Source organism: Gorillibacterium timonense (assembly GCF_001457415.1).
GTDB lineage: Bacteria > Bacillota > Bacilli > Paenibacillales > NBRC-103111 > Gorillibacterium > Gorillibacterium timonense.
In genome coordinates this window covers 977,632-1,034,653 of the sequence record NZ_LN881723.1, presented here as the reverse complement: position 1 = coordinate 1,034,653, position 57,022 = coordinate 977,632, and the positions used below count along the sequence as shown (strand labels likewise).

Below are 57,022 nucleotides of genomic sequence, written 5' to 3'. Positions count from 1 at the left end.
GGCACATGACCCGTCTGATCCGAATTGCTGGGGAACCGCATTGGATGGAGGAAGAGGAGGGCCGGTTGGTTGCAGGAAAGTGGACCCTGAAAAGTAGCCAGGTGCGATTCGCGAAGCTGAGGGGTGAGGATGTCGCAGAAGAGGAGGACGAATCCGAAAGTGAAATTTGCCTGGAACGAGACCAAAGCACTTCTACGGTTAGCGGAGCGGCTGGAGCTGAAGGATGAAGCTCTCAAGAAGTGCGGCGTGACGGTGTTGGAGTTCGAAGCAGCTCAAGTCGATATCATTCATGCGATTCTCGATGTTAATCGGATTCGCAGGGACGATCCCGCGGTAGATTATTTTACGCATCCGGCCTTCCAGTTTGTATGGCGTCAGATTGGACTTCGTGAAGCATTGGAGGATATGCGGCAGAGGTATGAAGAGCTGCGACAGGCGAAAAGCGGGTGAGGTGATTGAAAATCAATAATCAGCCTGTTATGCGGGGAGGTGAAGGCTATGCCGGTCTTCCGATCTGCTAAAACAGGTGAAGTACCGTTTGTTCGCATCGATAGGCCGGTTGTCCAAGACGAACGGTTAAGTTGGAAGGCCAGAGGGCTCTTGGCGTACATGTTATCAAAGCCAGACAACTTCAAGTTTCACCTTGAGGAGCTGGTCAATCATGCACCTGATGGACTGGATAGCGTAAAGTCCGGCGTCAAAGAGTTGTCGAAGTATGGATATGTAAAACGCTATCCCATTAAGGAAAAAGGAAAGATCGTTGCTTGGGAAATGGAGGTCTATGAGCAGCCTTCACCACAAGTGGATTTTCCACTAGTGGGAAAACCACCAGAGGAAAAACCTCTAGAGGGAAATCCCATGCTAAGTACTAAAGATATAAGAACTACTGATTTAAGAACGAAAGATAAAAAAGATTACATCGATTTTCCAATCGATGCGCACAGGTTTTTGAAAATCTATGATGACCTCTTTTACAGCTTGCTAGGCAAACATCATATGAGAGTGTCGCCAGACAGCTTGAATTTCATTCTTGAGAACATGGAACTGCTCGATGAATTCGAGATTACAGATGAACAGTTTCATGAAGCAGCGGAAGATCACCTTATGTTCCTGACTGATACAAATAACGGGAGCGTCATCGCCTTCATCCATACGTTTAGGCGGCGATTCGATATTCCCCATACCGGTGAGCCGTATTAGGAGGAACCATGAACAAAGATAAAAGGAACGTCATCGCCGGAGCCTTGGCTAACTATCGCCTAGCTCTTGCCCTGGAAATGCAGCATCCTGCCTTGGATAAGATCGGAAGAATGCTTGAAACCTTGTCCGAGAAAGAGAAGTGGCTGGTCGAGGCCCGATATCTCAGTGCAGAATCGGAATATACGTTTGATTCTCACTTGTATCAAGCAGCCCATATGTCCGGGATCACTTACTCAAAGATCCGAGCAAGCGCGTTTACCAAGCTTCAGGGGATCACGGACCTCATCAGCCCTAGCCAGAGATTCGGGCAACCTCCAATTCTCAAGGAGAGGGGAGAAGCCCATGATCAGGAATGAGCCGATCACACTGGCTGAGCTGGCCCGCATGTGGTACGACCGGAGCCCGCTGCAGCATCAAATTATCGTTCGCAATCTGCGGAAGCAAAGCACTAAGTCCCTGTGATAGGTGGTCCCCAAAGTGGCGAAAACGCAGCTAGACAAGACATCCTTCTTACTGGACCGCTACTCGCTGATGATGCGGTGTATAGAAGACTTCGAGACACATTCAGCCGATCTTCAAAAGGCAATTGTCGAAGGAGAAGCGGCCCGGAGAATAAGCCAGGACGACATGTATGCTGACAAGACAGCGAATGCCGTCATTCTGATGGACAAGCAGCGCTGGATCTATTCCGAATACAGGCTGGTGACGATGCACATTGCCCGTGCTATCGGATTGGTGATGGACGACGATGCCCGGAAGATCCTCGATCACCGCTATCTACGAGGGAAAACCGCAAAGGAAGTGGTCCTGTTCTTCTCCGGATCCATGAGCAAAAGCACGGTCGAGCGGAAAATGAGAGAAGGCAAGTCGGCGGTAGCCAGCACATTGAAGCAATGGGAAATCCTTGATCGTCCATGGGACTTGTATTCCTAAACTCGAAAGGAGAAGGGTTACCCCGAGCGTAACCAGTACACCGCATGTTCTGTGTGATTCAAGAGATTACTAACAAGCGTCCGGATCCGAACGGCTGGCATAAGGAGTTACTTCTCGATGAGACGCTTGAGCACTTCGAAGGCAGGATTCGGAAGAAGTACGGCTACAAGCTCAGTTCTGAACGATTCGAGAGGCCCAACCGGACAGCATACAAGATCGCCGTTCATCAAAGCTACCGGGAAGGCGAGCACATCCGTAAGCGACAATGGGCAATCTGCACGATCGGTTATTACGAGCTGCTGACCTCTTCACCGAAGGAGCAAGTCGATAAGCAGCACCTGAAGGCTAAATTGAAAGAAATCGGGATCACCGAAAACCGGCTGTGGGAACTGGTGGATGCCAAGCTTGCTCCGATTGTCCAGGCAATCAAGCTCGAGTTCGAGGCTTCGGAAGAGTTCAAGACTCAGCAGGAGCACAAACGGTTAATTCGAGCATGGCGCATACGAAGAAAACTCTTCGAGAAATCGAACGGTGTGGATGCTTATGAGTTCTGTTACGACTTCTTCAATGAGTCGATGGACCTGAAGTTCGAACATGAACTCAGCAAGGCATTCAGAGAACGGAAAGAAGAGGAGGAGCGGAAGAGACGCGCTGAAGAGCGGGAACGGAGTTATTGGGAGCACTTCAAACGAGAAAGCAGTAACTACAATGGTAACTACGGATTCCCGCCTATCGATAAACCAAGCAGCCGGTTCTCGGAAGCTGAACAAGCGCTTCTAAAGAAATTCTACCGGGTATTGGCCCGCTCATTTCATCCGGACTTACCAGGAGGGAGCGAGGAGGCTATGAAGTTAGTAAACACGCTAAAGGAGGATTGGGGGATATGATCCCCTCACAGTATCGGATTTTGATGTAAGAGGAAAGGGGGACTCATGGGAATGCATCCTGATGTGGAAACGATCATCATGGATCGGCTGAGAGAAGGTCTGCGGAATGGAACTTTAACTGCGATAGACCAGCAAGAACTTGATGCTCTTATTGGCAATGTCGAAGTCATTGTAGGCAAAGTTGCTCTGAGGCTGGAGACAGTGGAAGCACTTATTCAAGAACGCGGACTCTCCGAGGAGTTCGAAACGATGCACCGGCTGGCAAAGCAGAAATTTATCAAAAGGAGCCATGGCTATGAGTAATCGTGCTGTAATGTTGGACGTCGAATCGGAACAGGGGGCTACTGGGTATGTTTGAGATTCATTACAAAGTGCGCCTCCGTTGTGGCGACCGCTTAGTTACGGTGAGCGTATTCACGCCGGACAAAGCAAGCAATGAAGTCATCCTTGCTCAAGCAAAGGTCCGGGGAGTCGAGTTTCTTGCGCAAATCGGCAATAAAGTCGAAGAGAGCGACTTCACTCTTGTCTCCATCCAAGATTGCGGTCCATGGCCGACTTTTTGAGCCCGAGAGCAAGCTTTTAAGAGTAATCAGCCTTAACCTCAAGCGTCGTCACCTCACATCAGCCCAAAAGGCAGCAATCGCCGTAGAGATGCTTCCGTTGCTGGAATCAGAGGCGAAGGAACGTCGGGGGAGGACATTAAAAAAGGGGGCGGCCGCTCCCGATACGGAAAAAATTCCGGAACGGGAGCAAAGCGAATCCCGAGCCCAAGCCGCCAAACTAGCCGGCACCAATGAACGGTATGTGTCCGATGATGATTCCTCGGAAGGAGGTGTACACATGTCGATATCATTGATTCTTCAAGTAGCTGAAATCAAATGCAGGCTCCTTGAGCTTGCTGCGACCATCACTGAAGACGCGACGTTCCCGCGCGAAGCTATTGTTCTCGATCTTCTCCAAGCCGCTAGCAATGCACAAGCACTGGAAGCGGAACTTGCGCCACAGCTTGATCAAACTATCACGACACTGTTCAAAAAACTGGACACCGAAGGGAGAGCTCTACATGAATAATCAAATCACCCTGAAGCAAGCCCGCATGAATGTTGGGTACGAAATCCAAGAAGCCGCTAAGAAGTTGGGGGTCAGCACCCGAACACTTCTCCGCTGGGAGACGGATTCCGGTCCGATGAACTTGATTGAGTTCCACAGGGCAGGCCAACTCTATGGCATCAAGGGCGATCACATCTTCATCGGCAAAGCCGTTGATTGCCCTGCAGCAGGGAATGTACTCGCTAAGGCGATCCGCAAAGCGGCCACGGTGGAGGCTGATCAAATCACCATCAGCGCTGAAACGCTTCTTGCGGAGCTCAAGATCCTTGGGGTTGATGTTAGCGAAGCCGAGCGCTTCCTGGACTCCTTGGACGAAAAGAAAGACGCCCCCACCACTGCGAATGGTGAAGGCGCCGCTTGCTAAGAACTCATCTGCTCATTCATACGGACGCGAAACGGGAAAGTTTCGTCCATCGAACACATTTCTCTTATTGTTATAGACTATTGTTCGATTAATTTCAATAGGTAACGGCAATAAGCGAAGGGGGTGATGCTTATAAGCTGATGAAACACATTTGAGTGCGGCTGTGGTTCCAATTATGCCTTTATGAGGCCATGAAGTGGAGCACCAGGCGACTCACGGGTCCTTCCAGCACCTCAGACACTCTGCGGGTGCGCGTGAGCCCGAAAACCCTGTAGATTTTAATTTGAAAATTTACTTTCGCTTTCGCTTTTGAGTGAAGCAGATGATTAAAACAGGAAAATCCCTTCATTAATGCGCTGTTTTAGGACCGCTGATCAGAAGTGAAAAAGCGAAAGTGCACAAAAATCTAAAAGGAAAGTAGGCCAAACCAATGAGTTATCAAAGCGACCGGATCATGTGCGTCGGAATTAACGAGACAGATCGTATTGCCGAGCTGGATGCCATTAAAAAAAGCAACCCTGAGTTCAGCAGCTTGGTGGATCAAGCAATCGCCTCTGGTAAAACGGCAGGCCAACTGGCATTTAGCATTCTGAGAGACCGCTCAGTAGCGCAGAAGCTCGCCGATACGATTGTTGCTGAAATCAATAAAGGACGTACTCCAAGCAGCGATGTAGCCGATCAATCCGTGCATAGCACGTCTGAAAGAACAAAGATGCTAACTGATTTTTTAGTCAATATCATAAATCAAAATCACACTGAACGATAAAATTCTGAAAGGATGAATCCCATGGCTATATTTGATAGCAACAAAGCTAAATTGAAAAAGGGAAAAGCTGATCAGCCGGTTGCCACAACAAAAGTGCAGGAGGTAATTACCGAAACGGCCGAACCTGTGACGCCTCAAATCACTCTGGATGAACTCGTTGATGCATTTCTCAAGAAAACCAAAGCTTGGGAAAATAAAGTTCAAGAGAATCTCGGGAACCTTCGCAATCAGCAAAATTCCTTGAAAGAAAAAATCAACAAGCAAACTCGTACGGCCCTTGAACACGATCTGCAGGACGAAAACGAGGAGGCAGCGAAATATCGGCTTGCCAACAAGGATCTTCGCTTGGAGTTAGAAGAGGTTGAAGCCTCTATTTCAGAATTTGAAAACCACACGATCGGCAAAGTTGATTTCACCGCTGATATCAAGGGAATTCAAGAAGCGGCGAACAGGGAACTTCATGAAAATATTAAAGCGCAAGAAGCGACTTTTGAGCAGCGGGCAGCGATTGATCTGCAGATAAGAGAGCTTGAAATGAAGAAAAATCAATTGGATGCGGAAAGAAATCGACTTGACCGGTTTGGGCCAGAATATAAGGTTTCAAAGATCATTTCGTTCATCTATCCAGCCGATATGAAGCATCTTCCTCATATTAATCGTGAAAGCTTTATTCGCAATTGGATATTTGGCGATGACATCAGTTATTACCTCCCTAAGGAGGAGAACAATGCGCCGCGCGATATCCTTACTACCAATTACGAGATACAACACAGAGAGCCGAATCCTGAAATTCAGACGGCAAGGATAAATAGCCAGAAGCAAAGTGCAATCGTTCTTCAGGAATGGAAAGAGGCTCATCCAAATGCGGAGGTTATTCGATCCTTTTCACCCAATGTAGGCACTTTGGAGATCGTCTATAAGAATAAAGCCTAAGTGTAGATACTTGCAGACAGAGGGGAGATATTCCCCTCTAATCCCAGAACATTACCCCTCAGCCAGTGATCGCCAACAATATCCTAATAAGAGAACAGGAGACTCAACCCATGAATAACGAAACCCAAACGAGCGTGACCTATACCCTGTTGCGGCCGATCCAATTCGAAGGTGAGACGGTAACCGAGCTGACGCTTGACTTCGAGAAACTGACGGGAGCCGATCTGCTCTCATGCGCAGCGCAAGCCAGATTCATCGCCCCGGAAGAAGGTTCTTTTGTGAAGGCCTTGTCGATGCCTTATCAAATCACAGTAACCGCCAAGGCTGCCGGAGTCATTCCTGAACTGATCAAGTCCTTGAAGGCGAAGGACTTCACCAGTCTGTTGCAGAGGGCACAAAATTTTTTACTGCTACAGGAATAGGAGAAGACATTGATCGGGGGATTCGCGAACTCGCGATCCTCCTTTCTTCTATTCCTGGCTCCACCATTGAGTTCTGGTTAGCGCAACCGGTTATGGAGTGGACGAGGTGGCATTCAGCTTATGACGGAATTAGCAAGAATCGCAAGAAGCGATAGAAAGGGGGAAATGAGATGCCACAAGGAAAGACATATTCCACAACGTTCGAGCTCGGCGGGAAGATGGACCCGACCTTCAAACGAGCTTTCGAAGGAGCTGAGCGAGCCGCAGACGGCACCGAGAAGGCGTTCAGGGGTCTTGAAAAGAGCGGCAAAGGTGTTCCCTCCGTGTTTTCCAAGGCGTCCGAATCCGCAAAAGGGTTCGGCGATGTGCTAAAACGAGTCGCGGAGTATTCAGGGGCATTCGCCATTGTCGATACTGTTGCCGACTCGTTTAAGGATATGGTTGGCACGGTAGGCGATTTTGACAGCTCCATGAAGCAAATGCAAGCGGCTACCGGTGCCAGCGCCGACGAGTTTTCGAAGATGCAGGAGGCGGCAAACAACCTATATCGGCAAGGCCGAGGGGAGAACATCGACGAGCTCACGAAGGCTCTCGTCACCACTCGAAACGTAACGAGTCTGACCGGTGATGAACTGGAGAAGACCACCAAGAACGCGCTGGCGCTTCAGGATGTGTTCGAATTCGGTGTTCCTGAATCTGTGAAGGTCACCGAGACAATGATGAAGAACTTCGGACTCACGTCCGAACAGGCCATGAACCTGCTCGCTCAGGGAGCTCAGAAGGGCATGGACAAATCGGGCGACCTATTGGACACGGCCAACGAATACAGCGTCTATTTTAAAACGATGGGCTATTCGGCAGAGGATATGTTCTCACTGCTCAATACCGGCTTGCATAACGGCGCGTTTAACCTAGATAAAGTCGGGGATGCGGTCAAGGAGTTTGGGATTCGGATCAAGGATGGCAGCTCCAGCACCAAGACGGCGATGAACGACCTGTTCGCGGCGAAGAATGCAGATGCCTTTATCGCTTCCATGCTCAAGGGCGGCGAGCAGACCAAGGAGTATCAAGAGCTTGTCTCGCGCACGTCGAAGGCCACGGCTGCCGACCTGATAAAGAACCTCCGTAAGGGCGGGACGCAAGGTGAGAAGGCCTATGCGACCGTCCAGAGTACCATAGCTGACGGGAATAAGATTCTCGATCAGGTCGCTAACGGATCGCTCAAAGGCCGGGACGCAATGGAACTGGTCATCTCCGAGCTCAACAAGATACAGGACCCGGTTAAGAAAAGCACCATCGGTGTTTCCCTGTTTGGGACACAATTTGAGGATATGGAATCCAAGGTCGTCGGTTCCCTCGGCACGGTGAACAAGGAGTTCGACAAGATGGCCGGCACGATGGATCAGATTAATGAGACCAATTACGACAACCTCACCCAGGATATCAAAACCCTTGGCCGGGAGTTCATGCAGGATATCGTGATGCCGATCGGCGAGGACTTGCTCCCCTACCTTCGTGATTTGACCGAGTGGGCCAGCGAAAACAAGGATATCGTGAAGCTGATTGCCCTTGGCACACCGGCCGCAATGATCGGGAAGAATGCTGTAGGGGTCGTGAAGAACTTCTCCAAAGTGACAAAGGGAGCTAGCATGCTTGGTGGAGCGGTAGGGATGCTGTCCAACCCATTCGGGATTGCACTCGGAGCGGTTGGCTTGGCTGCAGGCGGAATAATCGCATATAAGAAGCATCAAGAAGCCGTTAGGCAAGACATCATTAACATGGGCCCAAAGCTTGAAGAGGCTGCCGGGAAATATCAACAAGTTGCCGATAAAGCCAGTGCTACGAATGATCTGGTATGGGAATACGATCGCCTTAAACAGGTTGTTGAGAATAATGTGGACCCGACTAGAAATATGGCTGATCAACAATCTCGAATGCGTGAAATTGAAGAGAAGATGCTGGAAATGTACCCAAAGCTTATTCGGCAATCCGATCTACAAAACGGGAGTTTCCGCGAGAAGGCTGGTTTAGCGAAACAAGTTGCCGATGCGCAACGTGACATGGCTAAACTGGAATTGGATAAACAAGTAGCTGAAGGCCGAAAGAATCTCCCTAAACTGGAACAGCAAATCCCTGATCTTCAAAATCGTACAGCGGATCTACAAAATCAAAATGATGCGTTGGACACGGCTTATGCGCAATTTAGCAAAATCGAAGCCAAGTATCAAGAGATCATGCAGATGGATGAATCTCCAGAGCGGGCCGTACAGGTGCAGGACTTATTGAAAAAGGCTAACGAAGCTGGTGCATCTGTCGGGTACTATTTCAGTCATCTTGATCTTCTCCCTGGAACAGCTGCTGAAATCAATCAAAAAATGATCGACTCCTATGATACAACGATTAAGAAAAGCAAAGAGTTGGAAGAAGCAAAGTCAAGCTATCAAACGCTTTACGATCAGCAGATAGATCTGATCGAACTAGATCTCGGCGGGAAGATAGAAGACCAGCTTGCCAAATATAATTCGATGAGCGCAGAGCAAAAGGCATTATTTGATCCAGTTGTTGAGCAAGTGCGCAATATGAATCAGGAGTTTGATTTGCTACCAGCCAACAAGAAGATCAATGTGGATGTGGTATGGCAGCAGACAGGGATATTCAAGGATGTCCCTCGGCTTCCGCTTCCTAAGCTGCCGCAGCTCACACAATATGCCGATGGTGGCATAGCGAGTCGCCCTTCGATCTTCGGGGAAGCCGGGCCGGAAATGGCGATCCCGCTCAACGATTCCTCCCGGAGCCAATCGCTTTACGAATTAACGGGCCGGTTGCTCGGAATGGAGCGTCCTTCGCAGTCATCGGAGACGATCAATGTAGAGTATCACGCTACGATCAACATCAGCGGGGCTGCCGATAAGGCCACGGTTGAGCAGGCTGTGAAGGCTGGACATGCCGACTTCAACAGGCAGATGAAGGATTGGTTAAGGCAACGATCGAGAGTGAGTATGAGTTAATGAAGAGGAGCACCTGACGGAAATAATCGTTAGGTGTTCAGTTTTTTTAGTTTTGAAATTCCTTATACCAGCGCGGATTTATCCAGAATATCGATGAAAATAAAAAAGACCGCCAACCCCATGGTTGCCAATCGTTTTGGTGAAAATCAAGTTTTTTATTTTTATTTTCAAGAGGGTGAACTGTTCCCAGTTCCCTCTTTAAATTCATCTTAGGACTACTTGCCTAATACTTTCCACATCTTCCGCCTAATCCACCACATGACCGAGAGATAAACGGAGCGAAGCCATTTCAACTGAATCACCCCCTTTTCGGAGGATCGGACTCCATAATACATATTCAACAAGGATGGGATGGATTCCTCCAGATGCATTTAATTTGTGGGATTCTTGGAATTAACGATCTAATAATATCCCCTTGGCTGTTTCTCGGACAGGTCACTGTAGGGGATATAAGTGGATCAAATGTACTGGTAGTAAGAATAGGTTGATTTATATGGTGAAATTCCCTAAACTAGGGTCTGAACAACGAGAAGGAAGTGTGTCTGATTATGGATATCTTTACAGTAGGATACGAAGGTGAAATCATTGAGAACTGGACAGATCGGCTAGTTGAGGCTGGTGTGACAGTGCTTATTGATATAAGGGAGAAGCCAATTAGTCGCAAGAAGGGATTCTCGAAAACCGCTTTGAAGAAGCAACTTGAGGAGAACAACATCGGATATATCCATTGTCGCGATTTGGGATCGCCGAGCGATATTCGAAAACAACTACATCACGATAAAGACTTCATTACTTTCTTTGACCTTTACGACCATTATCTTGATGAGAATCAGGATACTCTCGTGAAAATCATCGAAGAAGTGAAGGGCGAGAAACCATGCTTAATGTGTTTCGAAAAGAATCATCGGCAATGTCATCGAAGCGCCGTGGCAAAGCGCCTGGAGAAAATTTACCCCGATGAAGTGAGGATTGTTCATCTCTAATGCCGGAAGATGAATGGGAAAAGAAGAAAGTCTTGATCATGGTTAAAGCTCAACCTCAACAGTCTCATAAATATATCGAGACGGTTTGTACCGCAGGAATTACCGAAGATTCAAAATGGATTAGATTGTACCCGATGCCGTTTCGAACAATGGGGAAAAGCCAACAATTTCAAAAGTACCAGTGGGTTGAAGTTAATGTACGACGACGACCAGGAGACCATCGTGAGCAAAGTTTCAAACCAGATTTGCAAACGCTAAAAATTGTTTCCGAAAAAATCTCGAGCAAGAATAACTGGGAAGGCAGAAATAAATTTGTATTGCCAACCTTGCTACCTTCTGTTGAATATATGGTTGAAAACTATCCTAAGGTATCACTTGGAATAATTAAGCCTAAGGAGATCATTGATCTAGTTATTGAAGAATTGAAAGCAGATGACAAAGAAGATTACCATCAATTAATAATGGTGTTTGACGAAGAAGCTTCAATATCCACACCAATTAAGAAACTGAAGTATAAATATTCATATAAGTTTTTATGTAATGATCCAAGGTGTACGAAAGCACATAAGCTATCAATCATTGATTGGGAACTTGGAGCATTGATAAATAATGCATCAAAGATAAATCCTGATTATGAGTATATTAACAAGCAGGTTAAAAAAAGGTTTTACGAAGAATTGTGTTCAAAGGAGAGAGATACTCACTTCATCCTTGGTAATAAGTTCCCATACCCATCGTACATGGTTCTAGGAGTGTATTATCCTAAGATAGATCTACAGCTAAGCCTTGACTTAGGCATATAGAAATTATTAACGAAGCCACTCCTTCCGGAGTGGTTTTTCAATGATGCGGGCCTCCAAGAAACTCTATACGGCTCATAGAGAGGTGCCATAGAACTTGTGGATCCCATTCCATGTGAGCGCAGGACAAGCGAGAGGGAGACGGAGGAGGTCACGGGTCCTTCCAGCACCTCAGACACTCTGCGGGTGCGCGTGAGCCCGAAAACCGCTTAGATTTACAGTCGAAAAATTACTTCCGCTTCCGCTTTGGATCAACCGAACCGAGGCAGCTATTTATTGAGCTTCATTAGAGCGAAAGTGTCAATATCTGAGGCTTAATGTTGAAAAGCGGAAGTAAGCTGTCCTGCAGTTCCGGAAGTGGTAGGGGGATGATTGCCGATCCCGGACGCTGCTGAACGTCCACCTGTAGGATATCTCGCGTTTCTCCCCCCCCCCGGCTTACATGGACACAGCAGCTCAGACGGGCATTATGCGGTAGAAACGTCCAGAAGCGGATTCAAACAGACATTAGGGAAGGGATTATACGTAATAAATGCCCCACTCTCCCAAAATGGAGGATGAGGCATTTTCTTACAAGGTATTTGTTTGGGGGTTATCAATGGAGTTGAATAAGGGATTACATATCAATGTAGAGCTTCGATCTTGGCTCAATGCTCGACGGATCTCCGAAATTATTCTTTGGTTTCCCATCAGGTCCGGCATTGTGCGCGCTTGTAGGTTCCTTTGTAATGTAAAAGGCTACCGTGCGGTATCTATATCCTCCAGCCCAAGCTTTTGAAACTACATCATAATGAAGGCTCCCATCATCATCAAAATTCATTACCTGCCCGGCTTCGCCTTCATCCCCTCCAGTATCATACGCATTCACAGAATATGGAAAGCATAGTGATAGAATAAGGAGTAGAGCTAAAAATATTTTTGATTGTTGCCGCATGACGCACCACCTATTTTTGAATAAAAACAAAATTAGAAGTGAGATCGGAAGAAGTATTTGTGAAAAAATCTCCACCGTTAGCATATTTAGCTGTGACAGCTATATCCGCATATCCGGCATAATCTTTCTTCGTGGTCCCCCCATAAAAAGAAATATCCGAGGTTTGCCCACAAAGTAAGGGTTTGCGGTCTTTTGCAGAAAACATAGACAAGTCACCCTGTACCACATGAACCTCAAATCTACCTCTAAAATAAGTGGAACTTCCGTCGTTGTAAATCATACTAGGTTCTACGGAAAACTCTCCTTTGAGAACAAGTCTTCCGGCCTTGACTCTTTCGACATAAGCTTCCGTCACAGCTCTAACTCCTGCTTGCGTCCTTTCAGTTGTTCCCTGCATAGACATTAAGGAAACAATCTTATCCACCCAAGCGCTGTCAATTGTTTTATAATCCACATTGAAAAGAGCGTTGTAGAAATCCTCTACATTCTGTGCAGACCTATCAACCCTAGCTTTTGGAAACCAATTCTGATTATTATATGCTTGAAGCGGAGTTTGTCGATATTTCTCAATACCATATGCAATGAATGGCATGTCATACGCAGCATTAGGTACATCCTTCAGGATGTACTCATACTTGTCCGCATTTTTAGGAAGGTTGGTAGTCCTAATTTCTCTACCCCAAGGATCATATGCCTTGGTCATATTTGCCTGAGCTTCCTTCAATGCTGCTTGGTTTACTGGAAGCTCTTCTCCCCCATTTACACGAAGAACGTTCTGCATAATTGTAACAGCCGCACCTCTAGTCACAGTGCCTTGAGGATTTAGACCCTTGTTTCCATCTCCAGAAATCAATCCAGCCTTAACCGCAAGCAGCATGAATTGATTGTCACTACCAGCTTGCTGGCCAATCGCACGAACAGCAACTTTTACCATCTCAATACGGCTCATTTGCGTATTGTAGTCACCCTTGGCAAAATCCTTACTATCTAAGAACTTGTAATTCTTAACAGCAGTAACTGCCTGATTATACCAAGGATTGGTCGCTACCTCTGGGGTCTCTAAATGCATTGCTTTATACAGAACCGTAAGGAATTCTGCCCTCGTAACAGCAGCATTGGGCTTAAAAGTGCCGTCTGAATAACCGCTGACATACCCTTCTGTCACTGCCCGATCAACAGCAGACCAGGCCCAATGAGATGCTGGGACATCCTTAAATCTCTGAGCCTTATCCTCGGCAGCAGCAACGCTGCGGCCCGACAATGTGTTAGAAGCAATAGCTGTGTGGGCCTTTAGTTGTTGATTCACCACTGAAGTAATTGGATTTGCGAATATACTGGCAGAGAGAATGACCAAACCAGTAGCGGTAATTACTTTATTCACTCAAATTTCCCCCTAGATGATTGAAGACAATTGTCGATTTATGAAGACTGTATTCGACGCTAACCATAAATTCCCTCCTAATCGGGGATATCCTTGTTAAAGAGTTCCCTCGCTACATGGGTGTTCAAGTAAGATCCAGGGGAGAGGATAACAGCACTCCAGATTGATGAAACATACTCAAAGATCCTTGAAGATGCTGAAACCTACACCGAGCAAGTAAAAGAAACCGAAAGATACGGTCAAATACTCATTGAAATGGTGAGGGCAGCAGGTTCTCTATCCAGATGAAGAAGCGGCCAACCAACTCAAATATCAAATCGGAAAAATTGAGCCGAAATTCATTGCTCTAATGCCTATTTTTGATGCATCGTTGATGGGATAACATATTTCTATTAACGGAGGCATAAACCATGGGAAATAGGCTTACAGAGCAGCAAATATGCGACATTGAGGATAGATTCCGCAGCTTACATAAAATCCTTATGAATGATTTCGAAGCACTTCTAAATGAGGTAAAGGAAAATAGAAAACAGGAGGATACATTCAAACTGGCTGGATCAGTTGAAATGCCAGCCACTAATAGGGCCGAGCAAATACATGGATTTCTGATGAGTGAATTGCCTTCGGTTCTTGAGATTAAGGATGTTCAGCAGTTCTTGAGGATCGGAAAAGTCCAAGCTTACGAGCTCGTAAACTCTGGGCAATTTCCAGTCTTAAAGATCGGCCGCAAGGCGAAGATATTGAGAGAATACTTTCTATCGTGGCTCACACAGAACCAGTGACTGCCAGCGCGTTCTTTGCCTCCGCTTGCTTGGCGCGCGTTGCTCGGCTTCCTGCAGGGCTTTCTTGACCTCTCGAAGCTCGCGGACGGTCATTTCGTCGACCGTCTTCGACTCGCCCGTTGACGGAACCGTATGGGGCTTATCACGCTCTTCTTCAGGAATTGTTGCAATCTCATAAAGAGCTTTGAATCCGATATTTGCGCCCGAGCGCAAATTAGTTTCGTTCAATTGATCGTAGATTTTGATGAATCTGCTTGCTTGATAAAGATCAACATCGATCGTTCCCAACCACTCGCCAAACTGTCCGTGCGCCAGGTCATTCTCCTTCACGTGCTTCAGCCGCTTGCCGATGTCGGCAATTCTCCGAAATTCGGAGAATCCAATACGGACGATATCGTCCGCTTTGAAGGTATCTATAACAAGAGCCTATCTTGCCAATAGATGCGACGTCGCATCTTATAGAAACCCGTAGACATCTGCGCATTTTCACCGATATAGGCGAAATCATATACGACGATGTCGTCGCATATCGCGCGACGTCGAGCGGAAGCGTACGAAGTCGTATGGTTTTTACCGCCGGGCAGTAGAAACCTACTTATCAGCGCCCGGCGCTGATAAGTATTTTTCACCGACCGGCGGTGGAAATTCTTTTTCGTCGCCCGGCAGCGAAAAACGTAAACAGTGTTCACATTTCGAAGGGGAATGCTCATCCGTGCGGTACTCCTGATTTTCGGTCGGATGTCGACCATAATTCCCGTCAGCGAGGGCGAGTGGGTTTTCACCGGGCTCCGGTAAATACTCGATGGGGTTTTCACCAAGCGTTGGTAAAAAGTTCAGAGGTTTTCATTAACCGTTAATGGAAATTGGACTGCGGTTTTGTCCAACGATTGGACGAAAGGGGTTATNTCACCGGGCTCCGGTAAATACTCGATGGGGTTTTCACCAAGCGTTGGTAAAAAGTTCAGAGGTTTTCATTAACCGTTAATGGAAATTGGACTGCGGTTTTGTCCAACGATTGGACGAAAGGGGTTATTGCCGAACTCCGGCAAAAACACTTTGAGATTTTGCCAAGCGTTAGCAATAATTCGTGTGGGTTTTGTCCGAAGCTCGGATGAAACCACATTGGGAGGGTTTTATCCGCCGGGCGGACAAAAATAGGTTAATGGCGCCGGGCGCCAAAAACTCAGAATGTGGGTTTCGCGTGCAGGGCACGCAAAACACTCGACTATGGCCGTGAGGAAGGTAGTTTCGCGGGAGCTTCCCGCAAAATACCTGATCCCGATCATGTACGAGCGCCGCATAAAAGCTGCTAAAGCAAGGTCGAAGCAATTTCGTACGCCCGGCGTACAAAACTATTTTGCGCGAGTCCACATTATGCTGCGGAGTTTTTGCCGCCCGGCGGCGAAAAGTACTTTTCATTGCCGGGTAATGAAAATTCCTGTAACCCCAGGTGACAATAAATCATTTCCGTCACGCGGTGACCGAAACTCCTTATCCTTCACTCAGTGAAGAAAAGTTATGTTCACGCGGTGAACGGAACTCCATTCTCACGCTTTTGAACACTCATTACCCCAAAGAGGTACAAACACCTTATCCAGTCTGTTCCCCGGTATAAATGCGGCTGAGAAGCACTTCTGTGGAGCCACAGAGGGTGAATCGTCATCTATACTGTAGAAAATGGTTCCTCTCGCAGCTTCTGCAGAATTTCTGCTACTCGGTAGCAAAAAAACCGTTTCCACAAATTCCCTTGACTGTGATTGGAGCCGAATGATGTACACTCCATGAAATTTGCTCCATGATCTCTGAACTCAGACAGGGCAAAGGATTATCTCATTTTCCCGCTGAATACCCCATAAAGTCATGGCTTTATGTTCCCAGCATAGTCCAATTATTTGGAATGAAGTACCTTTGAAAAACGCCTCCTTACGCAGTAAATTCGATGCAAGGAGGCGAGAGAGATGTTCAACCCATACGATTACTACATCACTCCGGAAGAGTATGAAATCGCGGCAAGCAATGGGATATCAAAGAAAAACTTGGAGAGTCGAATCAGAGAGAGGGGGTGGGAAAAACAAAGAGCAATTACTACCCCAACAAAAGGTCGAAGGTGTAGTCCCGAAATCATCGCCTTAGCTAAAGCGAATGAAATAAAATATAGCCAATTTTACACAAGGCTTGTTGAAGGCTGGGATGAACATCGAGCAGCTACTACACCAATTCCCAGCCCTATCGAGCAACGAGAAATGGTCATGAAGATGATTGAAAAGAACCGGAAGTACCCACTCATAGCTATTCAGTTGGCAGAGCAAAATGGAATTTCGGTCAAGTGTTTTAGGGATCGAATAAAGCGAGGGTGGGATCTTATAAGGGCTGCCACTCTACCGCCATCATATGAAAATAGCAAAATGCGGTTGATGGAAATATACGGTGATGATTTTAAGAAGATCGTCAAGAAGTGGCTATTTCTTAAGAGTCTGAAGTGAGGTCCACGAGGCTGCCATTATGAACTCACGAGATGAAATTATTGCCAGATTTCTTGGGCGTAATAAGCAAGGAATAGGGGTAAGAGTTGTTGACGGAACGTTGACGAAATCCGTCAACAACCATGATCATGAAACCAATGCCAAACGGATATCGGGTATTCTATCCACTGGATTTAAAATGCGCTCAGTTAGTCCATGACAAAGCTTAATTCCAAATAAGATTTTGCCCACAGATTTGCCCACGCAATCGCGTATAACCATGTAAAATGGTTCAACGATGTTACAGATGAAAACACGAAAAAGCCAGTATTAGCGCGATAAATTCATCAGACGTAGAAGATATTTCAGCAACCAATTAATTCGAGTCAAACTACAATTTTGCGAATGTCCTCTCCCGAAGGGACGCCAAGAAGACGTTCAGCTTCGCCCCTCTGACTCCAGGATGAAAGGCCTCCTTCTCGGGGCCGATGGCTTTCGAAAGAAAGTCAAATGCTTGCTTCAAGGTTTCATGAAAAAGAGGGTGTCCCAAAAGTCATCAAGGATGACAGAGGGGCGCCCTCTTTCTCATTTGGACAAACAAAAAGAAACCACTCTTTGGTAAAATGGAGGTACCACCCAACCATAAACCAAAAGGAGTCGGTTTCTTTGTACATTCAATATAGCATGGATCAACTGTGCTTACCAATGGATTTGGAGGAAGACATTCCCGCAAATCACCTCGTTCGCGTGGTAAACGCCGCCGTCAATCGTCTCGACGACGCCATCTTCGACGCGGCGTACCCTGGAGGAGGACGAGATAGCTACCATCCCAAGATGCTCACTAAAGTCATCATCTACGCCTACACCCAGCGCATCTACTCCTCTCGTCAGATTGCCAAAGCCGTGCGCGAAAACATCATGTTCATGTGGATCGCAGGCCGACAACGACCGGACTTCCGTACCATCAATCGGTTTCGCTCGGAGCGTATGAAAACCGTGCTGGAGACCGTGTTTACCGCCGTTCTTCACTTTCTGGCGGAGGAGAACTACGTGCAATTGGAGCATTACTTCGTGGATGGTACCAAGATTGAAGCCAACGCGAATCGGTATACCTTTGTGTGGGGGAAAGCAGTCGTGAAGCACAAGGCCAAGCTCCAGGAGAAGGTCCAAACGCTATTTGCGACAATTGAAGAGGCGGAGAAGCAAGAGGAAGGCGTGCACAAGGGCCGGGATCTTCTCGAAGTGGGCGAGTCGGCAGCCGTTACCAGTGAAAAGCTGGAGCAGGCGGTCCGACAGTTGGAAGAACGCCTGCAGGAAAAGCCCAAGGACAAACCGCTCAAGAAAGCCGTGCGCGCGCTCCGAAAGGACTTGCTTCCCCGGCTTCAGAGGTACGAAACACACCAAGCCATCTTAGGCACGCGAAACAGCTACAGTAAAACGGATCATGACGCGACGTTTATGCGGATGAAGGAAGACCACATGGGAAACGGCCAGCTCAAGCCGGGCTACAATGTGCAGGTCGGTACCGAAAACCAGTTCATTCTCGGGTACAGCGTCCACCAGCGACCGACCGATACGCGCTGCCTCATCCCTCATCTCGAAAAGATCAAGGCTCAGCTCGGGAAACTGCCGAGCACCGTGATTGCCGATGCGGGATATGGCGGTGAAGAGAACTACGACTATCTGGAGCAAAGTGAAGTCGAAGCGATCGTCAAATACAGCACGTATCATCGGGAGACGAGTAAGGCATGGCAGAATGACATCAGCAAGATCGACAACTGGAGCCATGACAGCGAATCGGACACCTGGACATGTGCGGCCGGGCAGACGCTTCATTTTCGTCGAACGAGCAAGGTAACGACGGAAAGCGGATATGAAATCGAATACCGGCATTACCGAAGCACAAGCTGCGAGGACTGTCCGCTGAAATCACAGTGTACGAAAGCACAAGGGAATCGTGAGATTAGGGTCAGCATGAAATATATGCAGCTCAAGAACCAGGCCAGACAGAAGCTCCGCAGTGCAGAAGGGTACGCCTTAGCCGTACAACGCATGATTGAGCCAGAGCCTGTGTTTGGCGATATCAAGAACAACCGGGGCTTTAGACGATTCCTGCTTCGAGGCTTACCAAAGGTGAGCCTCGAGGTCGGGTGGTTGTCGCTTGCCCACAATTTGCTCAAGAAGGCNGACGGAAAGCGGATATGAAATCGAATACCGGCATTACCGAAGCACAAGCTGCGAGGACTGTCCGCTGAAATCACAGTGTACGAAAGCACAAGGGAATCGTGAGATTAGGGTCAGCATGAAATATATGCAGCTCAAGAACCAGGCCAGACAGAAGCTCCGCAGTGCAGAAGGGTACGCCTTAGCCGTACAACGCATGATTGAGCCAGAGCCTGTGTTTGGCGATATCAAGAACAACCGGGGCTTTAGACGATTCCTGCTTCGAGGCTTACCAAAGGTGAGCCTCGAGGTCGGGTGGTTGTCGCTTGCCCACAATTTGCTCAAGAAGGCAGCGATAGACGCCAAAAACGAAGGAGCTAAGCGAGAACGGTCCGCTTAGCTCCTTCGTTTCGTTTTTTTTGCTATCCCATTTGCTCCTGAGGTTGTTCCAAAGCTTGCTTTTGGGACACCCTCTGCTTTTGTTCTAGCGGCTGAACCCGGATTTGCCAGCCAATTGCTGTTCGGCGATTTCGACAAGACGGCGGGTAATATGTCCCCCGATCGCACCGGTATCACGAGTAGCCATGTATCCATAATATCCGTCAGCCGGGATTTGGATACCAAGCTCTTGAGCAACCTCATACTTCAGTTGATCCAGGGCTTGACTCGCTTGCTGAACGACAAGGGTGTTGCTGCTGCGGCTTCCTGCGCCCATCTCTTATTCACCTCCAGTAATGAGTAGTATGAACGAATTATTTAGATTTACTCATGAATCCAAAAAATCAAGTTGACGCTTCCTTTGACCGCGGATTATAGTTAGTTCATCCTAACCGGAAAACTTTTACATTGAGGTGCTAAACTCCACGTGAAATCACTCAAACGCGTTCTTCTCCCTTTCTTATGCTCCGCCCTTATTTTTACAGCTGCCCCCGCTTATGCGGACTCTGCATCTTCATCCGGAGCCCAGTCGGCCACATCCGCTTCGCGCATCGAAGAGGTTTTGCAGTTGATCCGAGATTACTATCTGAAGGGCGCCTCGGAAGAGGATTTGGTACAAGCGGCTATCCAGGGAATGCTCGATTCTTTGGACGATCCTTACAGCCAGTATTTTAATTCGGCGGAAGCCAAGGAATTCTTCAATTACATAAACGGAACCGACTATAACATGGGCTTCTATCTCAAGCCTGTCGACAGCCGAATCAAAATCACGGAAGTGGAAAAGGGTTCTTCCGCAGAGAAAGCCGGCATCAAGGCCGGCGATTTCCTGGTCTCCCTGAATGGGGTCAAGGTAACGGTTGACAATATCGTCAAGGTCTATTACGACCAGCTTCCTAAGGAGGACAAAGGCACCGTTACCGTCGAGGTTCTGCGCGGCCTGAAAACCTTCAAATATACACTTGAGTTGGAGAAGATCGAATATCCTCTCGCGACGGCTTCGCTTTTCTCGGGAGATGTCGGATATCTGGCGCTTACCTCCTTCAGCGAACGGACCGTGACCGAGCTTGACAAGGGGCTCGCAGATCTTCGGGCGAAGGGCATGAAGTCGCTAATCCTGGACCTGAGGGGCAACGGCGGCGGCGACGTCCAAGCGGCGGAAGATATCGCAAAAAGATTTATCGAGAAGGGCACCTTCATGTATTTGACGGACAATACCGGAGAAGTCTATGAAGAAGTGATTGAAGGCGGCACTCCGATCGGCGTTCCCGTTTATCTCCTCGTGGACGAAGACACGGCCAGCGCGTCCGAAATGCTCGCCGGTATGCTACAGGATCACGGAATTGCCACACTCATCGGTATGACCACTTACGGCAAAGGCGTGATTCAGCAGGTACAGGATTTCGAGCCGGACGGCGCTATGCTCAAGCTGACCACCTATGAATACTTCACTCCGGACGGTAATGTAGTGAACGAAGTGGGCATTACCCCGGATATCGAAGCGGATGATGTGTTCTCTCAACTGTTCACTGCGTTGCGGAAAGCCGGAGCCAAGCGCTACTCCGTGCAGATCGGAGAAGAAAAGTATACCGTCAACGGTGTGGAGTTCTCCGGGAAAATCCCGGTCATTCGAGATAAGGGCAAGGTCTACATCCTCTCTCGTCTCGCGGCTCCCCTGATCGGCGCTAGCGCCGAATGGAAAGGCGGCAAGGAGCAGACGCTCGTGCTGACCAAAGGCGGCAAAGCGGTGAAGGTTTCGCTTGCTTCGGGAAAAGCGATCCAACGAAACGACTTCACGTATCTGGAGCTTACGGAATTGGCGAAGCAGTTCCCAAGCCTCACCTGGAAGGATACGGCGGAAGGCCTCGCTCTCACCAGCGCGGATTGACATTTCAAGATCGAACGGTATAATAAGAGAACTTACATGAGTATCCATATTGGAAGCAATGACAGGAAAGAGTAGGCAGGTACAGTCTCTTCAGAGAGCCGGCGCGGGTGGAAGCCGGCGGGACGTCCTGATCCGAATGGGTCCTGGAGCTTAAAGCCGAGAACGAGCCTTCTTTCACACTCTCGCGTATGTTATCGCGGTGTGCCGGTTGCAGGGGTTCGAAGGTAGGCGGCACGGTTGGCTCTCCGTTACCGGGCTGTTCAGAGGCTTTTTTACGACAGGCAGCATTTCTGTCGACAAAAGCGAATGAGGGTGGCACCACGGTCTATCGTCCCTTGCGGCGATAGGCCTTTTTGCATGCATTTGAATGCGTACCTATACACGGAAAGGGGCATGAAGAACATGAAACGAATTTTATCGGGAATCAAGCCGAGCGGAGATTTGAACATCGGCGGCTACTCCGGAGCTCTTCAACAATATGTTGCCATGCAGCATGAATATGAAAACTTCTTCTTCGTTCCGGATCTGCACGCCGTTACGGTACCCCAGGATCCGTTGGAGCTGTACCACCGCTCCAAGGAAATCGCCGCCTTCTACGTGGCGGCAGGAGTCGATCCGGCGAAGTCGGCTATCTTCCTGCAATCGCAGGTGTCGGCCCACGCGGAGCTCGGCTGGCTGATGGAGACACAGGTGCATTTCGGCGAGCTTAGCCGGATGACCCAGTTCAAGGACAAGTCGGACGGCAAGGACGCGGTCAGCTCCGCGCTGTTCACTTATCCCGCCTTGATGGCGGCGGATATCCTCTTGTATCAAGCCACGCATGTACCGGTAGGCGAAGATCAGAAGCAGCATGTGGAGCTCACCCGCGACCTCGCGACGCGCTTCAACAACCGTTTCGGCGAGACCTTCACCGTGCCGGAGCCGATCATCCAGGATTTGGGCTGCCGCATCATGAGCCTGGACGATCCGTCGAAGAAGATGAGCAAGAGCAATCCGAACAAAAATAGCTACGTGCTCCTGCTGGATGAACCGGACACGATTCGCAAGAAGCTGTCCCGAGCGGTTACGGATTCCGAGATGAGCGTCCGCTATGACCCGGAGAACAAGCCAGCGGTTAGCAACCTGCTGGAAATTTACTCCATCTTCTCGGAGGAGCCGATCTCCGTGATCGAGAAGCGATACGAGGGGCAAGGCTACGGCGGGTTCAAGAAGGATTTGGCCGAGGCTGTCATCTCCAAGCTGGAGCCGATTCAGAGGAACTTCCGCGAGATCATCGATTCCGAAGAGCTCGTCCGCATCCTGAAGGATGGAGCGGAGCGAGCATCGGCCGTGGCGAACGAGACCCTGCTGAAGGCGAAGAAGGCCATGGGATTCTTGACGTTTTGACCCAAACGAGCAACCGGATCATAAGAACAAAGGCAGGAGCGGGTAAGCCGCTCCTGCCTTTTTGGATGGGTGCAGTTCTTTTGAAGGGTGCAGGGTTCTAATGGGAGAAGCGGCGATTGCCGCCTAAGCCGCGCCGGGGCGAAGCTTTTTCTCGAGGCGGGAGTCGCTCACCCATCCGACGTAGGAATAGAGCACCTTGTAGTCGTCGTCCATTCTCAGAACGGCGATAAACGGGTATTGCTTGCGGTATTGATAACGGACATCGATCCAGCGGACCTCATAGCCTCCTATGCGCTCGCGCACCTGAGCGCAGGCGAAGGAGGAAAAGTAAAGGAAGGCGGCGACGTCGGGATGGGACTTGGACGCATCGATGGCCGGATGTTTGTCACAGGCGATTTTATCGATCCAGCGGAGCTTGCGGCCCCTCAGGTCTCCAACGACAAAGGTTCCGTCGCTCCGCCTCTTCACCACATTCCAAGCCGTGTAGTTAATGGTAGGGAACAGGTGAATCCGGTCTCCCTCATGGAAATCGCTGTCCTGCTTGCGGGCGTACTTTTCCAAAAGGACGTGCTGAAGGGTCCGAAATACATAGTAAATGCCGATGAGCGAATACAGAACGGGAAAGATGGACTGCGGCGGCGCTGCATGAATGGCCCACAGGGCAAGCGCGGCAAGATGGGAAAAGAAGATGAACGGGTCGAAGATATGAATGATGTTCCAGGCAATCCATTTTTCAGTAAAGGGCTTGGCAGCTTGGGTTCCGTAGGTGTTGAACATGTCGGTGAAGACATGAAATGCGACGGCTCCGAAGACCCAAAGTCCGATATGAAGCATGGGCAGCGGAGAGAAGATGAGCCCGACAAACGCGGTGATCAGCAAGGACCAAAGAACGAGCGCGGGAAGGGAATGAGAGGTTCCCCGGTGATTTCTGACGTAAGTGGCATTGCCGCGAAATCGGAGCAGTCCGTCCGCATCCGGGGCTTGCGATCCTAAAACGGTGCCAAGCATGACGGCCATTGTGGCGGTCGTGTCTCCGGCAATCACCGGATCAAGCTGGGCCAGACCGGCAAGGCCAAGTCCGATGACAAGGTGAGTTCCGGTATCCATGATGATGAGCCTCCTGTCTGTGGAACATTTCCGATCAATACTCCTTAGTGTACCATCTTCTTACCCAAAAAATGAAATTCCGAACGGCTCATTCTATGCGGAGCTTCCAGAGGGCGACCGGGTCACTGTCCAATATGGGGCAAAAAGAAAACCCGCCTCAAGGGGCGGGTGATGAAGCGGTTCAGCGCGGAAGCGGAACTCCCGGGGGGTGGAAGTAATTAAGCGGCTCGTCGAAAGTGATGTAATCGAGGTTTACCGTCAGCAGCAAGTAGCGCTTGCCGGTTGTCGGATCGCTGATAATGATGTGGTCGCGTCCAGCGGCTTCCAATCTTCCTTTGAAGATCTTGGCATTCCATTCCACATTGTTCTCGTAGGTCATGTAGATGGTGGCGGTTTTGCCGAGATTGAGCCGCAGGATATTCTCGACGTACGATTCCTCGACTCGACCGGGCGGCAGGGCTCCCGGAACCGCAACTCCGGTTGACGTGACGGGCGTACCGGCAGGAACGGGTGGAACCATTCCCTGCATCCCTGGCGCTGGGCCGGTTATGTACCCGGGCACGGGGGAAGCGGGCTGCGCTCCATACGGAGCAAAGCCGCCCGCTTGCGGACGGTACGCAAATCTTTCCGCATCGTAGAAGCTCATCCTTTTTCATCCTCCTTCATGATAGCTTGCTCTCCTCTACCCTCTTGGCGGCAATCAATAGACGCTCGGGCAATTTTCCTCAAGCGGAGAGAAGAAGCAATGGCTTTTGAACCTGTCGGTGAAGGGCTGATTGTACCACTCACTCGGGCAATCTCCGGTCGGGCGGAAATACCAAAGAGAATTGGTGGCGGGGTATATTCTCTCGCCGTTGATCACGCGGCGGGCCAACCTGCGTTCGTTATCCCGGGGACGCTGATAAAAATAGCCGAATTGGGTAGCTTCAAAGCCTCCGGGGCTTTGATACACGACATCGCGGATATTGCGAACGTTGCGGAAATCGAGGCAATTGGCCAAGGCGCGGTTGATGACCACATTGCCGACCATCAGCATGCCTTGATCGCCTTCGCCTTCCGCCTCCGCTCGCAAGAGACGAGCCAACAGATCCACATCGCTGGAATTTGACTTGATGACGGCCAAACGAATCATTCTTCCTTTCCGGTGCCGGTCCTCTGGGCTCGCGGAGCAAATTGCTCCCCTACAAAGCATATGGGCATTCGTCCTAAAGCGTTCCTCCTCTGGAAAAAATATTTTTTTCAAAGTGTGATAAATATTACAGATTTTCGACAGTTATTGTTTTCCTGTGGTCAGAGCCGCCTTCCTCTTGCTATAGTAGAGAGGCAAGAAAAGTTGAATAGGAGGCGGTTTATAGGTGAGTCATCCACTCAATGCGACGAATCCGCTGGAGCTCGACTCTGCGGAAAACCTAGCTGCACCCAAGCCATACACCTGGAAGGATTTTGTATATATTACCAAGCCGGGGATCCTCTTCAGCAATCTGATGACGGTTTTCGGAGGGTTCTGGCTCGCCTCCCGTTGGGAGATCGACGGCCTGCTGCTCTTATGGATTCTGCTTGGATCAACCCTGGTGATGGCCTCCGGCTGTGTGCTGAACAATTACTTGGATCGGGAAATGGATACGAAGATGTCCCGCACGAAGAAGCGCGCGCTCCCCTCTGGCCGGCTGCAGGCGCAAACCGTATTCGCTTACGGCGTTGTCTTGGGGCTAGTCGGCCTCGTCATGCTGTATACGCTGGTCAACCCTTTGACCGCTGTGCTTGGGCTGATCGGTCTCCTTGTCTATGTAGTCGTCTATACCGCATGGCTGAAACGGACTTCCGTCTGGTGCACGACAGTCGGGGCGATATCGGGAGCCATGCCGCCAGTTATGGGGTATGTGGCTGTTACAGGAAAATTTGATATGAACGCCTTGCTCTTGTTCGGGATTCTGTTCCTCTGGCAGCCGCCGCATTTCTGGGCGCTCGGCATTCGCCGCAAGGAAGAATACCGGGCTGCCGGGTTCCCGATGCTTCCCGTGGTTCGGGGTACTCACGCGACCCGGATCAGCATGATTCGCTATGCCGCTCCGCTCATTCCGGTTTCGCTCATGCCCTACCTCTATGGATCGGTCGGGGTCGTTTACCTGGTTGCGGCAGCGGCACTCGGGATTGGCTGGCTTGTGATCATCGTCAAGGGCTTTAAGGAGACGGATGAAAACCTCTGGGCCAAGAAGGTGTTCGTCTATTCCATCAATTATCTCATGGTTTTGTTCATCGTCATGGTATTGGATACGACGGGAGGCTTCCTGTCCAATCTGTTCTAAGCGAAACGAATAACAGGACCCGTCCTGTTCGCTTCCGGGAGATCTTCTTCTCCTCCAGATGCGAATCGGGCGAGTCCTGTTTTTTGTCTTACGGGTCCAGCAGGTAGTCGCCGAGTCCGGCCTTGTCCAACTGCTGGTATAAGTACTCCTCTGGCGTTCCTTCCACCCCGGCATAGCCTCTGCGCGTATAGATTTGTTCCGCATCGGGGAAAGCCTCGCGAAGCAGGGCGCGAATCTTCTTGCCGGAGGCATCGTTGTCGGTAAACAGGTAGACGGGAAGATCTCCTGCTTCCATGCGAAGCCGGTGGAGGCGCTCGGTACCCGGCGTTCCCATCGTGGTCAGAATCCTCACGCATGGTTTCGTCATCCGGGCTAACCGACTGCGGTCATTCTTGCCTTCCACGATGATGACAATGTCGATTGGGGGCGGGGGCATGTCCATCCGAATTTCACCTCGCTCTTATCTTACCCCAGAGACCCTCGGTCGTACGAGACAAGATGGGGCCTCTCGCAAAAAAAGCCGTCTCGCGGGAGTTGCTCCCGGAAACAGCTTCTTTGCGCGCACGTCCTCTGGGGTTTGAATACCGTTACCCGCGCAGCAGCCGAGGCAGGCGTTCGCTTGCCCGGGCTGCTGCAATCGGCATAAGCAGTCATCCTTTCCCGCCTTATTAGATGAACATAGTGCGGAGGATGATCACCAACAGGATGAAAAGGACAAGAACAAATGCGAAACTCGATCCGTACCCGGCTACAGCGCCCATGAGCCACACCCCTTTCCAGGCCCGAAAGGCCATGTGTTGCAGTACTATCCTATGCACCGGAATTCGGATAGCCTGTGCGGATACCCAGTACGCGTTAAGGTCATGTGGGGATCGAACGGCGCATGCGTCCCAGGGGCATGAGGATAAGTCCCGTCATCAGAGCAGCGAACGCCAAGAAATAAGGAGAAACCTCGGTGCGCAGCTGACCAGCAAGGATCGGGCCGAGGAAGGAACCGATGGAGAAGGAGATCGAGAGGATGGAGAAGGCGCGGCCGTATTTGCCAGCAGGCGTCATCTCAGCGAGCAGCGCGGCGATGGAGGGGAAGATCATCCCCTTGGCTGCGCCGATCAAGAACAGGGTGACGGGCAGTGGAACGTTCCATCCGACAGCCATCCCATAATAGATGACCGCCAGCACGAGACTGCCGAACAGGGTGCGGCCAAACGCCGAGAAGCGGTTCAGAAAGAGTAAGCTCAAGGAAAACAGTGCTCCGATGCTCACCATGGTGAACAGCAGGCCAGTCGTCATGATGGAGGAACGTGCCGCAGAGCCGAGCGGCAGCTCGAAGAACAGGATTCCTTGGGCGCATGACAAGCCGATGGGGATTCCATAGAAGAACCAGGGGATCGGGATATCGTCAAGCCCTTGTGAAGCAAGCCCAGACCTCTGCGTCTTCCCGTGTCCGTCTGCTGAATGGGAGGGGATAGAGCGGGGAGGAACGGCTGCGGCGGGAGTCTCGGGCTGATGATCTTCCTTCAAGGCGAACAGCGTGATCAATCCCGTTAGCATGAGCAGGATGCCCAAGGCGAGGAACGATTGGGAAAAGCCGAGCTTATGCACCAACAGAGCTCCTGCTGCTGGGGAGACGACGGAAGCGAGGGTATGGACGAGCCCGTTGCCGGCCATGAGCCGGCTTTGTTGCACCTTGCTGCGAGCCAGCCTCGCGAGCATGGCCATACTTGCGGGCGACAGGAAGGCGAGCGCAAAGCCGCTTAAGGAGCGAATGACAAGCAGCTCCCACGGGTTGTCCACTCCAGCCTGGAGGATCAGCAGGAAGCCTCCGGCCATCAGGCTCGCACAGATGAACCGTTTGCTTCCGAACCGGTCTACTCCGTAGCCGGCGATCAGATTGCCTGGCAGATGCGTGACGGAATACATCCCCATGATCAGTCCGATAAACGAAGGAACCGCTCCGAGGGACAATGCGAAGGGAGAGAGAATCGGGTACTGGGCATGAAGGTCAAACATGGCGACGAAGAGAAACAAATAGAGCCAAACTGCCGTTTTCATCGATCACACCTGCCTGTCTCAAGGGTCTCTCTTACTTGTACGCGTTATAAGGGTGAGGTAGTACAAACCCCTGCAAACCCCTGTGATCGTTTCAATGGCCTCGTCTTCCTCCATTCAAGGACTTCGAGAGCTACCGCTCCTCTTCCCGGGATGATATGATAGAACAAACCCTTAAAAAAGGATGGAATCGAATGGATCAATGGTCTGCATTTCTTACGGATCGATGGTATGTGATTCTGATCGCCCTTATTGCGCTTTTTCTCGTGATCCGGATTGTCAAGACAGTGGTAAAATGGCTTATCGTGCTCATCATTGCAGCGGGAGTCTTGTATTACGGCTACCAATATGAAGGCGGACTGGACTCACTTAAGCAGACGATCACAACGGCTGCGACTCAATCTCTTCAAGACGAAGCTGTCGCCATGATGAAGAAGGAAGCCGAATCCGCCACGTATGTGAAAAACAAAGACGGCTCCTATACCATCACGACCTCCAGCCTCAAGGTGGAGGGCAAGCCTGGAGAAGACGAGGTGACGGTTACCGTATTGAAGCAATCGTTCAAGATGAAGGCCAGCACCGTGAAGACATTTGTAGAAGCTGCGGCGAAGAACGCGAAATGAGGCCATACAGAAGAGCGAAGGGGGAAACGCCGTGCTAGAAGGGATGCGTTCCATCATCTTCGGGAATGCCGTATCGGTCGTCATCGTACTGATCGTCCTGTTCTCGGCGCTCTCCGGAGCGGGACGCGGCGCAACCGGCTCGGCTCGGCAGCTCATCCGCTTTGCGGTGGACACCGCGATCACAGTCGTCTCGCTTATGCTCTCCTGGAAAGCAGCGGAGGTTCTTTCTCCCATGCTGGCGGATTGGCTCGTGAGCCGAAACATTCGAATCCCCGACCGGGAGCTCGATGGCTTTAGCCAGCTGTATTATACGGCGGTGACCGGCCTGCGCGACTTCTCGCTCACGCGTGCGGTTGTGATCTTCTTCTTGGTTTACCTCGTGATCCGAAGCCTTCTCGGCAGTCTATCCTTTCTGTTCGGCTGGGGACTCTTCCGATTCAAACGGACGAGAGAGCTCGGGCCAGGCATCGCTTCGATCAGCAGCTTGATGGGAGCGATGCTCGGCGCGGTGACAGGCATCGGCAGAGCGATTGTGTTCATCGCTGCTTTGTTTGTCTACACCGCCTTGTTTCCGCAGACGGCGTTGTCCGATTATATACGGGATTCTCGCATGTACGAGCAAGGCGCAGATCGCATCGTCGGCCCTCTCACCGGAGACTGGCTGACGAACCGGCTTCCGGTGTTCACGGAATCGGTCAAGGATGAGATGTCTCGCGTCCTCCAGCGTCGGTACGAGGTGCTGGACGCGAATGTCCCGGAAGACATCGCCCAGGCGGCGCTGAAGGTTACGGCCAAAGCCGAGACCGATGAAGAGAAGGCGCGGGCCTTGTACAGCTGGGTCGGAACTCGGGTGCGGTACGATTGGAGCAAGTACGATTTGTACATGGATCAGAGAATCTGGAAGGAACAGACGCCGGAGGACACGTTCCGCACGCGCACCGGAGTCTGCATCGATTATTCCCGGCTCTATGCCGTCATGGCCAAATCCGTCGGTCTTGACGTCCGTGTCGTCACGGGGCTTGGAGCGGACGGATCGGGAGGCTACGGCCCTCATGCCTGGAATGAGGTGCGGCTTGGGGACGAAGGCTGGATTCCGCTGGATACGACCTGGGTTTCGAGCGGCGGCAGTTGGTTTAACCCGCCGAACTTTGCGGACACCCACATACCGGATAATCAAATATAAGCTTTGGAGGACCTGAACTTGGATCAGACGAATCCCACGAATCCCACGAATCCCACGAATCCCGTCAGTCCGGCTCGAAAGCCACTGAATGCCTATAAAGCGCTGTTCTTCGATGCAGGGGACACGCTCATTACGGTTCCGGGCGACTTGAATATCTTCCATGCTTACCTGGCTGAACACTCGCTCATCCGGGAAGCGGATCGGGTCGGACAAGTGCTGACCACCGCGATTCGCAAACACTATGTCGACAAACCGCTCGCAGTGGATGAGCTCTGTTCCCCGGAATCCGACCGCTTGTTCTGGACGGGGATCTATAAGGATGTGCTGAGCGAATTGGGCGCACCTGAGGAGTGGAGTGAGCAGCAGATCGAAGAGTGCAGCCTGGGGCTGTACAAGGAGTTCCTATCGCCCTGCCATTACCGATTGTTTCCCGATGTTCGGTCCAATCTGGAGCGCTTGAAAGCCATGGGCTTCCGCCTCGGGCTTGTCTCCAATTTCTCCACGGGCCTGAGAGACATTTTGGCGGACAAAGGCATTCTCGATTTCTTCGACCCGGTCGTCATCTCGGTTGAGGTCGGGATGGAGAAGCCCAATCCGAACATTTTCAAGTTGGCGCTATCCTTGGCCGAACTCGATGCTTCCGATGTGCTGTACATCGGAGATCACGAGATCAATGACCTGTGGGCCCCGGCCCAGGTCGGAATTGACTCCCGTCGGATCAAGCGCTACGATTACCATACAGGCGAAGGGATGACCTCGCTGGACGAATTGGTTTAGAAAGGAAGGTTACGCCATGCAGAACCCCCCTGAGCTTGATGACGATTCCCAGAAACGCGAAGGGATGCTGCGCAGGCACTTCTCCATCCGCATCAACATGTTTTTCTTCGTTACGTTCGTGTTGTTCTCCACGCTGATCATCAAGCTGGCTTATTTGCAGTTTGTGGAGGGGCCGGCGCTCAAGGCGGAGAAACGGGAAGTCACCCAAGGGAAAGTCTACATTCCTCCCGTACGGGGCAATATCTATGACGTCAAGGGAGCTCCGATCGCGACTTCGCGTTCGACGCAGACCTTGTTTATGCAATTATCCAAGGATGATACCTATGAAGAACTCCTCCATACCGCCAAGATGCTGGAAAAAGTGTTTGCCATGTATGGCAGCAAAACCGCAAAGCCTCTGACCGCTGAAGAGATCTTCAAGCTGATGGATACGGAATTTAATTACGACGAGTCGGAGCGGGCGCCGAAGGATTACTTTTACTCCCCCCGCCGAATCAAAAGCGGGCTGACCAACGACGAGATCGCTTATATCTCCGAGCATCGGGACGAACTTACGGGGCTCGATATCTCGGAGGAAAGCATCCGGGAGTATGAGGAGGACCCGACCAAGCAGGTGGCTGTCCAGCTCGTGGGCTATCTTCGTAAGTTCAGCGGTGTCACGGGAACGGATAAGAAGGGGGATATCGCGGACTTCTACCGCAACAAGAAAGAAGAGGAAGGGTATGAAGACCGGGAGTATGTTGGTGTAGATGGCTTGGAATATCTGTATCAAGACGAGCTGCGCGGCGTGAATGGCATGAAGGTGTATCCCGTCAATTCCCGAAACCAGATCATCGGAGACGCGGAGATCACCTATCCGGAAAAAGGCAAAAACCTTTATCTGACGATCGACCGAGATGTCCAATTGGCCGCGCAAAACGCGATCAAGGAGACCCTTGAAACCCTAAATAAATCAAACCGCAAGTATGAGTCGGATGGCAAAAATGCGAAGATGGGCTACGCGGTGGCGATGGAGGTCGACACCGGGCGGGTGGTCGCCATGGCCAGTTATCCGGATTACCAGCCGGTCGAATGGGAGAACATGACGGACGAGAAGTACATGAGCCTCATGAATCTCATTCCGAACGGAGCGATCCGCGACCGCCGCATCAACAGCCAGGACAACAAGCTGCTCGCTCGCAGCGCCTCTTCTCTCGTACCGCTCGGTTCGACGATCAAGCCGCTGTCCGTGTTGCTGGGGTTGCGCGAAGGGCTGTTCACGCCGTACGACACGTATTACGATTCAGGCTTGTTGACTTTCGGGAAGGACGGAAGCGGCCGGGTTACCAACTCGGAGAACCACGGAGCTCAATCGCTTACGCCAAGCAAAGCCATTGAGGTCTCCTCGAATACGTTCATGGCTAAGATGGTCGGGTTAAACCTCTATGATCGGTTCACTTATTATCAAGAGAAGGGCACTACCCCCCTTGATGTATGGGACAAATACATGAAAGCGTTCGGCCTCGGTGTGAGCACGGAGAGCGGCCTTCCGTTTGAATCGGTCGGTGTCCGGGATTACGTGGAGGACAAGAGCTCCAGTACCCAGAGCGTTCTGGTCATGTCTTCGTTCGGTCAAGGCGCGAAGTATACCACTTTGCAGTTAGCCCAATATGCTTCCATGCTGGCGAACCGAGGCAGTCGTCTGAAGCCGCTGTTCGTCGATCGGATCACCACCTACGACAACAAAGTGGTGCATACCTATAAGGATGACGTTAAAGTTCTGAATACGGAGAAATTTACCGATCAGCAGTGGAACACGGTCATTAGCGGCATGAAATCGGGTGTGGAAGGCTTTGACGACTTCCCGATCTCCTTCGCCCGGAAGACGGGGACTTCGCAATCGTTTATCGCCGGAAGAACGGACCTGCTCAATGCGACGTTCATTACCTTCGCTCCGGTCGAGAAGCCGAAGCTGGCCATCGCTGTCGTTGTTCCGGAAGGCGGATACGGCCGTTATGGAGCGGCGCCGATCGCTCGCAAGATCTATGACGCTTACTTCGGCTTCAAGCCGAAGACGGACGAAGGAACGACCGGTAAGGAAACGACTCCCGGAACGAACCCGGCGACCAACACTCAGGGAACAGGTGCGCAGAATGCCGCGAATGGCGGAATCGGCGGAAACGGCGGAAATGGGACTACGAACGGAGCAGGAGCTGCCGGAGCGAATACGGGCAATACCGGAACGGGAAATGGGCAAAAGCAAGAAGTTGCCGATGGCGTCTTCCGAGTGAACCCGTAGCAGATTCATGCGCATGACAGGGGAACCTGGAAATGAATCTATCTCGCCCGTTCTCTCTAGAATCGGCGCACAATAAAGGAGCCTTTTCACGGGAAATCGTGAGAAGGCTCCTTTTTCGTTGTTGAAGGGGTAAGGATTGTCCTTAGGAACGATTCCTTCAGTTAAGGAGTGATCTCCTTGAAGGAAGCATCGTACAGCCGGAACATCGTTTTGTAGCCAGATTCGTCCACTTTGATCCCGACATCCAGCCTGCCGGTGATCTCCAGCGGTCCAGACTTGTAGCGAAGCTTCTGTCCGTCTGAAACGAAGACGATCATGATCTTGTTCCAATAGGTTTCGTCTCCGTTATCGAAGGGACATTCCGCTCCGGGAGCCGGTATGAGCAGGAACCAGTGTTTCTCGAAGGAGAGCACCTCTCCCATAAAGCCCTTGATCGTAACGGTGGCATCGTCTTCGCTCAGATCCCAGAACCGCTCCGAGGGCTTGGTCTGATCGGTTCCGTCGAAGAAGTCCGACCAGCCGATGGCAACCGGACCGGAGCTCTCCTTCTCCCCCTTGGGTGAAGAAGCCGGGCTCTTCGAACCGGCCTCTGAACTGGCGGTGGGAGATGGGCTTCCAGTTCCGGCGGAGCCGGCAGGCTTGCCGGATTCAAGCGGCGGCTTTCCGGCAGGAGAAGCCGACTCCTTGGCGGCCCCGGCGGGATTCGGTTTGCCGGGTGCGTGACTGCCGGCGGCGGGTGACGCTCCGACGGTCTCGGCGGTTCCAGCGGATGCGGATGGGGAGAGGCCGGGGCCAGCTGATGAAGCGTTTGGCTCGGTCTCCACCACCCCACCGGAAGTCAACTGCTCCCCGTTCCCGTTGTCTTGAGCGGCAGGAGAAGCTGATCCGGTTGCCGATAAGGGAGCGGGCGAAGCGGGAGAGCTAGAAGCAGCCGACGTTCCCTTCTCCCCACCCGGAACGGAGCTGGTTTCGGCGTTCCCTGCCGGGCTCGAGGAAACCTCCGCCGGAGAGGAGACGGCTTCCCGGAAGGAGCCCGCCTCCTCCGTCTTCCCGCTATTCCCGCAGGCGCTCAGAAGGAGCGGCAAGCTGATTGCCAATGTGAGCAGCACAAGATTGGCTCTTGAGAACAGGGCGAGCGGCTGCATCCGGTATAACCGGAAGGCCGAAAGCAGAGAGGCGGCGAGCCCGATGGCGAGTGTGCCGATGGCGAGCAGACTCTGATCCGGGCTCCAAGCCCAGGGATGGAGCTGCACGCCTATCTTGGCGAAGACGGTCTCGCGGATGATCGAGGCGACCAAATGACCCGAGAGAAGCCCGCTGACCAAGCCGGCTCCCGTCAAAAGCAAGCCTTCGCTCATGACCGTCAGCCAGACATAGCCCTTCGGCTTGCCCAATAACCGAAGCAGCCCCGCGTCCTTCGTACGTTCCCCGGTTGCGGCAATGAGCGACAGCAGGATGGTGATGGAGGCGAGGATGACGCATAAGCCCGTGATTAGGCTGACGAGCCGTGAACCTTGATCCACCGTATTCACGACGTCGGCTACCGCTTTGCTCGTATAGACAGCCTGGACCCCCAGAGCGCTCTGGCCCAGCGTCTCCTTGAGAGTATGGGCGCCGAGCAGAGAGGATGGTTTGACTAGAACGGCCGTGATTTCGCGGTCGGCTCCTTCCAGATGGTGAACCGCCCAAGCGTAGTCCACCGTTGTGAACACGGCCCGGTCGTCCGGGGTATTTAGCCTCGGCAGAATTCCGGCCACCGTGTAGCGGAAGCTCTCATGCGCGTGCTCTTCCGATTCGTGCTCCTCGTCGTGCTCGGAGCCGCCTGCTTCGTCATGATCGAAGGATTCCCCCGCCTCTTCCACAAGCCCGTGAGCGCCCGTAAAGCTGTCTCCTACATGGAGTCCGGATTCTTTCGCGGCCTGCCAGCCAAGAACGGCTTCTCCTGTTTGGGCATACAAGCGACCAGCCGAGAGCTTGCGGTCTCCATAGCGAACCGGGAAATAGCCCGGATCGATTCCGACAACCGGAAATCCGTGCATGCGGTCTCCGGTTGTAAATGCAAAGGCTTTGTCCACCCCGGAATCGCTCCTAACCTGATCTAGGACGGACAAAGGAATGTTCCCTGTCGGCGCACCGATGTGATAGAACGTGTTCAAGACAAGCTGGGTCTCGCTTCCCGCAGCCCCGATGACGAGATCAAACGGGCCGTAGCCCTTCTCGGCTCCTTGCTCGACGCCGCTGCGGAACAAGGAAAAGAGGAGGATAAAGGCGACGGTAGCCGCGATGGAGAGTGCCGTGAGCAAGGAGAGGAACAAACGGTGACGGATGTTACGAAAGGTATAAGAGAGCAGTTTCATGCGGGACTCGCCTCCCGGCCGAGGGTCTGCTGCGGCTGCGGTACCGGTTTGCGGAGGACGTTCACATCACGGATATCGACCTGCTTCGGGAAAAGCGCCGCCAAATTCGTATCGTGAGTCACGACGATCATCGTTTGCTTGCCGGCGGTGCCCAGGTCAAGCAGCAGTTGGGAGATTTCCGCCGCCGTCTCGTAGTCCAAGCTTCCGGTCGGCTCATCCGCCAGAAGAACAGGTGGATTGTTCACAAGAGCGCGAATGATCGCCACGCGCTGCTGTTGGCCGCGTGAAAGCTGGGAAGGCCTATGATCCGCACGATCGGCAAGGCCGACTCGATCGAGCCATTCCAGGATGAGGCGGTACCTTTGCTTAGCGGAGAGCTTGGCGGAGAGCGCCATGTCGATATTTTGCCGCGCGGAGAGGGAAGGAATGAGATGGAAATCCTGAAGCACGTACCCGATCATGGCGGAGCGGCAGCGGTCTCTTCGGGTCTCGTTCAAGGCGGTCAGCTCCACTTCGTTCAGCTTGATGCTTCCTTCGTCGGGCAGGGAAATTCCACTGATCAGATGAAGTAGAGTGCTCTTACCAGACCCGCTCGGTCCGGTAAGAGCCACCTGTTCACCCGTATTCACTTGCCAAGAAGGAACATCAAGGATCGGAAGGCTGCCGCCGCTTACCCGAAATTGTTTTTTCAGGCCGGTGATTTGCAGCATGGGTTCCTCCTTATTTGATGACAATCCGTTCGGAGAGCGTATCCCAACTGAGCGACTTGCCAGTCAGCCCGCTGAATGCCGCCAGCGGCAGGTAGACCGTTCCATTGTCAAAATCGACGGTATAAGAAGCCGCTTTGCCGTTCAATTTGGCCGAGAGCGCCGTCTTGTCGATATCGATGGATGTTTTTCCGAAGACGAGCTTGGTGGTGGCGGCTCCTCCCGCGTAGCTGGCGCCGAGTGCCTTGGCCAAGCTTGAAGCGGGGTACAGCACTTCTCCGGAGCGCGTGATCTTAAATTTGGGGTAGATGTACTTGGCTTGCAGCGCTGCCGATTGCTTCGCGAGATCCACTCCTACGATGGATGCAGATTCCTTGGCAATCTGGGTATTGTCGATTTGCCCCTTCACCTTCGTGGCGATCGGGCCGTACGCCCATACCCCGACATCGACGGCGGAGTGGCCGTGGCCGGACCAGCCGACGAGCAGCCGTTTGGAGATCACGGCGTTGTAGGCGCCTTCCTGCTTATAGGAAGAACCGTCTCCGGCCATGATAGAGCTGACTTCTTCGTCGGTAAGGTCGGTAAAGCCGGTGTTCGCGGCGACGATGCTGCGGATTTCCTCCGGCGTCTTCGCATTCGCAAGCGAACTGGCGATCGATTCGGAGGAGTGCTTTTGCTTATCCCAGAGGTCGATATTCAGCTCGTAGATATTGTCACGGGACAGGGACAGGCCTCCCGTTTCATGGTCGGCGGTGACGACCACGGAGGTGTTGCCGTCCTTCTTGGCGAATTCGATGGCGGTCTTGAAGGCTGCGTCGAAATCAAGCACTTCCTGAACCATCGTCGGCAGGTCGTTGGCATGGCCGGCATGGTCGATGCGGCCGCCTTCGATCATCATGACGAAGCCGTTTTTATCTTTGGAGAGAATGGAGAGTGCGGATGAGGTCATCGTGGCAAGACTCGGAATCTCTGTCGTGCGGTCGGGGGTGTAAGCGACATGAGAGCTTCCGAACAGGCCGAGCACCTTGGTCGTGGAAGCCGGCAGAGCTTTGAGCGAGCTGGTATTCTCTACGATGGCATACCCTTTCGCCTTGAAATCGGGCAGAATGTTCTTGTCCGTACGCTTGCCCTTCTCATCCTTGGTTACGAAAAATTGCTTGCCGCCGCCGAACAGCACATCTACTCCGCTGTCCAGGTATTGAGAGGCGATGGCCGATTCGTTGTCGCGATTGCGCACATGAGAAGCATAGACAGCAGGGGTCGCATGCGTGATGCGTGCGGTCGTGACGAGTCCGGTTGCCTTGCCGCTGGCTTCAGCCGCTTCAATCACGGAGGCGAAGGGCTTGGCCACATCCTCGTTCGATACGCTGATGCCGGCATTGTAGGTTTTGTGGCCGGTGGCAAAGGCCGTTCCGGCTGAAGCAGAATCGGTTACGACGCCGGAGACAACGGTCCCGCCGTCTTCCCCACGATCGGCAAAGGTCGTGGCCTGTCCGACATAATAGGGGTCCAGATTCAAGTGCGTTACGTTCTTCTTGTACTGCTCGTAATAGCGGGCCGCCGAGATTTGCGCCGGACCCATGCCGTCTCCGATCAGTACGATGAGATTCTTGGATGCAGGTTTGGCATCTTTGGCGTTGCTTGATGCCGATTGTGCCGCGTAGGCAAAGCTGCCGGTGGAGAGGACGAGGCAGGTGAGGCCGCTCAAAACTGCTTTTTTGGTCCATTTGCTCATTTCCAATACCCTCCTAGTGGTCATCCGAATCTTCTCCAGTTTAAGGGGCAACTATTCTCAGGATGTAAAATAATGGACGTGTTTTCGTAAAATTTACCCAGCAGCCCTTCCTTTTGCCAGGATGATACGGAGCCGTGCTCTGAGGGAAAGCCGTGGAATGCAGGTTGATGAAGGGTCGTGCTCTGAGGGAAAGCCGTGGAATGCAGGTTAATGAAAGGTCGTGCTCTGAGTCTGAGGAAGGCGCGGATATTCGCTGCCATAAACGTTCATTCTCCGCTCTGACCCGCTGATCACCAGATGAATGAAAATTATGTGGCCGAATTTCCAACCATCGCTATGCCTGTGGTATACTTATGTATCGAAAAATAGCAAGAAGAATGCCGATCCGAGACAGAAGAAGCGACCGGCTGAATTGGAGTGTGGAGATCGATGTGCGGAATTACAGGCATGATGTTGTTTAATGGCCTTGCCTCCTCTAGAGAAACCTTGCAGCGAATGACGGATGTGATTGCCCACCGAGGACCGAATGACACGGGATTCTTAACGGATGCGGGAGTGGGCCTCGGCTTCCGACGCCTCTCCGTTATCGACATCCGCGAAGGGCATCAACCGCTCTGCAACGAGGATGAATCGGTCTGGATCATTTTCAATGGCGAAATCTACAACTACAAAGAACTGCGATCGATGCTGATTGACCGTGGACATACGTTCCGAACGGCATCTGACACGGAGACCATCGTTCATCTCTATGAGGAGTTTGGCGAGGATTGTGTCAAGATGCTGCGCGGTATGTTTGGCTTTGCGATTTGGGATCAACGGAAGCGTAAGCTTCTCGCGGCCCGAGATCACTTCGGCATCAAGCCGTTCTATTACCACTATACCCCGGAAAGGTTTGTCTTCGGCTCGGAGATCAAGAGCATCCTGGAAGCGGATGGGATGGAGCGCTCCGTTCGTCCGGAAAGCCTGCTGAACTACCTCACCTTCCAATATGTTCCCGAACCAGATACGATGTTCGCGGGCATCCAAAAGCTTCGTCCGGCTCATTACCTGACGGTGACGGAAGACGGCCGCATGACCCAAACCCGGTATTGGGACCCGATGTTTGAGCCGGAGGACCGGCCGTTCGAAGACTACGTGGAGGAAATTCGCACGAAGCTGCGCGATTCCGTGGAGCATCACCTCGTGAGCGATGTGGAGCGGGGCTGCTTCCTGTCGAGCGGCATCGATTCCACCGCTATGGCCGCGCATATGAGCATGTTCGAATCGATCCAGACGTTCTCCGTCGGCTTCGAGGGTGCGAACAACGAGACGATCATCGCCGAGCAGACGGCCAAGGCGCTCGGTACTCAACACTTCTCGAAGGTGATCACCGAGAAGGATTACTTCGACAGCCTGCCGAAGGCCGTCTGGCATCAAGACGAACCGGTAGCCGACCCCTCGGCCATCGCTTTGTACCATCTGGCTGAGTTGGCCCGCCAGCATGTGACAGTGGTGCTGTCCGGTGAAGGAGCGGACGAGTTGTTCGGAGGCTACCGCATCTATCGGGAGCCGTTGTCGCTGAAGCCGCTGGCCTGGCTTCCGGCTCCTCTTAAGCGGGCTCTGCATCAAATGGCGGCCTTGCTGCCGCAGAGCTTCACGGGCCGCAATTACTTGCTGCGCGGAACGACCCCTTTGGAAGAACGCTTCCTTGGCAACGCCAAGATTTTTACGGAGGATATGAAGGCGTCCGTGCTGGCGAGTCATGCGGATCTGCTCGGAACCTACAAGAACCCGATCCAAATCGCAGGAGACTATTACAACAAGACCCGTCATTTGGACCCGGTTAGCCGGATGCAATACATTGACATGAATCTGTGGATGCCGGGGGATATCCTGATGAAGGCCGACAAGATGACGATGGCCCATTCCCTGGAGCTGCGGGTGCCTTTCCTTGACAAGGAAGTGTTTGACCTGGCGAAGCGGATTCCGATGAAATATCGTTTGGCGAACGGGACGACCAAGTACATTTTCCGTAAAGCGATGGAAGGGATCATCCCCGACTTTATCCTCGACCGTCCGAAGCTCGGCTTCCCCGTGCCGATGCGCGACTGGATGAAGGGCTCGCGCGGCACCCAGATTCTGGAGCAGATCGAGGCGGGCGGCATCGGGGACTACGTCCGTTTCCCAGCCGTCGAAGAGATGCTGGCCAAGCATCGCAAGGGGGAGGGCGATTATGCCCGCCGTATCTGGACCATTTACATGTTTGCCCTGTGGCATGAAACCTATTTGCAGCCGGGAAGCGCAGGACAAGGAGGTAGCCGTGACGCCAAATTCTATCAAGCGTTATAAGCTGATTGCTCTCGACATGGATGGGACTGTTTTGAATGAGGAGAGCCAAATCTCTCCCGAGAACCGCAAGTGGATGGAGCGCGCCATCGAACATGGGGTTCCAGTTATGTTTGCCACCGGAAGAGGGCTGCAGAGCGTTCAGCCCTACGTGCAGGAGCTCGGACTTGCCTCTCCGATGGTTGCAGCCAACGGAAGCGAAGTGTGGGAAGCTCCCGGCAGGCTGAAGACGCGGCATCTCATGGAGGTGGAATGGATCCATGAAATGGTCGAGCTGGCCAAAAAGCATGACTCCTGGTTTTGGGGATACGCGGTGGAAGGCCTCTTCAACAAGGAACGTTGGCTGGATGATCCGGGAAGCGTCGAGTGGCTGAAATTCGGGTTTTATTTGGAGGATGCCGAGGTGTTGGCGAAGATTTACGCCGAGCTGGAGCAGACGGGCCGCTATGAGCTGACGAATTCGCATCCGTTTAACATTGAAGTGAATCCGCATGGAGTAAGCAAGGAAAGCGGTATGCGCGAGGTCTGCGACATGCTGGGGATCACGATGGACGAGGTCATCGCTATGGGCGACAGCCTCAATGACCTCAAGATGATCCGGGCAGCCGGTCTTGGCATCGCGATGGGCAACGCCCAGGAGGAAGTGAAGGCTGCCGCCGATTACATCACAGCGCTCAACACAGAGGACGGAGTGGCCCGTGCCATTGAGAAGTTTGTCTTTGGCGGATAGGCCGCCCGCAAGAGAAGGCGGAGAACCATAAACGATTGCAGGAAAGAGGGGATCATGCTTGACGATCGTCGGTTGGCTGTTGATTCTTATTCTTTTTGTAGTAGGAATGATCGGAACGGTCTACCCGGTTCTTCCCAGTGTCGTGGCGGTATATGCTGCTTTTTTCGTGTACGGCTGGTTCTTCGGGTTCGATGAGTTCGACTTTTGGTTTTGGGCGCTGCAGACGGCGATCTTCCTCGGTATCTTTGTGGGGGATTATGTCATAAGCGCGCTTGGAGTGAAGAAATTCGGCGGTTCTCGGGCATCGGTCATCGGCAGTACGATCGGTCTTATCGTCGGGCCGTTCGTGTTTCCGTTTCTCGGATTGATCCTGGGACCGTTCGTCGGCGCGCTCGGTGGAGAGCTGCTGGTGGGCTCGAGCTTTGGCAAGTCGGTGAAAGTCGGCGTGGGCTCGCTTGTCGGGATCTTTTCCAGTGCGGTCGCCAAGATCATCCTCCAGCTCATCATGATCGTCTTGTTCTTCATCTGGATTCTGTAGTCCGCGAGCGCTTCGCTGGGCGAACAGAGTCGTGGTTTCCCATTATTCCTCTGAGGTGATATTGTGATCAATGTAACCATTTGGAACGAGTATCTGCATGAACGCCAGCCCGGCATTGTCGCCGAGGTCTACCCGAAGGGAATCCATGAGGCGATTGCTGAAGGGATTGCCAGCGAGGATTTTCAGATTCGCACCGCTACGATGGATCAGCTCGAGCATGGGTTGACCGAAGAGGTGCTGAAGGAAACCGATGTGCTGCTCTGGTGGGGACATATGGGCCACGATCAGGTGACGGACGAAATCGTTAATCGCGTGCATGACCGGGTTCTCAAAGGGATGGGGCTCATCGTGCTCCACTCGGGCCACTTCTCGAAACTATTCAAAAAGTTGATGGGCACTTCCTGCGACCTGCGTTGGCGGGAAGTAGGCGAGAAGGAACGCCTCTGGGTTGTCGATCCGGCGCATCCCATCGCGGAAGGAATCGGCCCGTTCTTTGAGCTGCCGCATGAAGAGATGTACGGCGAGCATTTCGATATTCCCGCGCCCGACGAGCTTGTGTTCGTGAGCTGGTTTGAAGGCGGCGAAGTGTTCCGCAGCGGCTGCACCTATCACCGCGGCCAAGGGAAGGTGTTCTACTTCCGTCCCGGACACGAATCGTACCCGACGTATTACGATGCCAATGTTCTCCGCGTTCTCTCTAATGCGGTCCGCTGGGCGGCCCCCAGGCACGGGGCAAGCCCGATTTACGGACACAACCAACCGTTGGAAGAGATCCGCACCCCAAATCCGCTGGAGGGATAACCGGCGGCTTGATCAGTTTCGGCGCAACCCGCCAGAAGGAAGAAGGTCGCTTGCTTGTCCAAGGATTCCTTAGTCAAAGGCACCGTTATTTTGACGCTTGCCGCATTCGTCGCCCGGTTTCTCGGGTTTGTCCAACGCATCCCACTGCAGAATTTGCTCGGGGACAGCGGGATGGGAACCTATACGATTTCCTATAATGTTTATTTTATTTTCTTTACGATTGCGACGGCGGGCTTCCCGAGTGCGGTGAGCAAGCTCGTCTCCGAGCGGATGGAGCTAGGCCGCAAAGCGGAAGCGGAGCGGATCTTCCAAGCCGCCATTTGGTTTGCCGTCATATCCGGCATTCTGATGACGGTGATTCTCTATCTGTACGCTCCGATTCAGGCGGCAGCCAGCAAGGACCCGAGTGCGGTCGGTCCCATCCGGGCGATTGCTCCGGCGCTTCTCCTGTTCCCGCTTGCCGCGATTATCCGCGGGTATTTTCAAGGACGTCAGCATATGATGCCGAACGGCTTGTCGCAGATCTTCGAGCAGATTCTGCGCGTGGTGACGGCGGTATTTCTCGCCTATTGGTTCATTCATGTGGTGGATTGGGGGCTTTCCTGGGGGGTTACCGGCGCTTCCTTCGGAGGCGTGGCGGGAACCATCGGGGCTATTCTGGTGCTCCTGATCTATCTCGTTCGGCTCCGCAAGAAGGATGAAGAGGAAGGCAATATCCCGTCCGAACGGGAGGTATTGGCCGCCAGCCGTATCAAGTATACGTCGATCTACAAGACGCTTCTTGTGATCGCGGTGCCGATCGTGCTTTATTCGGCAACGGTCCCGATGGTGAACTACATCGATTCCTCCATCGTGAAGCCGCTCCTGATCTCCAGTCTCGGAGACCAGAAGGCGCAAGACATCCTCGGGCAGCTCGGAGGGCGCGCCCAGTCTCTTGCCGGACTGCCGATCGTGCTCGCCATCGCGATCAGCCAATCGATCGTGCCGATCATCTCCGCGGCTTTCGCCAAGGGAGATAACCGCCTGGTAGCCAAGCAGGCGGGCCGCGCGATGCAGTTGGCCGTCCTGACCGGGATGCCGTTCGTCATCCTGATTACGGTCGGCGCGAAGCCGATCAATTCCCTCGCCTTCGGCAACGCAGCCGGGACGAGCCTGATCGCTTTCCTGACGGTTACGGCGATGTTCCAGATTCTCATGCAGACCTCCGGGGCGATCCTGACCGGCATGGGCGTCATGAAGCCGCTCGTCGGACATGTGATCATCGGCCTTGCCGTCAAGCTGATCGTGAGCTATGCGCTCGCTCCCTTCATCGGCATCTACGGGATTATGGGCGGAACGGCTCTATGCTTCATCATCATGTCCTGGCTCAACCATCGCAGTCTTAAACAGCGGGTGGAAGGCTTCCATATTTTCACGCGCGGGCGCTGGACCCGGTTCTATTTCACGACAGCCGTCGTTTCCCTTGTCGGTTATCTCGTCGCCTGGGGCTCCGGTAAGCTGATCACCGGCATTCCGTACCGGATCGATTTCCTCGTGCAGTCCTGCCTGGTGGGCGGCGTGGTTTGTCTGCTCTATGTCGTGATGCTCGGTGTGACCAAGGCCGTGACGAGAGAAGATCTCGAAACGTATCCGGCTTCCGTTCGTCGGTTGGTCACCAAATTTGGCCGGCTTGTCGGCTTCAAGCTCTAAGAGTTTCGAATAGAAAGGTTCCGGCTCTAAGCGAGCGGCTTGCTCCATGTTTTAGCGAGCAGCGCGGCTTCCTGCGCCTTGAGCAGGTTCAGGTGCTCCCGGTCCATGATCCACGAAGCGGGTGGCTTAAGCGCGGAGAAGTGCTTGAGCGGACTCATATCGCGGAACCAATCGGCGGGAACTGCGGGCTCAACTGGGCGGTTAGGCCAAGCAGCAGCAAGCGTCGGACTGTACCAAAGCGAGTCAGCACCAGACACCTCCATCTCACCCCGAGATGGAGGTTTTTGTTTGGTTGGCGAGAAGAGCTTCGGCCAATAATCCGCCCGAGAGCCGGTATGCGGCACCTTGTCGGCAAAGCTGCGGCAGCCTGCGTGAACGGTTGCGATTCCGAAGAGGAGGGCATAGAGCTTGCGGCCGAATCGGATGCGTTCGTTCAGATCGGGAAAATCCTCCAATGTGATCCCCGCAAGCCGAACCTTGTTCTCGGCATTCGTCAGGTAGGGAAAGAGCACCTGGTTCACATGAAGGAGCGATTCCGCGTGAAAAAAGGGCTGTTCCAGCACGCTTTTGACGAACAAGGGATTCTCCACGACTCTTCCTTGAATGTAATTCTGTTCGTTGATGATAAGTCCGATGGCAAGCGGGACAGGGTCGCCGGTTTCGGCAAAATCGTCCCAAAGCGGCGGCATGAACGTAGAGACCGGCAGCCGCTCCAGCAGGAAGGTCAGCCTCCGTCCGCGCCGTTTTCCCTCCTGATAGAGCAGAAGCTGAGGGTAGGCATCCTGAAAGATGAGGGCGTTCGCTCGCTCCAGCATCAAGTAGAGCGCTTCTGATTGCCTGTTTCCGATGAGCTTCGGAACGAGATCGCCTTTCAGATCGGTCATGTTCCAGCCGGAATTGCGGGATACCATATGGGCAAGAAAGGCCCAATGAAGCTCGGGATGACGAGAATAGATCCGCTGGTAGGCATAGGTACGGGTTACATTGTTCCGATTCATCCGAGCGGTTTCTTCTTGAACCCAGCGAAGAATCGCTGAATCCGCATCAGCGACAGACTCCATTCTTGCTGACTTCACCGGATTCCCTTCATTCGGGAGCACAAGCTCGGCAGCCGCTTCCATCCCGAAGCGTTCGGATTCTCGCAGTGTCGTTGCGAGTAACTCCGACCGCTCACGCAGGTCAAGCCGATGCGCTTGAACCGACTGAAGGGCGGTACGGAGGAGGGCTCCCACCCTTTCTGCCGCCGTTGAAGTGAGGGCAGGTGGGACATCGCGGGTCGACCGGCTCTTGTCACCGGATGAGGGAAGACCCTCTTGGGCTAGCAAAGGGTGAGCCGCCTCCGGCTTACTGCGGGTAAGGAAGCGGGTTTTTATCGCTTTCACAGCTTCTTGCAGGCGGTTGATCGCATTCATGGGGCATCGCTCGCTCCTTCTTCACGCTTTCCGGTTATTTTTCCCACCGGGTGAACGAATTAAACCGGCATTTGACAATGTCGCCCTTTCGGTGCAAGATCAAATGAAGATGAACCAACCGAATGATAACAACAGATAGCAGGAGGGAATAACCATGCGCCAGATTCATCAGGATGCGGAGTTTCGAACCCAGATTGCGGAAGAAAAGCCGACGGTTGCCGTCTTTAAAGCGGTATGGTGCGGAGATTGCCACTTTATCGACCCGTTCATGTCGGAGGTGGAAGTCAAATATGGAGACCGGATCACCTTCGTTCATGTCGATCGTGACGAGCTGCCAGATCTTTGCAGCGAGCTGAACATTCTCGGCATCCCCAGCTTCATCACCTTCAAGAAGGGTGAGGAGCTGACCCGTTTTGTCAGCAAGCTGCGTAAAACGCGCGAAGAGATCGAGGAGTTCCTGGACAAGAGCCTGCAGGTTGCCGAGCTCTATCCCGGTGCGGCCAAAGCATAACGGCGACCACGCCGAAGAGCGGCTATCATGTGGACCGGGAGCCATTCTTTCGGTCCTCTGTTCTGTCCAACAGGACGTTTTTCGGCTTTGCAAAAAGCTGGAGAACGCCCTGTTTTTTTGAAACGGGCGGGTAAAACCGATATAATGGGCTTGAAATCCTTGCCATAATCGGACCTTATTTTCTAGTCAAGGGAGCTTGCTCATGCACCGGAATTTGCGACAATTCATCGATCTTCTGGAACGGGAGAAGGAGCTTGCCATCCTCTCAGCCCCCGTCGATCCTTACCTGGAAATCGCCGAGATTCATCGCCGCGTAATCGAAGAAGGCGGACCGGCCCTGCTATTCACGAATGTAAAAGGAAGCTCTTTCCCGGTGATCACGAACCTGTTCGGGACCTCCCGCCGAATGGAGCTCGCTTTCGGAACTCGTCCCGAAGAGCTGGTCAAGCACGCGGTTGGCGCGCTGGAGCGGCTGCTTCCCCCTACGCCGCTAGCGGTCTGGAAGGAGAAGGGGCTGCTCTGGGAGCTGCTCAAGGTAGGGACGAAGACCGCCGCTTCCGCACCTATCCTGGCAGCGAGTCGGGAAAGCTCTCCTCTCGAGGGGCTGCCGGCGCTCACCTGCTGGCAGGAGGATGGCGGTCCCTTCGTTTCGATGCCCTTGGTCTATACGGAGAGTCCGGTAAGCGGCGCGAGCAATCTGGGCATGTACCGGATGCAGATCTATGATGATCAGACCACCGGCATGCATTGGCAGAAGCACAAAGGCGGCGGCTATCATTACAGCGAAGCGCAGGAGAGAGGTGAGGCGCTGCCGGTGACGGTCTTTCTCGGCGGGCCGCCTGCACTCATCGCTTCGGCGGTAGCGCCGGTGCCGGAGATGCTCCCGGAGATTCTTCTTGCCTCCCTGATTCTCGGGGAGAAGATCGGCATGGCTCCCGCACCGGATGGCGGCCATCGGCTCATTGCAGAGGCCGAGTTCGCTATTCGCGGTAAGGTTCCGCCGCATCTGCGCCGTCCGGAAGGACCGTTCGGCGACCCCTACGGCTACTACTCGCTTACGCATGATTTTCCAGTGCTTCAGGTAGAGCGGGTGTATCACCGCAAGGATGCGGTCTATCCGGCGACCATTGTCGGCAAACCGCGGCAGGAGGATTATTACCTTGGCGAATACTTGCAGAGGCTCTTGTCTCCGACGATTCCACTCGTCATGCCCGGCGTACGCGAGCTGTGGACCTATGCGGAGACGGGCTTCCATCCGCTCGCTGCGGCCATCGTTCGCGAGAGCTATCGCCGCGAAGCGCTCGGTCATGCCTTCCGCATCCTTGGAGAGGGCCAGTTATCCTTGACCAAGCTCCTGCTGGTCACCGATCAGCCGGTTCGGCTGGATCGGTTCGACGAGCTGCTTCAAGCCGTGCTGGAACGGTTTGATCCGGAAGAAGACCTGATCATCATCACCCCTTCTTCGCATGATACGCTGGACGATACCGGACACCGCCAAAGCCATGGCAGCAAGGCGATCCTGCTTGGAGTGGGAGAACCGAAGCGGAAGCTGCCAGGCGATTATCGGGGCGGCGTCATTCCAGGCATTCGCAGCGCAGAACCTTACTGCCCCGGTTGCCTGGTCGTCTCCGGCGCTGGCTATTCCGCCGATCCGGAGCTGTCGGAGCGGCTCGCAACCGAGCACGGCGACGCACTCGCCGACTGGCCTCTCGTCATCCTGACCGAAGATGCGGCGGTGGCCCGCGACCAGACGGCATTCCTGTGGACGGTTTTCACACGCTTCAATCCCGCCGCCGATCTGTACGCCCGCACCCGGGTGGAGCGCCATCATCTCAGCTATCGGCTTCCGCTCGTCATCGATGCGCGCATGAAGCCCGGCTACCCGGAAGAGCTGTTCCCCCGCGAGGATATCGTCAAGCTCGTGGGCGAGCGGTGGAAGGAGTATTTTCCACACGTGTGAATGGCGAGAGGTTGCGCGAGGAAAAATGAGCCTCAGAAACAGAGCGAGTTCCTTCTCTTCATGCGCGCTGCGCGCTGCGCGCTGCGAGCGGCTCATTCGGCGGCTCCATGTCGCATTCGGATCGAGCCAGCCGCTCGATCTGCCCTGTCACCTTAGAGAAGAGTCGAGGATACCTCGCGCCGGCGACCGTGCCGTAGAAGATGGAATCGGCTCGCTTATACCACCTTAACGAACCCATAAGGAGAGATCATATGCTGCGCTTTCTGTTCGGTGAGGCACGCCGGCTGGATACGGGGGCATTGGCGGAAGCCAATCGCTGGCTGATCGCTTATCTGGCTCATCCAACTACAGGGGAACGCGGATCATCGTCGGATAAACGGGAGGAGCGCAAGGCGTTTAAGCTCTCCGTGATGGCGAAGGGCCTGTACCGCTCCCTCGATGAACTGGAACAAAGCTTGTATGCTTGCCGGAGGTTCGGCGATCTCGTGACCAGCTCCTACATGGAAGAGATGGATCAGTCGGAAGAGGACGATTACCACCGCTGCGTGTATTTTTACAAAAATGCGCTCATCCGGGTGTTTTCCTTGCTCGACAAGCTGGGAGAGTTCTTGAACGAGAGATTTTCACTCCATACGGAAGCCATCAAGGAAAGCTACTCGTATTTCACGGTGCTTCGCCGTATGAAGGACAGCCGAACCGCTCCGGTGCTGGAGCAGGCTTTGTTCGACTTGAAGCAGAAGCATCAGGATCCCCTTCTTCGGCTGAAGAAAATCCGCAATCTGGAGATTCACGCCATCAACGAGGAATTAACGGATGATTTGCTGCTCGTGCCGGGAACGACGCAAACCCCCGTCGAAGACTTGAAGCGAAAGCTGCAGGATCTGGAAACGGGCTATGAGGCGGCCTGCGGCGCCGTTGTTGAAGTGTTCCGCTATCTGGGAAAAGGCCGCGGGTAAAGGCTGGAGCGGCACGGGAAACCACTACTCGAGACGCGGGAGGGGAGAGCATGAAGGCTCGGAAAGTTGCCCTGATCACGGGGAGTGCAAGAGGGCTCGGGAAGCGAACCGCATTAACGCTGGCTGCGGGCGGCTGCGACATCGGCTTGAATTATCGCCACAGTGCCGAGGAAGCGCAGCAGCTGCGGAGGGAGATCGAAGAGACGTACGGAGTCCGCTGTGTGGCCGTTCAAGCGGATATCTGCCGGCCGGACGATCTTTCGCGCCTCGCGGAAGAGACGGTACGGCAGCTTGGAGACATCGATATCCTGGTCAACAACGCCGGTCCGTTCATTCACGAGCGGCGGTTGTTTGCGGATTATTCGCCGGAGGAGATTCGCTACCTGCTCTCCGGCAACCTCGGAAGCGTCATCGAGCTGGATGCGCTTGTGCTTCCGGCGATGCGCCGGAACGGCTGGGGGCGGATCATTCACTTCGGCTTCGGTCGGGCGGCGGAATCGCCCGCTTGGGTTCATCGCGCCGTCTATGCGGCGGCGAAGGTCGGGCTTGTCTCGTTTACGAAGACCTTGGCCGTAGAAGAGGCGAGGAACGGCATCACGGTGAACATGATCTGTCCGGGCGACATCAAAGGCGACAACAAGGAGAAGCTGATCCGCGAAGCAGAACTGCTGAGGGATGAGCTTTCGCCGCGCGGCAGGCCGGGGTCCGGCGAGGACGTCGCTCGCGTGATCGCCTTCCTATGCCAACAGGAGTCGGATTTCATCACCGGCAACATCTTCGACGTGTCCGGCGGGCTCGATCCGATCCGCTCGCTATCCGGCGGCATGCAGCGGCGAGCGGATTGACATCCGGGTTTCTTGAACTTCATCGGCCCGGCAGCAACAACAAAAAAAGTCCGCATCCATCGGATGCGGACTTTACGATTATTAGAATACCTGAACAACCTCTTCGATTCCTTCGACTTCCTCCACGAGGGCGCGCTCGATGCCTGCTTTCAGCGTGATGGTGGAGCTGGGGCAGCTTCCGCATGCGCCTTGCAGACGCAGCTTCACGATTCCTTCTTCCACATCGACGAGTTCCACGTCGCCGCCATCGCGTTGGAGGAACGGGCGCAGCTTGTCGAGAACCTCTTGTACTTGGTCGTACTGGGTTTGGGTAGTTTCGCTCACAATAGATCAACTCCTTTCCTTCGTCCCCTTATTATATTACAATGAGGGCAAAAAATAAAATCGACCGGGAGGAAATCATGCGACCGATCATCGAGTTTTGTTCGAGCAACATGCACCACGGAACGGACCGCGTGATGGCCGAACTGGAAGCGAATCCGGAGTACGATGTGATCGAATACGGCTGTCTCGGTAACTGCGGCGAATGCGCTGTGCAGCCTTTTGCGCTCTTGAACGGCGACACCCTTCTCGCCGAAACCGCCGAGGAATTGCAGGAGCAGCTTCTGCAAAAAATCCGCGAGGCGGAGGAAATGGAACGTTTGTTGTCCGATGAGCCGGATTGACAAGGATGGATGAGAAATGCAGGATCGTATTCATGTCCAACAAGAAGATCCGAACACCCTCGATGCCAAAATGCTAATGAACTTATTATCCGACACTTTAGAATCCATAACCGGGGATAGTGGGCGGAGCTCATTTGATGTTTCAGATATAGGTGTTCCGCGCTCCCTCTTTGTTATCGCACGAAACGGAGACGGAGCTCCAATCGGTTGCGGAGCGATTCGTCCCGTTGACTTCCATAGGGCTGAACTAAAGAGAATGTATGCCCAATCGAAGGGGAATGGAGTAGGAACGGCGATCTTGTCGTATCTAGAAACACAGGCACAGCACCTCGGCTATTCCGCCATTTGGCTGGAAACACGAGTTGTGAATAAGGAAGCAGTCTTTTTTTATGAAAAAAGGGGTATCACCGAATGGAAAACTATGGAAAATATAGAGATCGTGAAGAGTGTTTATGTTTTGAAAAAGTTCTTTTTGGATAGTAGAAAACGCACTGAACACGATGGTTCACGGCAGAAATGAGGAATGCAAGGAACATGACGATGAACATCGACAGAAAAAAGAAGATCGCGCTGGGAGCCGTGTTGATCGGCTGTGCGGTTGTCATCATTCTCTTCCTATCGTTCTCCCCGATTACCCGTCAGGCGGTCCGCTCCACTCCATTAAGCCATGAGGCGATTAACGGGGTCCAGGTCCGCGACCGAATGGATGATCCCGCTTTTGTAAGCCGCTACGGGAGCCCGATAAGCAAAGATGACAATGACTTGTATGATTATTACCATTGGGCAGGTGGGCCTGTAACCGCTTCGGTCAATTCCGGGGATAAGCAAGGCACGATCATGCGGGTGATCCTGACCGATCCCGAAGGACAGCCCTCCTCGGCCCAGCTCCAGACGGAGAAAGGCATCCGGCTGGGCGACTCGAAGGAGAAGGTGCTGGCTCTGTACGGCGGCGATTATTACACGAGCCGGGAGCAGGGCGCCGATATCATCGGATACATCGATCATGAGGAACATCTCACCTTGGAGTTTTGGTGCTCCGAAGGAAAAGTAGCCGAAATTCGGCTGGACGATTCCACGGTAAAGTAGAGCGCGGCCCTGACCGATTCGGTCAGGGCCGTCTTGTATGCTCTGGTTGATAGACTTCCTTGTTGTTACCTGCACCAGCTGCTTTCGATTAGCCGAAATGCCGTTTAGACATCCAGAGAACGCCGCTCTTCAGGGTGCGGGGGATCTTCCCGACGAGTACCGTATGTTCGCCCATCACGCCGAACCCCGACCGTTTGCCGAGCGAACCGAGTACGCCCTTGAGCTTGATTGCGCCAAGCCGGGGCGTTTCGTTACTCCAGAGGGCGAGAAGCACTTCGGCAATCTGCTTGCCTTGGGCTTCCGCTGCTTGCGCGCTAGGCGATAAGACGAGGCTCGCGCAATCGCCGACCACATAGACCTCGGGATAATCGGGAATTTGGTGAAGCGCATTCAACACGATTCGACCGCGAGCATCCTTGGGGACGTTCAACTGTTGAACGAGGGGGCTCGGTTGAATCCCCGCCGTCCAGACCATTTCGTCCGAGAGGATCTCTTCCTCTCCGTTGTGAAGACAGCTTCGCTCCACGCGAGTCAGCGCCACGTGGCCGCGTAGCTCGACTTCATGCTGAAGGAACCATTTGCGTGTGTAATGCTGCAACTTCTCCGGGAACGAGGAGAGGATGCCGGGGCCGCGGTCCAGGATGCGGATATGGAGATCCGATCGGCTTTCTCTCAGCTCCGCCGCAAGCTCCACCCCGCTTAACCCACCGCCGACAACGGTCACCTGGCCATAAGGCCGAATATCGCATAACCGCTGATAGGCGGTCCGGGCTGAGCTGAAGCTTTGAATGGTGCAAGTATTCTCTTCTGCGCCGGGCACTCCGTGGTAATGATCCGTACAGCCGAGGGCGATGATGAGCGTGTCGTAGGAGAGCGGCTCTTGGTCGGCCAGATGAAGGAGTCTTTCCGAGAGATCGATCTGGAGGATGTCGCCATACCGTTTGGTCAGTCGAGCGTCCTCTGGAAAGGCGATGCGCAGCTCCTGGTCCGCAACGGTTCCGGAGGCGAGGGCGTAATACTCCGTCTTCAGCCCCTGAAAGGGCATGCGGTCCACCAAGGTGAGGTGAACATCGTCCGGTATTTCCTTGCTGAGAAGTTCATTGACAATCGTCAAACCGCCGTATCCGCCGCCTGCTACGACAACCTTGCGCATCTGCGATCCGTCCCCTTCCGCCAAGGACACCCCAGCCAGGACATCCCCTCTCTGGATTAATAAACCTTCACTTCTCCGTAAAAGGTATCTCGTTCCGCCGGTATCCGGTCGGCCGATTTAATGAGATGGATGAGTTCGTCCTTCGTCAATCCTTCTGGCGATAAGGCGCCAGCCGCATGGCTGATGCGTTCCTGTACGATCGTTCCGTGTACGTCGGAAGCGCCGAAGTGCAGCGCGATCTGGGTAATTTGCGTGCCGAGGTTGATGAAATAGGCTTTGATGTGCGGGATGTTGTCGCACATGAGCCGGCTGACGGCAATCGTTCGCAGGTCATCGTAGGCGGACACCCGCCGCTTAAGGCCCATCGATTTCTTTGCGGGCTGAACGGCATTCGGAATGAAGACGAGAAAGCCATTCGTTTCATCCTGCAGCTCGCGGAGCAGGATCATATGCGTGAGCCGCTCCTCCAGCGTCTCAATCGAGCCGTACAGCATGGTAGCATGGGTTTTCATGCCCATGCGGTGGGCGGTGCGCTGCACTTCCAGCCACTGCTCGGTGGTCGCCTTGCCGACGCCCATCTTCTCCCGGTAGCGCTCGGAGAGAATCTCCGCTCCACCTCCAGTCAGCGTCCCGAGCCCTGCGTCAAGCAGCGCTTGCAGCACTTCCCGGTAGCTGAGCCCCGACAGCCGGGAAAAGAACTCGATCTCAGCGGCGGTATGAGCCTTGACGGTTACTTGGGGATAGCGCTCCTTCAGAGCGCGCACATAGCCAAGGTAGTAATCGAATGAGACATGAGGATTGTGTCCGCCTGTGATATGGAATTCCCGCGTGTCCGGTTGGATGTGTTCGTCTATGTAGGCGAACATCTCCTCCGGACTCACCGTGTAGGCTCCTTCTTCCCCCTGATCGCGGCGGAAATGACAGAAGGCGCAATGCGCTTCGCAGACATTCGTGAAATAGAGGCTCATATTGTCAATGAAATAAACCTTCTTGCCGTTCTTGCGCAGGTTGACTTTGTTCGCCAGCATGCCGAGCATAGCCAGGTCGTCGGATTGATAAAGAAACAGCCCTTCCTCAAGGGAAAGCCGCTCGCCGTGCTCGACCTTCTCGGCAATGGCCGCCATACGTTTTTCGGGCGTTGGGATGATGATGCTCATTCGCACTCTCCTTGCTTTCCGTTTACGGAATCAGACTCTTATATGAGAATAATTATAAACAATCGGAAGAGGGAGGGGCAAATCAAACGCCTGGGATTTTTAGCCCGCAGCTCAGCGTCGTTGGTCTTCACGGGGACGACCTTGCGCAGGCCATTTTGCAGCGAAGGAAGGGAAAAGGCGCAGGAGCTTGCCGATAACCACGACGATGATGTAATTCGCCGTCAGGCTTCCTAGGAAACTGAGCGGATTCATGTGAGTTCCGGATAGAAGCCAAGCATGATCATCCACTCCCGTATATCGGGTATAGAAAGGGAATGGAATTCCATGCTCATAAGCTCTCATCGAGCCGATCAGCTTCACTCGGCCGGGAATGGCCCAAACCGCTATAACGGTGAGCCAAGCCGCCACATGGACAGCTTTCCAATGAATTTTCATACCAGAGAATCCCCCGTCTGATGAGAATAGATAACCATAAAATATATTAATTAGTATATTCTACAAAGTAGAGCAAGACAATAACCGGAACATCTCGTCTTGAGGGAGGGACGGAAACGGGGTATACTTGAATGAGTGAGAACTTTTATCAATAACCATAAGGAGGCAAATTCCATGATCGATATATCGGCAGCAGCTGTCGGCAAAATCAAGGAAATGCTCGAAGGCGAAGGAAATCCGAAGCTGTTTCTGCGTCTCGGTGTGAACGAAGGGGGCTGCAGCGGCTTCACCTACCAGATGGGACTCGATGATGAGCGCGGGGAAGGGGATCAAGAGCTGGATTTTGACGGATTGCCTGTCATCGTGGCGGAGGCCGACTTGAAATATTTGAACGGCCTCAAGGTCGATTACCAGGACTCCGGCTTGACCGGCGGCTTTACCATCGACAACCCGAACGCCGTCGCCACCTGCGGCTGTGGCTCCAGCTTCCGCACTCGCTCCGATGCGGGCAAGGCGGAGGTTTGCGATTGAAGAATGTTGCACCTACGCGATTTTTCTTTCGCTGATCTTGGGCAAAGACGATGATTCTTACCGGTGCCGACCCGTTCACGTTGCAGAAAATGAGCGGATGGTCCGACATTCGAACGATGCGTCGCTATATCTTTAATGGACAGCCGTAATTATACCGCGCCATTCCTCCAGGGGTGGCGCTTTTATCGTTTCTTGACATATGATCACGTGGAGGTGACGCCATGAGGAGCGCAATTGATCTTCTGATATTTTCGGGAGGGATCGGATTGAGTAAATCGAATTAATTACATACCACAATCGAACAAAGAAACGAGAGATAAAAATGAAGGTATCCCTATTAACCAGTGGTTTTCCTAATGGATTCACCGATGATTTTGTTAAATGCGTAAAGGAATACTATCTTATGACGGGGTCGTTTGTTTTTATTGCATCTGACTTTTCAGGATATTCTAAAACAGATCATTATTCCGATGTCATTCTGAAAATGTTTAGAGATAAAGGTATTGTATTTGATGAGGTTCATGTCATTGATGATAGAATCTCAAAAGAGAAGGCCGTGCAGGATATAGAGGAAGCGGATGTTATCTGGATTTCAGGCGGAAATACCCTCGAACAGATCAAATATTTGAAACAGTATAATCTGCTTCCAGCTTTACAGAGTAGAGATTGTATTATTATTGGTATGAGTGCAGGCTCTATAAATATGGCTAAGAAGGTTGTGTTGGCAAAAGACATCGATGATAATATTCCAGAGTTATCTATTTATGATGGTATTGGACTTGTTGACATAAACATCGAACCACATTTAGATTCTGCTAGTAAAAAGCACATAGAAGAAGATATTTACGAAGCATCACAGGTTGCGACCATTTATGGACTTTATGATAACTCATTCGTTAAGATAGTCGATGATAAGATGGATATCTTCGGTGATTACTTCAAATACGAAAATACCGGGAAATAAGCAACGATTGGTTCCAGAATAAGGGCATCGTAACGAGATAGAGCATTTAACGAGATTATAGCGCCAGTTGCTACGTGAAAGGCACGATCCTCTTCGGCGGCATAAGGCGCTTCTTTTACTCCCGGTCCTCTTCCATTTACATCAGGACGGCGGTTTATTACACTGGAAGGAAGGCAGTTGCTTGTCGAATACCAACTTCAGGAGGAAACGTGAATGCATCAATCCGAGCCTATTCAGAAAGCCAGAGACTATGTACTAAATAAGATTAAAACAAAACCAACCGTGGGCTTGATTCTTGGGTCTGGACTGGGGGCGCTCGCAGACGAGATTGAGAACGCCACTGTCATTCCTTACGCCGAGATTCCGCATTTCGCTCAATCGGGAGCCGTTGGCCATGCCAACGAATTGGTGGTCGGTGAGTTGAAGGGCAAGACAGTCGTGGCCATGAAGGGACGCCTTCATTACTACGAAGGATTTACTTTGGATGAGGTGACCTTCCCGGTTCGGCTCATGAGAGCACTGGGCGTTGAGCAGCTGATCGTCACGAATGCCTGTGGAGCGGTGAATACAAGCTTCACTCCGGGAGAGCTCATGATTATAACTGACCATATCAACCTGGTGGGCACCAATCCGTTGATCGGGCCCAATAATGACGAACTCGGCACACGCTTTCCGGATCTGTCGAAGGTATACAACCCTCAGCTGCGTAAACTGGCCCTGCAAGTGGCGGATGAGCAGAACATTCGCTTGCAGCAAGGCGTCTATGCCTGGTGGAGCGGCCCGACTTATGAGACGCCGGCCGAAATTCGCATGATCCGCACGTTGGGAGCGGATGCCGTCGGCATGTCGACGGTTCCAGAGGCGATCGTAGCCGTCCATGGCGGCATGAAGGTGCTCGGCATTTCCTGCCTGACGAACATGGCCTGCGGCATTCTGGACCAGCCGTTAAATCATGAAGAAGTCATTGAGGTGGCGGCTAGAGTCAGAACAACCTTCCTTGAACTCGTGAAAGGGATTCTGCAAGCCCTGTAATGTAAGCGTGAAGAGCTTGATTCTCTCCTTCCAACCGTTCCCTCTGCCCAAAGGGTGGTGTCTCTCGCTATAATAGAGCCATCAATGGCGGGTCATAGCCGAACCGAGTTGCGATGATCATCCATCCGCTCCGCTCGGCGGCGACCCCCAAACCCAATGCACGGAGGCCCTTTTATGAACGAATCTTCCCTTCCCTCCCGATTAAGAGCCGGCACGGCTCATCTTACCCGGGAGGGAATTCTTTTTGCCGGAAGCTATTATTCTTGTCCGCTC

60 protein-coding genes and 1 pseudogene (1 of these 61 cut by a window edge) are annotated in these 57,022 nt (G+C 52.8%); 42 read left to right on the top strand and 19 right to left on the bottom strand.

The genetic code is table 11. The features are described 5' to 3' along the window. The first annotated feature begins 159 nt into the window (after positions 1-159). The 15 genes from BN2684_RS12300 to BN2684_RS12230 all read left to right on the top strand — a co-directional run bounded on the left by BN2684_RS12300 (position 160) and on the right by BN2684_RS12230 (position 11,409). The gene (locus BN2684_RS12300) at positions 160-450 is read left to right on the top strand and encodes a hypothetical protein (protein ID WP_058302420.1); all 291 of its coding nucleotides are present in this window, start codon (positions 160-162) and stop codon (positions 448-450) included. A 48-nt stretch (positions 451-498) separates the two neighbouring features. Continuing rightward, the gene (locus BN2684_RS12295) at positions 499-1,200 is read left to right on the top strand and encodes a hypothetical protein (RefSeq protein ID WP_058302419.1); all 702 of its coding nucleotides are present in this window, start codon (positions 499-501) and stop codon (positions 1,198-1,200) included. An 8-nt stretch (positions 1,201-1,208) separates the two neighbouring features. Continuing rightward, positions 1,209-1,556 carry a hypothetical protein gene (locus tag BN2684_RS12290; protein WP_058302418.1) on the top strand — a complete coding sequence of 116 codons (348 nt, stop codon included), beginning with the start codon at positions 1,209-1,211 and terminating at the stop codon, positions 1,554-1,556. A gap of 121 nt (positions 1,557-1,677) precedes the next feature. Further along, positions 1,678-2,133, top strand: coding sequence for a hypothetical protein (locus BN2684_RS12285; protein ID WP_058302417.1), 456 nt, complete (start codon positions 1,678-1,680; stop codon positions 2,131-2,133). 53 nt (positions 2,134-2,186) lie between these two features. Next, a complete protein-coding gene (locus BN2684_RS12280) occupies positions 2,187-3,020 on the top strand; it encodes a hypothetical protein (RefSeq protein ID WP_148449959.1) in 834 nt (277 codons plus the stop codon). Between the two features lie 51 nt (positions 3,021-3,071). Beyond that, positions 3,072-3,323, top strand: a complete 252-nt coding sequence (locus tag BN2684_RS12275) for a hypothetical protein (RefSeq protein WP_148449957.1) — start codon at positions 3,072-3,074, stop codon at positions 3,321-3,323. Positions 3,324-3,370: 47 nt separating this feature from the next. After that, positions 3,371-3,583, top strand: coding sequence for a hypothetical protein (locus BN2684_RS12270; RefSeq protein ID WP_058302414.1), 213 nt, complete (start codon positions 3,371-3,373; stop codon positions 3,581-3,583). Beyond that, positions 3,543-4,091 carry a hypothetical protein gene (locus tag BN2684_RS12265; RefSeq protein WP_159065792.1) on the top strand — a complete coding sequence of 183 codons (549 nt, stop codon included), beginning with the start codon at positions 3,543-3,545 and terminating at the stop codon, positions 4,089-4,091. Before BN2684_RS12270 ends, BN2684_RS12265 begins: the two co-directional genes overlap by 41 nt. Beyond that, complete coding sequence (locus BN2684_RS24290) at positions 4,084-4,494, top strand: helix-turn-helix domain-containing protein (protein WP_058302412.1); 411 nt, start codon at positions 4,084-4,086, stop codon at positions 4,492-4,494. Before BN2684_RS12265 ends, BN2684_RS24290 begins: the two co-directional genes overlap by 8 nt. Positions 4,495-4,924: 430 nt before the next feature. Continuing rightward, positions 4,925-5,260: a hypothetical protein gene (locus tag BN2684_RS12255; RefSeq protein WP_058301779.1), complete on the top strand. Its 336-nt coding sequence runs from the start codon at positions 4,925-4,927 to the stop codon at positions 5,258-5,260. A gap of 21 nt (positions 5,261-5,281) precedes the next feature. Then, a complete protein-coding gene (locus tag BN2684_RS12250; protein ID WP_058302411.1) occupies positions 5,282-6,193 on the top strand; it encodes a hypothetical protein in 912 nt (303 codons plus the stop codon). A gap of 110 nt (positions 6,194-6,303) precedes the next feature. Beyond that, positions 6,304-6,615 carry a phage tail assembly protein gene (locus BN2684_RS12245; RefSeq protein WP_058302410.1) on the top strand — a complete coding sequence of 104 codons (312 nt, stop codon included), beginning with the start codon at positions 6,304-6,306 and terminating at the stop codon, positions 6,613-6,615. A gap of 218 nt (positions 6,616-6,833) precedes the next feature. Beyond that, positions 6,834-9,623 carry a phage tail tape measure protein gene (locus tag BN2684_RS12240; RefSeq protein ID WP_159065791.1) on the top strand — a complete coding sequence of 930 codons (2,790 nt, stop codon included), beginning with the start codon at positions 6,834-6,836 and terminating at the stop codon, positions 9,621-9,623. 548 nt (positions 9,624-10,171) lie between these two features. Beyond that, a complete protein-coding gene (locus tag BN2684_RS12235) occupies positions 10,172-10,606 on the top strand; it encodes a DUF488 domain-containing protein (RefSeq protein ID WP_058302408.1) in 435 nt (144 codons plus the stop codon). Continuing rightward, entirely contained in the window at positions 10,606-11,409 is an 804-nt protein-coding gene (locus BN2684_RS12230) for a hypothetical protein (RefSeq protein ID WP_058302407.1), read from the top strand. Before BN2684_RS12235 ends, BN2684_RS12230 begins: the two co-directional genes overlap by 1 nt. 613 nt (positions 11,410-12,022) lie before the next feature. Here the strand turns inward: BN2684_RS12230 and BN2684_RS12225 are convergent. Both BN2684_RS12225 and BN2684_RS12220 read right to left on the bottom strand, forming a co-directional pair. Further along, entirely contained in the window at positions 12,023-12,340 is a 318-nt protein-coding gene (locus tag BN2684_RS12225) for a hypothetical protein (RefSeq protein WP_058302406.1), read from the bottom strand. Between the two features lie 10 nt (positions 12,341-12,350). Further along, positions 12,351-13,721 (bottom strand): S-layer homology domain-containing protein, encoded by a 1,371-nt coding sequence (locus BN2684_RS12220; protein WP_058302405.1) that lies wholly within the window; start codon positions 13,719-13,721, stop codon positions 12,351-12,353. Positions 13,722-14,131: 410 nt separating this feature from the next. On the opposite strand from BN2684_RS12220, the gene BN2684_RS24965 reads away from it, so the two are divergent. Beyond that, complete coding sequence (locus BN2684_RS24965) at positions 14,132-14,503, top strand: helix-turn-helix domain-containing protein (RefSeq protein ID WP_234340223.1); 372 nt, start codon at positions 14,132-14,134, stop codon at positions 14,501-14,503. Here the strand turns inward: BN2684_RS24965 and BN2684_RS12210 are convergent. Next, complete coding sequence (locus tag BN2684_RS12210) at positions 14,477-14,854, bottom strand: pathogenicity island protein (RefSeq protein ID WP_199825318.1); 378 nt, start codon at positions 14,852-14,854, stop codon at positions 14,477-14,479. The two genes, BN2684_RS24965 and BN2684_RS12210, sit on opposite strands and share 27 nt — an antisense overlap. A gap of 1,607 nt (positions 14,855-16,461) precedes the next feature. Here BN2684_RS12210 and BN2684_RS12200 point away from each other — a divergent pair. The 3 genes and pseudogenes from BN2684_RS12200 to BN2684_RS23915 form a co-directional block, all read left to right on the top strand. Continuing rightward, positions 16,462-16,986, top strand: a complete 525-nt coding sequence (locus BN2684_RS12200; protein WP_058302403.1) for a hypothetical protein — start codon at positions 16,462-16,464, stop codon at positions 16,984-16,986. A 645-nt stretch (positions 16,987-17,631) separates the two neighbouring features. After that, positions 17,632-19,170 carry an IS1182 family transposase gene (locus BN2684_RS12195; RefSeq protein ID WP_058302402.1) on the top strand — a complete coding sequence of 513 codons (1,539 nt, stop codon included), beginning with the start codon at positions 17,632-17,634 and terminating at the stop codon, positions 19,168-19,170. After that, a pseudogene (locus tag BN2684_RS23915) lies at positions 19,142-19,528 on the top strand (transposase); the annotation flags it as partial. The gene BN2684_RS12195 and the pseudogene BN2684_RS23915, both read left to right, overlap by 29 nt. An 84-nt stretch (positions 19,529-19,612) precedes the next feature. Here the strand turns inward: BN2684_RS23915 and BN2684_RS12185 are convergent. Beyond that, a complete protein-coding gene (locus BN2684_RS12185) occupies positions 19,613-19,843 on the bottom strand; it encodes an alpha/beta-type small acid-soluble spore protein (protein WP_058302400.1) in 231 nt (76 codons plus the stop codon). Positions 19,844-19,993: 150 nt separating this feature from the next. Between BN2684_RS12185 and BN2684_RS12180 the strand changes: the two genes are divergently transcribed. Beyond that, on the top strand, positions 19,994-21,451 hold the full coding sequence (locus BN2684_RS12180) for a S41 family peptidase (protein ID WP_082651910.1): 1,458 nt from the start codon (positions 19,994-19,996) through the stop codon (positions 21,449-21,451). 402 nt (positions 21,452-21,853) lie between these two features. Further along, a complete protein-coding gene (gene trpS / locus BN2684_RS12175) occupies positions 21,854-22,837 on the top strand; it encodes a tryptophan--tRNA ligase (protein ID WP_058302573.1) in 984 nt (327 codons plus the stop codon). Positions 22,838-22,960: 123 nt separating this feature from the next. Here trpS and BN2684_RS12170 read toward each other — a convergent pair whose 3' ends face one another. From BN2684_RS12170 to BN2684_RS12160, 3 genes are all read right to left on the bottom strand, one after another. Further along, positions 22,961-23,944 carry a metal-dependent hydrolase gene (locus tag BN2684_RS12170; RefSeq protein ID WP_058302398.1) on the bottom strand — a complete coding sequence of 328 codons (984 nt, stop codon included), beginning with the start codon at positions 23,942-23,944 and terminating at the stop codon, positions 22,961-22,963. A 181-nt stretch (positions 23,945-24,125) separates the two neighbouring features. Then, a complete protein-coding gene (gene gerQ / locus BN2684_RS12165; RefSeq protein ID WP_082651909.1) occupies positions 24,126-24,590 on the bottom strand; it encodes a spore coat protein GerQ in 465 nt (154 codons plus the stop codon). Between the two features lie 54 nt (positions 24,591-24,644). Then, entirely contained in the window at positions 24,645-25,067 is a 423-nt protein-coding gene (locus tag BN2684_RS12160) for a cell wall hydrolase (protein ID WP_058302397.1), read from the bottom strand. A gap of 232 nt (positions 25,068-25,299) precedes the next feature. Between BN2684_RS12160 and cyoE the strand changes: the two genes are divergently transcribed. Beyond that, positions 25,300-26,250, top strand: a complete 951-nt coding sequence (gene cyoE / locus BN2684_RS12155) for a heme o synthase (protein ID WP_058302396.1) — start codon at positions 25,300-25,302, stop codon at positions 26,248-26,250. A gap of 88 nt (positions 26,251-26,338) precedes the next feature. Here cyoE and BN2684_RS12150 read toward each other — a convergent pair whose 3' ends face one another. The 3 genes from BN2684_RS12150 to BN2684_RS12145 all read right to left on the bottom strand — a co-directional run bounded on the left by BN2684_RS12150 (position 26,339) and on the right by BN2684_RS12145 (position 28,302). Then, positions 26,339-26,671, bottom strand: a complete 333-nt coding sequence (locus tag BN2684_RS12150; protein WP_058302571.1) for a toprim domain-containing protein — start codon at positions 26,669-26,671, stop codon at positions 26,339-26,341. Positions 26,672-26,918: 247 nt separating this feature from the next. Beyond that, a complete protein-coding gene (locus BN2684_RS23910) occupies positions 26,919-27,011 on the bottom strand; it encodes a YjcZ family sporulation protein (RefSeq protein WP_108722210.1) in 93 nt (30 codons plus the stop codon). Between the two features lie 100 nt (positions 27,012-27,111). Then, positions 27,112-28,302 carry an MFS transporter gene (locus tag BN2684_RS12145; RefSeq protein ID WP_058302395.1) on the bottom strand — a complete coding sequence of 397 codons (1,191 nt, stop codon included), beginning with the start codon at positions 28,300-28,302 and terminating at the stop codon, positions 27,112-27,114. A gap of 191 nt (positions 28,303-28,493) precedes the next feature. Between BN2684_RS12145 and BN2684_RS12140 the strand changes: the two genes are divergently transcribed. From BN2684_RS12140 to BN2684_RS12125, 4 genes are read left to right on the top strand one after another with little or no spacing between them, the layout of a single operon-like run. Further along, positions 28,494-28,922 carry a hypothetical protein gene (locus BN2684_RS12140; protein WP_058302394.1) on the top strand — a complete coding sequence of 143 codons (429 nt, stop codon included), beginning with the start codon at positions 28,494-28,496 and terminating at the stop codon, positions 28,920-28,922. 31 nt (positions 28,923-28,953) lie between these two features. Next, positions 28,954-30,105 carry a transglutaminase domain-containing protein gene (locus BN2684_RS12135; protein WP_316245516.1) on the top strand — a complete coding sequence of 384 codons (1,152 nt, stop codon included), beginning with the start codon at positions 28,954-28,956 and terminating at the stop codon, positions 30,103-30,105. An 18-nt stretch (positions 30,106-30,123) separates the two neighbouring features. Continuing rightward, positions 30,124-30,882, top strand: a complete 759-nt coding sequence (locus BN2684_RS12130; RefSeq protein ID WP_058302393.1) for an HAD-IA family hydrolase — start codon at positions 30,124-30,126, stop codon at positions 30,880-30,882. Positions 30,883-30,898: 16 nt separating this feature from the next. Next, positions 30,899-33,160 carry a peptidoglycan D,D-transpeptidase FtsI family protein gene (locus BN2684_RS12125; RefSeq protein WP_082651907.1) on the top strand — a complete coding sequence of 754 codons (2,262 nt, stop codon included), beginning with the start codon at positions 30,899-30,901 and terminating at the stop codon, positions 33,158-33,160. A 161-nt stretch (positions 33,161-33,321) separates the two neighbouring features. Here BN2684_RS12125 and BN2684_RS25260 read toward each other — a convergent pair whose 3' ends face one another. The 3 genes from BN2684_RS25260 to BN2684_RS12110 are packed head-to-tail and all read right to left on the bottom strand — an operon-like array spanning position 33,322 to position 37,959. Further along, complete coding sequence (locus tag BN2684_RS25260; RefSeq protein WP_316245515.1) at positions 33,322-35,517, bottom strand: ABC transporter permease; 2,196 nt, start codon at positions 35,515-35,517, stop codon at positions 33,322-33,324. Beyond that, positions 35,514-36,227 (bottom strand): ABC transporter ATP-binding protein, encoded by a 714-nt coding sequence (locus BN2684_RS12115; RefSeq protein ID WP_058302392.1) that lies wholly within the window; start codon positions 36,225-36,227, stop codon positions 35,514-35,516. The genes BN2684_RS25260 and BN2684_RS12115 overlap by 4 nt, the downstream gene beginning before the upstream one ends. Before the next feature lie 10 nt (positions 36,228-36,237). Continuing rightward, the gene (locus BN2684_RS12110) at positions 36,238-37,959 is read right to left on the bottom strand and encodes an alkaline phosphatase (protein WP_058302391.1); all 1,722 of its coding nucleotides are present in this window, start codon (positions 37,957-37,959) and stop codon (positions 36,238-36,240) included. Between the two features lie 429 nt (positions 37,960-38,388). On the opposite strand from BN2684_RS12110, the gene asnB reads away from it, so the two are divergent. From asnB to BN2684_RS12085, 5 genes are all read left to right on the top strand, one after another. Continuing rightward, positions 38,389-40,287, top strand: a complete 1,899-nt coding sequence (gene asnB, locus BN2684_RS12105; protein ID WP_058302390.1) for an asparagine synthase (glutamine-hydrolyzing) — start codon at positions 38,389-38,391, stop codon at positions 40,285-40,287. After that, a complete protein-coding gene (locus tag BN2684_RS12100; RefSeq protein ID WP_262360921.1) occupies positions 40,259-41,014 on the top strand; it encodes a Cof-type HAD-IIB family hydrolase in 756 nt (251 codons plus the stop codon). The genes asnB and BN2684_RS12100 overlap by 29 nt, the downstream gene beginning before the upstream one ends. 58 nt (positions 41,015-41,072) lie before the next feature. Then, the gene (locus BN2684_RS12095) at positions 41,073-41,552 is read left to right on the top strand and encodes a DUF456 domain-containing protein (protein WP_058302389.1); all 480 of its coding nucleotides are present in this window, start codon (positions 41,073-41,075) and stop codon (positions 41,550-41,552) included. A gap of 63 nt (positions 41,553-41,615) precedes the next feature. Beyond that, a complete protein-coding gene (locus tag BN2684_RS12090) occupies positions 41,616-42,353 on the top strand; it encodes a ThuA domain-containing protein (protein WP_058302388.1) in 738 nt (245 codons plus the stop codon). A 54-nt stretch (positions 42,354-42,407) separates the two neighbouring features. Then, positions 42,408-44,042, top strand: coding sequence for a putative polysaccharide biosynthesis protein (locus tag BN2684_RS12085; protein WP_058302387.1), 1,635 nt, complete (start codon positions 42,408-42,410; stop codon positions 44,040-44,042). A 26-nt stretch (positions 44,043-44,068) separates the two neighbouring features. Here BN2684_RS12085 and BN2684_RS12080 read toward each other — a convergent pair whose 3' ends face one another. Next, positions 44,069-45,454: a DUF2515 family protein gene (locus BN2684_RS12080; protein ID WP_058302386.1), complete on the bottom strand. Its 1,386-nt coding sequence runs from the start codon at positions 45,452-45,454 to the stop codon at positions 44,069-44,071. Between the two features lie 154 nt (positions 45,455-45,608). Here BN2684_RS12080 and BN2684_RS12075 point away from each other — a divergent pair, with 154 nt between their 5' ends. Both BN2684_RS12075 and BN2684_RS12070 read left to right on the top strand, forming a co-directional pair. Beyond that, on the top strand, positions 45,609-45,965 hold the full coding sequence (locus BN2684_RS12075; RefSeq protein WP_058302385.1) for a thioredoxin family protein: 357 nt from the start codon (positions 45,609-45,611) through the stop codon (positions 45,963-45,965). A gap of 202 nt (positions 45,966-46,167) precedes the next feature. Further along, the gene (locus BN2684_RS12070; protein ID WP_058302384.1) at positions 46,168-47,925 is read left to right on the top strand and encodes a UbiD family decarboxylase; all 1,758 of its coding nucleotides are present in this window, start codon (positions 46,168-46,170) and stop codon (positions 47,923-47,925) included. Between the two features lie 58 nt (positions 47,926-47,983). Here the strand turns inward: BN2684_RS12070 and BN2684_RS24525 are convergent, their stop codons facing one another. Further along, a complete protein-coding gene (locus BN2684_RS24525; RefSeq protein WP_148449955.1) occupies positions 47,984-48,163 on the bottom strand; it encodes a hypothetical protein in 180 nt (59 codons plus the stop codon). Between the two features lie 13 nt (positions 48,164-48,176). On the opposite strand from BN2684_RS24525, the gene BN2684_RS12065 reads away from it, so the two are divergent. Both BN2684_RS12065 and BN2684_RS12060 read left to right on the top strand, forming a co-directional pair. Continuing rightward, entirely contained in the window at positions 48,177-48,881 is a 705-nt protein-coding gene (locus BN2684_RS12065) for a Cthe_2314 family HEPN domain-containing protein (protein ID WP_058302383.1), read from the top strand. 50 nt (positions 48,882-48,931) lie between these two features. Then, on the top strand, positions 48,932-49,726 hold the full coding sequence (locus BN2684_RS12060; protein WP_058302382.1) for an SDR family oxidoreductase: 795 nt from the start codon (positions 48,932-48,934) through the stop codon (positions 49,724-49,726). Between the two features lie 81 nt (positions 49,727-49,807). Here the strand turns inward: BN2684_RS12060 and BN2684_RS12055 are convergent, their stop codons facing one another. Further along, the gene (locus BN2684_RS12055) at positions 49,808-50,050 is read right to left on the bottom strand and encodes a NifU family protein (RefSeq protein ID WP_058302381.1); all 243 of its coding nucleotides are present in this window, start codon (positions 50,048-50,050) and stop codon (positions 49,808-49,810) included. A 77-nt stretch (positions 50,051-50,127) separates the two neighbouring features. On the opposite strand from BN2684_RS12055, the gene BN2684_RS12050 reads away from it, so the two are divergent. Genes BN2684_RS12050 through BN2684_RS24960 form a run of 3 tightly spaced genes read left to right on the top strand, consistent with a single transcriptional unit; the run spans position 50,128 to position 51,477 of the window. Beyond that, entirely contained in the window at positions 50,128-50,391 is a 264-nt protein-coding gene (locus BN2684_RS12050) for a YuzB family protein (protein ID WP_058302380.1), read from the top strand. Positions 50,392-50,407: 16 nt separating this feature from the next. Further along, positions 50,408-50,911, top strand: coding sequence for a GNAT family N-acetyltransferase (locus BN2684_RS12045; protein ID WP_199825316.1), 504 nt, complete (start codon positions 50,408-50,410; stop codon positions 50,909-50,911). A 20-nt stretch (positions 50,912-50,931) separates the two neighbouring features. Then, positions 50,932-51,477, top strand: a complete 546-nt coding sequence (locus BN2684_RS24960; RefSeq protein WP_148449953.1) for a hypothetical protein — start codon at positions 50,932-50,934, stop codon at positions 51,475-51,477. A gap of 88 nt (positions 51,478-51,565) precedes the next feature. Here BN2684_RS24960 and BN2684_RS12035 read toward each other — a convergent pair whose 3' ends face one another. The 3 genes from BN2684_RS12035 to BN2684_RS12025 form a co-directional block, all read right to left on the bottom strand. After that, positions 51,566-52,630 carry an NAD(P)/FAD-dependent oxidoreductase gene (locus tag BN2684_RS12035; protein ID WP_058302568.1) on the bottom strand — a complete coding sequence of 355 codons (1,065 nt, stop codon included), beginning with the start codon at positions 52,628-52,630 and terminating at the stop codon, positions 51,566-51,568. A gap of 56 nt (positions 52,631-52,686) precedes the next feature. Continuing rightward, positions 52,687-53,787, bottom strand: a complete 1,101-nt coding sequence (mqnE, locus tag BN2684_RS12030) for an aminofutalosine synthase MqnE (protein ID WP_058302378.1) — start codon at positions 53,785-53,787, stop codon at positions 52,687-52,689. Between the two features lie 111 nt (positions 53,788-53,898). Beyond that, positions 53,899-54,222 carry a hypothetical protein gene (locus tag BN2684_RS12025; protein WP_058302377.1) on the bottom strand — a complete coding sequence of 108 codons (324 nt, stop codon included), beginning with the start codon at positions 54,220-54,222 and terminating at the stop codon, positions 53,899-53,901. Positions 54,223-54,396: 174 nt separating this feature from the next. Between BN2684_RS12025 and BN2684_RS12020 the strand changes: the two genes are divergently transcribed. From BN2684_RS12020 to BN2684_RS12005, 4 genes are all read left to right on the top strand, one after another. Next, positions 54,397-54,753 carry a HesB/IscA family protein gene (locus BN2684_RS12020; RefSeq protein ID WP_058302376.1) on the top strand — a complete coding sequence of 119 codons (357 nt, stop codon included), beginning with the start codon at positions 54,397-54,399 and terminating at the stop codon, positions 54,751-54,753. 322 nt (positions 54,754-55,075) lie between these two features. Further along, positions 55,076-55,717 carry a Type 1 glutamine amidotransferase-like domain-containing protein gene (locus BN2684_RS12015; protein ID WP_058302375.1) on the top strand — a complete coding sequence of 214 codons (642 nt, stop codon included), beginning with the start codon at positions 55,076-55,078 and terminating at the stop codon, positions 55,715-55,717. Positions 55,718-55,930: 213 nt separating this feature from the next. Next, entirely contained in the window at positions 55,931-56,749 is an 819-nt protein-coding gene (locus tag BN2684_RS12010; protein ID WP_058302374.1) for a purine-nucleoside phosphorylase, read from the top strand. Positions 56,750-56,923: 174 nt separating this feature from the next. Then, positions 56,924-57,022, top strand: partial view of a hypothetical protein gene (locus tag BN2684_RS12005; RefSeq protein ID WP_058302373.1) — the beginning only. 252 nt of this gene lie beyond the right edge of the window; 99 of the gene's 351 nt are visible here — the first part of the coding sequence; its start codon is at positions 56,924-56,926; the stop codon falls past the right edge of the window.

Coding starts and splice junctions, on each gene's coding strand:
- BN2684_RS12270 (WP_058302414.1), top strand. CDS start 3,371: ATGTTTGAGATTCATTACAAAGTGCGCCTCCGTTGTGGCGACCGCTTA.
- gerQ (WP_082651909.1), bottom strand. CDS start 24,590: ATGAGCTTCTACGATGCGGAAAGATTTGCGTACCGTCCGCAAGCGGGC.
- BN2684_RS12170 (WP_058302398.1), bottom strand. CDS start 23,944: ATGGATACCGGAACTCACCTTGTCATCGGACTTGGCCTTGCCGGTCTG.
- BN2684_RS12290 (WP_058302418.1), top strand. CDS start 1,209: ATGAACAAAGATAAAAGGAACGTCATCGCCGGAGCCTTGGCTAACTAT.
- asnB (WP_058302390.1), top strand. CDS start 38,389: ATGTGCGGAATTACAGGCATGATGTTGTTTAATGGCCTTGCCTCCTCT.
- BN2684_RS12295 (WP_058302419.1), top strand. CDS start 499: ATGCCGGTCTTCCGATCTGCTAAAACAGGTGAAGTACCGTTTGTTCGC.
- BN2684_RS12035 (WP_058302568.1), bottom strand. CDS start 52,630: ATGCGCAAGGTTGTCGTAGCAGGCGGCGGATACGGCGGTTTGACGATT.
- BN2684_RS24965 (WP_234340223.1), top strand. CDS start 14,132: ATGGGAAATAGGCTTACAGAGCAGCAAATATGCGACATTGAGGATAGA.
- BN2684_RS12235 (WP_058302408.1), top strand. CDS start 10,172: ATGGATATCTTTACAGTAGGATACGAAGGTGAAATCATTGAGAACTGG.
- BN2684_RS12230 (WP_058302407.1), top strand. CDS start 10,606: ATGCCGGAAGATGAATGGGAAAAGAAGAAAGTCTTGATCATGGTTAAA.
- BN2684_RS12015 (WP_058302375.1), top strand. CDS start 55,076: ATGAAGGTATCCCTATTAACCAGTGGTTTTCCTAATGGATTCACCGAT.
- BN2684_RS24960 (WP_148449953.1), top strand. CDS start 50,932: ATGAACATCGACAGAAAAAAGAAGATCGCGCTGGGAGCCGTGTTGATC.
- BN2684_RS12050 (WP_058302380.1), top strand. CDS start 50,128: ATGCGACCGATCATCGAGTTTTGTTCGAGCAACATGCACCACGGAACG.
- BN2684_RS12145 (WP_058302395.1), bottom strand. CDS start 28,302: ATGAAAACGGCAGTTTGGCTCTATTTGTTTCTCTTCGTCGCCATGTTT.
- BN2684_RS12240 (WP_159065791.1), top strand. CDS start 6,834: ATGGACCCGACCTTCAAACGAGCTTTCGAAGGAGCTGAGCGAGCCGCA.
- BN2684_RS12140 (WP_058302394.1), top strand. CDS start 28,494: ATGGATCAATGGTCTGCATTTCTTACGGATCGATGGTATGTGATTCTG.
- BN2684_RS12245 (WP_058302410.1), top strand. CDS start 6,304: ATGAATAACGAAACCCAAACGAGCGTGACCTATACCCTGTTGCGGCCG.
- BN2684_RS12010 (WP_058302374.1), top strand. CDS start 55,931: ATGCATCAATCCGAGCCTATTCAGAAAGCCAGAGACTATGTACTAAAT.
- BN2684_RS12045 (WP_199825316.1), top strand. CDS start 50,408: ATGCAGGATCGTATTCATGTCCAACAAGAAGATCCGAACACCCTCGAT.
- BN2684_RS23910 (WP_108722210.1), bottom strand. CDS start 27,011: ATGGGCGCTGTAGCCGGGTACGGATCGAGTTTCGCATTTGTTCTTGTC.
- BN2684_RS12125 (WP_082651907.1), top strand. CDS start 30,899: ATGCAGAACCCCCCTGAGCTTGATGACGATTCCCAGAAACGCGAAGGG.
- BN2684_RS12110 (WP_058302391.1), bottom strand. CDS start 37,959: ATGAGCAAATGGACCAAAAAAGCAGTTTTGAGCGGCCTCACCTGCCTC.
- BN2684_RS24525 (WP_148449955.1), bottom strand. CDS start 48,163: ATGGGTTCGTTAAGGTGGTATAAGCGAGCCGATTCCATCTTCTACGGC.
- BN2684_RS12115 (WP_058302392.1), bottom strand. CDS start 36,227: ATGCTGCAAATCACCGGCCTGAAAAAACAATTTCGGGTAAGCGGCGGC.
- BN2684_RS12255 (WP_058301779.1), top strand. CDS start 4,925: ATGAGTTATCAAAGCGACCGGATCATGTGCGTCGGAATTAACGAGACA.
- trpS (WP_058302573.1), top strand. CDS start 21,854: ATGAAACGAATTTTATCGGGAATCAAGCCGAGCGGAGATTTGAACATC.
- BN2684_RS12275 (WP_148449957.1), top strand. CDS start 3,072: ATGCATCCTGATGTGGAAACGATCATCATGGATCGGCTGAGAGAAGGT.
- mqnE (WP_058302378.1), bottom strand. CDS start 53,787: ATGAGCATCATCATCCCAACGCCCGAAAAACGTATGGCGGCCATTGCC.
- BN2684_RS12225 (WP_058302406.1), bottom strand. CDS start 12,340: ATGCGGCAACAATCAAAAATATTTTTAGCTCTACTCCTTATTCTATCA.
- BN2684_RS12025 (WP_058302377.1), bottom strand. CDS start 54,222: ATGAAAATTCATTGGAAAGCTGTCCATGTGGCGGCTTGGCTCACCGTT.
- BN2684_RS12200 (WP_058302403.1), top strand. CDS start 16,462: ATGTTCAACCCATACGATTACTACATCACTCCGGAAGAGTATGAAATC.
- BN2684_RS12080 (WP_058302386.1), bottom strand. CDS start 45,454: ATGAATGCGATCAACCGCCTGCAAGAAGCTGTGAAAGCGATAAAAACC.
- BN2684_RS12070 (WP_058302384.1), top strand. CDS start 46,168: ATGCACCGGAATTTGCGACAATTCATCGATCTTCTGGAACGGGAGAAG.
- BN2684_RS12185 (WP_058302400.1), bottom strand. CDS start 19,843: ATGGGCGCAGGAAGCCGCAGCAGCAACACCCTTGTCGTTCAGCAAGCG.
- BN2684_RS12250 (WP_058302411.1), top strand. CDS start 5,282: ATGGCTATATTTGATAGCAACAAAGCTAAATTGAAAAAGGGAAAAGCT.
- BN2684_RS24290 (WP_058302412.1), top strand. CDS start 4,084: ATGAATAATCAAATCACCCTGAAGCAAGCCCGCATGAATGTTGGGTAC.
- BN2684_RS12020 (WP_058302376.1), top strand. CDS start 54,397: ATGATCGATATATCGGCAGCAGCTGTCGGCAAAATCAAGGAAATGCTC.
- BN2684_RS12065 (WP_058302383.1), top strand. CDS start 48,177: ATGCTGCGCTTTCTGTTCGGTGAGGCACGCCGGCTGGATACGGGGGCA.
- BN2684_RS25260 (WP_316245515.1), bottom strand. CDS start 35,517: ATGAAACTGCTCTCTTATACCTTTCGTAACATCCGTCACCGTTTGTTC.
- BN2684_RS12060 (WP_058302382.1), top strand. CDS start 48,932: ATGAAGGCTCGGAAAGTTGCCCTGATCACGGGGAGTGCAAGAGGGCTC.
- BN2684_RS12075 (WP_058302385.1), top strand. CDS start 45,609: ATGCGCCAGATTCATCAGGATGCGGAGTTTCGAACCCAGATTGCGGAA.